Source organism: Paraburkholderia dipogonis (assembly GCF_046027395.1).
Taxonomy (GTDB): Bacteria; Pseudomonadota; Gammaproteobacteria; order Burkholderiales; family Burkholderiaceae; genus Paraburkholderia; species Paraburkholderia dipogonis_A.
In genome coordinates this window covers 1-57,671 of the sequence record NZ_JAQQEG010000018.1, presented here as the reverse complement: position 1 = coordinate 57,671, position 57,671 = coordinate 1, and the positions used below count along the sequence as shown (strand labels likewise).

General features: G+C 63.1%; 42 protein-coding genes (1 of these 42 running past the window's edge). 13 read left to right on the top strand and 29 right to left on the bottom strand.

Annotated features, from left to right (window positions below; translation table 11 throughout):
• Both PQR32_RS19380 and PQR32_RS19375 read right to left on the bottom strand, forming a co-directional pair.
• A protein-coding gene (locus tag PQR32_RS19380; protein WP_408230210.1) for an APC family permease crosses the window boundary here: on the bottom strand, positions 1–1,389 show its 5' portion. It extends 63 nt beyond the left edge of the window; only the first 1,389 of its 1,452 coding nucleotides appear in the window; the start codon lies at positions 1,387–1,389; its stop codon lies beyond the left edge, outside the window.
• A gap of 283 nt (positions 1,390–1,672) precedes the next feature.
• Positions 1,673–2,677 (bottom strand): AraC family transcriptional regulator, encoded by a 1,005-nt coding sequence (locus PQR32_RS19375; protein WP_408230207.1) that lies wholly within the window; start codon positions 2,675–2,677, stop codon positions 1,673–1,675.
• Positions 2,678–2,876: 199 nt separating this feature from the next.
• On the opposite strand from PQR32_RS19375, the gene PQR32_RS19370 reads away from it, so the two are divergent.
• Genes PQR32_RS19370 through styD form a run of 3 tightly spaced genes read left to right on the top strand, consistent with a single transcriptional unit; the run spans position 2,877 to position 7,360 of the window.
• Positions 2,877–4,862 carry a primary-amine oxidase gene (locus PQR32_RS19370; protein ID WP_408230204.1) on the top strand — a complete coding sequence of 662 codons (1,986 nt, stop codon included), beginning with the start codon at positions 2,877–2,879 and terminating at the stop codon, positions 4,860–4,862.
• A 7-nt stretch (positions 4,863–4,869) separates the two neighbouring features.
• The gene (locus tag PQR32_RS19365) at positions 4,870–5,844 is read left to right on the top strand and encodes a hypothetical protein (protein WP_408230201.1); all 975 of its coding nucleotides are present in this window, start codon (positions 4,870–4,872) and stop codon (positions 5,842–5,844) included.
• A gap of 37 nt (positions 5,845–5,881) precedes the next feature.
• Positions 5,882–7,360, top strand: coding sequence for a phenylacetaldehyde dehydrogenase StyD (gene styD / locus PQR32_RS19360; protein ID WP_408230198.1), 1,479 nt, complete (start codon positions 5,882–5,884; stop codon positions 7,358–7,360).
• Between the two features lie 315 nt (positions 7,361–7,675).
• Here styD and PQR32_RS19355 read toward each other — a convergent pair whose 3' ends face one another.
• From PQR32_RS19355 to nirB, 8 genes are all read right to left on the bottom strand, one after another.
• Entirely contained in the window at positions 7,676–8,041 is a 366-nt protein-coding gene (locus PQR32_RS19355) for an ArsR/SmtB family transcription factor (RefSeq protein ID WP_408230195.1), read from the bottom strand.
• Positions 8,025–8,486, bottom strand: coding sequence for an SRPBCC family protein (locus PQR32_RS19350; RefSeq protein WP_408230192.1), 462 nt, complete (start codon positions 8,484–8,486; stop codon positions 8,025–8,027). Before PQR32_RS19350 ends, PQR32_RS19355 begins: the two co-directional genes overlap by 17 nt.
• 218 nt (positions 8,487–8,704) lie before the next feature.
• Positions 8,705–9,193 carry an MgtC/SapB family protein gene (locus tag PQR32_RS19345; RefSeq protein ID WP_408230189.1) on the bottom strand — a complete coding sequence of 163 codons (489 nt, stop codon included), beginning with the start codon at positions 9,191–9,193 and terminating at the stop codon, positions 8,705–8,707.
• Between the two features lie 61 nt (positions 9,194–9,254).
• A complete protein-coding gene (locus PQR32_RS19340; RefSeq protein WP_408230186.1) occupies positions 9,255–9,929 on the bottom strand; it encodes a type IV pili methyl-accepting chemotaxis transducer N-terminal domain-containing protein in 675 nt (224 codons plus the stop codon).
• An 86-nt stretch (positions 9,930–10,015) separates the two neighbouring features.
• Positions 10,016–11,383, bottom strand: a complete 1,368-nt coding sequence (locus tag PQR32_RS19335; protein WP_408230183.1) for an MFS transporter — start codon at positions 11,381–11,383, stop codon at positions 10,016–10,018.
• A gap of 200 nt (positions 11,384–11,583) precedes the next feature.
• Positions 11,584–15,801, bottom strand: coding sequence for a bifunctional nitrate reductase/sulfite reductase flavoprotein subunit alpha (locus tag PQR32_RS19330; RefSeq protein ID WP_408230180.1), 4,218 nt, complete (start codon positions 15,799–15,801; stop codon positions 11,584–11,586).
• A gap of 35 nt (positions 15,802–15,836) precedes the next feature.
• Positions 15,837–16,190 carry a nitrite reductase small subunit NirD gene (nirD, locus tag PQR32_RS19325; protein WP_168793835.1) on the bottom strand — a complete coding sequence of 118 codons (354 nt, stop codon included), beginning with the start codon at positions 16,188–16,190 and terminating at the stop codon, positions 15,837–15,839.
• A 32-nt stretch (positions 16,191–16,222) separates the two neighbouring features.
• Positions 16,223–18,763 carry a nitrite reductase large subunit NirB gene (gene nirB / locus PQR32_RS19320; RefSeq protein ID WP_408230177.1) on the bottom strand — a complete coding sequence of 847 codons (2,541 nt, stop codon included), beginning with the start codon at positions 18,761–18,763 and terminating at the stop codon, positions 16,223–16,225.
• A 701-nt stretch (positions 18,764–19,464) separates the two neighbouring features.
• Between nirB and cobA the strand changes: the two genes are divergently transcribed.
• A complete protein-coding gene (gene cobA, locus PQR32_RS19315; RefSeq protein ID WP_408230174.1) occupies positions 19,465–20,280 on the top strand; it encodes a uroporphyrinogen-III C-methyltransferase in 816 nt (271 codons plus the stop codon).
• Between the two features lie 33 nt (positions 20,281–20,313).
• Here cobA and PQR32_RS19310 read toward each other — a convergent pair whose 3' ends face one another.
• Positions 20,314–21,522 (bottom strand): GAF domain-containing sensor histidine kinase, encoded by a 1,209-nt coding sequence (locus PQR32_RS19310; protein WP_408230171.1) that lies wholly within the window; start codon positions 21,520–21,522, stop codon positions 20,314–20,316.
• Between the two features lie 118 nt (positions 21,523–21,640).
• Here PQR32_RS19310 and PQR32_RS19305 point away from each other — a divergent pair, with 118 nt between their 5' ends.
• On the top strand, positions 21,641–22,021 hold the full coding sequence (locus PQR32_RS19305) for a response regulator (RefSeq protein ID WP_408230168.1): 381 nt from the start codon (positions 21,641–21,643) through the stop codon (positions 22,019–22,021).
• A 105-nt stretch (positions 22,022–22,126) separates the two neighbouring features.
• Here the strand turns inward: PQR32_RS19305 and PQR32_RS19300 are convergent, their stop codons facing one another.
• Positions 22,127–23,008, bottom strand: a complete 882-nt coding sequence (locus tag PQR32_RS19300; protein WP_408230598.1) for an MOSC domain-containing protein — start codon at positions 23,006–23,008, stop codon at positions 22,127–22,129.
• Between the two features lie 342 nt (positions 23,009–23,350).
• On the opposite strand from PQR32_RS19300, the gene PQR32_RS19295 reads away from it, so the two are divergent.
• Together PQR32_RS19295 and PQR32_RS19290 are read left to right on the top strand one after the other, a co-directional pair.
• Positions 23,351–23,755: a heme-binding protein gene (locus tag PQR32_RS19295; RefSeq protein ID WP_132374637.1), complete on the top strand. Its 405-nt coding sequence runs from the start codon at positions 23,351–23,353 to the stop codon at positions 23,753–23,755.
• Positions 23,756–23,872: 117 nt separating this feature from the next.
• Positions 23,873–26,050 carry a malate synthase G gene (locus PQR32_RS19290; protein ID WP_408230164.1) on the top strand — a complete coding sequence of 726 codons (2,178 nt, stop codon included), beginning with the start codon at positions 23,873–23,875 and terminating at the stop codon, positions 26,048–26,050.
• A 203-nt stretch (positions 26,051–26,253) separates the two neighbouring features.
• Here the strand turns inward: PQR32_RS19290 and galU are convergent, their stop codons facing one another.
• Both galU and PQR32_RS19280 read right to left on the bottom strand, forming a co-directional pair.
• Positions 26,254–27,171 carry a UTP--glucose-1-phosphate uridylyltransferase GalU gene (galU, locus tag PQR32_RS19285; RefSeq protein ID WP_408230161.1) on the bottom strand — a complete coding sequence of 306 codons (918 nt, stop codon included), beginning with the start codon at positions 27,169–27,171 and terminating at the stop codon, positions 26,254–26,256.
• 305 nt (positions 27,172–27,476) lie between these two features.
• Positions 27,477–27,620 carry a hypothetical protein gene (locus PQR32_RS19280; RefSeq protein ID WP_408206562.1) on the bottom strand — a complete coding sequence of 48 codons (144 nt, stop codon included), beginning with the start codon at positions 27,618–27,620 and terminating at the stop codon, positions 27,477–27,479.
• A gap of 242 nt (positions 27,621–27,862) precedes the next feature.
• Here PQR32_RS19280 and PQR32_RS19275 point away from each other — a divergent pair, with 242 nt between their 5' ends.
• Entirely contained in the window at positions 27,863–29,074 is a 1,212-nt protein-coding gene (locus PQR32_RS19275; RefSeq protein ID WP_408230158.1) for an acyltransferase family protein, read from the top strand.
• Between the two features lie 116 nt (positions 29,075–29,190).
• Here PQR32_RS19275 and PQR32_RS19270 read toward each other — a convergent pair whose 3' ends face one another.
• The 3 genes from PQR32_RS19270 to PQR32_RS19260 all read right to left on the bottom strand — a co-directional run bounded on the left by PQR32_RS19270 (position 29,191) and on the right by PQR32_RS19260 (position 35,376).
• A complete protein-coding gene (locus tag PQR32_RS19270) occupies positions 29,191–31,647 on the bottom strand; it encodes a glycosyltransferase family 4 protein (RefSeq protein ID WP_408230155.1) in 2,457 nt (818 codons plus the stop codon).
• Positions 31,644–33,110 carry a flippase gene (locus PQR32_RS19265; protein ID WP_408230152.1) on the bottom strand — a complete coding sequence of 489 codons (1,467 nt, stop codon included), beginning with the start codon at positions 33,108–33,110 and terminating at the stop codon, positions 31,644–31,646. Before PQR32_RS19265 ends, PQR32_RS19270 begins: the two co-directional genes overlap by 4 nt.
• A gap of 64 nt (positions 33,111–33,174) precedes the next feature.
• A complete protein-coding gene (locus tag PQR32_RS19260; RefSeq protein ID WP_408230149.1) occupies positions 33,175–35,376 on the bottom strand; it encodes an NHL repeat-containing protein in 2,202 nt (733 codons plus the stop codon).
• Positions 35,377–36,052: 676 nt separating this feature from the next.
• On the opposite strand from PQR32_RS19260, the gene PQR32_RS19255 reads away from it, so the two are divergent.
• The 3 genes from PQR32_RS19255 (at position 36,053) to gmd (ending at position 39,082) form a co-directional block, all read left to right on the top strand.
• Positions 36,053–37,153, top strand: coding sequence for an acyltransferase family protein (locus PQR32_RS19255; RefSeq protein WP_408230146.1), 1,101 nt, complete (start codon positions 36,053–36,055; stop codon positions 37,151–37,153).
• Between the two features lie 5 nt (positions 37,154–37,158).
• Positions 37,159–37,887, top strand: coding sequence for an SGNH/GDSL hydrolase family protein (locus PQR32_RS19250; protein ID WP_408230143.1), 729 nt, complete (start codon positions 37,159–37,161; stop codon positions 37,885–37,887).
• A gap of 151 nt (positions 37,888–38,038) precedes the next feature.
• The gene (gene gmd, locus PQR32_RS19245) at positions 38,039–39,082 is read left to right on the top strand and encodes a GDP-mannose 4,6-dehydratase (RefSeq protein WP_106307326.1); all 1,044 of its coding nucleotides are present in this window, start codon (positions 38,039–38,041) and stop codon (positions 39,080–39,082) included.
• Positions 39,083–39,200: 118 nt separating this feature from the next.
• Here the strand turns inward: gmd and PQR32_RS19240 are convergent, their stop codons facing one another.
• From PQR32_RS19240 to PQR32_RS19195, 10 genes are all read right to left on the bottom strand, one after another.
• Entirely contained in the window at positions 39,201–40,367 is a 1,167-nt protein-coding gene (locus PQR32_RS19240) for a glycosyltransferase family 4 protein (RefSeq protein ID WP_408230140.1), read from the bottom strand.
• A 79-nt stretch (positions 40,368–40,446) separates the two neighbouring features.
• Positions 40,447–41,676, bottom strand: a complete 1,230-nt coding sequence (locus tag PQR32_RS19235) for a glycosyltransferase family 4 protein (RefSeq protein ID WP_408230137.1) — start codon at positions 41,674–41,676, stop codon at positions 40,447–40,449.
• On the bottom strand, positions 41,673–43,142 hold the full coding sequence (locus PQR32_RS19230; protein ID WP_408230134.1) for a glucose-6-phosphate isomerase: 1,470 nt from the start codon (positions 43,140–43,142) through the stop codon (positions 41,673–41,675). Before PQR32_RS19230 ends, PQR32_RS19235 begins: the two co-directional genes overlap by 4 nt.
• Positions 43,143–43,145: 3 nt before the next feature.
• Positions 43,146–44,321, bottom strand: coding sequence for a glycosyltransferase (locus tag PQR32_RS19225; RefSeq protein ID WP_408230131.1), 1,176 nt, complete (start codon positions 44,319–44,321; stop codon positions 43,146–43,148).
• 100 nt (positions 44,322–44,421) lie between these two features.
• A complete protein-coding gene (locus PQR32_RS19220) occupies positions 44,422–45,354 on the bottom strand; it encodes a glycosyltransferase family 2 protein (protein WP_408230128.1) in 933 nt (310 codons plus the stop codon).
• 61 nt (positions 45,355–45,415) lie between these two features.
• Positions 45,416–47,614: a polysaccharide biosynthesis tyrosine autokinase gene (locus PQR32_RS19215; protein ID WP_408230595.1), complete on the bottom strand. Its 2,199-nt coding sequence runs from the start codon at positions 47,612–47,614 to the stop codon at positions 45,416–45,418.
• Positions 47,615–47,748: 134 nt separating this feature from the next.
• The gene (locus PQR32_RS19210) at positions 47,749–48,978 is read right to left on the bottom strand and encodes a polysaccharide biosynthesis/export family protein (RefSeq protein WP_408230592.1); all 1,230 of its coding nucleotides are present in this window, start codon (positions 48,976–48,978) and stop codon (positions 47,749–47,751) included.
• Positions 48,972–49,427, bottom strand: coding sequence for an arsenate reductase/protein-tyrosine-phosphatase family protein (locus tag PQR32_RS19205; RefSeq protein WP_408230125.1), 456 nt, complete (start codon positions 49,425–49,427; stop codon positions 48,972–48,974). The genes PQR32_RS19210 and PQR32_RS19205 overlap by 7 nt, the downstream gene beginning before the upstream one ends.
• Before the next feature lie 55 nt (positions 49,428–49,482).
• Positions 49,483–50,931 (bottom strand): UDP-glucose dehydrogenase family protein, encoded by a 1,449-nt coding sequence (locus tag PQR32_RS19200; RefSeq protein WP_408230122.1) that lies wholly within the window; start codon positions 50,929–50,931, stop codon positions 49,483–49,485.
• Positions 50,932–51,069: 138 nt separating this feature from the next.
• Positions 51,070–52,467 carry an undecaprenyl-phosphate glucose phosphotransferase gene (locus PQR32_RS19195; protein ID WP_408230119.1) on the bottom strand — a complete coding sequence of 466 codons (1,398 nt, stop codon included), beginning with the start codon at positions 52,465–52,467 and terminating at the stop codon, positions 51,070–51,072.
• 635 nt (positions 52,468–53,102) lie between these two features.
• Here PQR32_RS19195 and PQR32_RS19190 point away from each other — a divergent pair.
• Entirely contained in the window at positions 53,103–54,656 is a 1,554-nt protein-coding gene (locus PQR32_RS19190) for a mannose-1-phosphate guanylyltransferase/mannose-6-phosphate isomerase (RefSeq protein WP_408230116.1), read from the top strand.
• 129 nt (positions 54,657–54,785) lie between these two features.
• Here PQR32_RS19190 and PQR32_RS19185 read toward each other — a convergent pair whose 3' ends face one another.
• Complete coding sequence (locus PQR32_RS19185; protein WP_408230113.1) at positions 54,786–55,979, bottom strand: DUF6566 family protein; 1,194 nt, start codon at positions 55,977–55,979, stop codon at positions 54,786–54,788.
• A gap of 593 nt (positions 55,980–56,572) precedes the next feature.
• Positions 56,573–56,869: a YciI-like protein gene (locus PQR32_RS19180; RefSeq protein WP_408206529.1), complete on the bottom strand. Its 297-nt coding sequence runs from the start codon at positions 56,867–56,869 to the stop codon at positions 56,573–56,575.
• Between the two features lie 448 nt (positions 56,870–57,317).
• Here PQR32_RS19180 and PQR32_RS19175 point away from each other — a divergent pair, with 448 nt between their 5' ends.
• On the top strand, positions 57,318–57,617 hold the full coding sequence (locus PQR32_RS19175) for a PsiF family protein (RefSeq protein ID WP_408230110.1): 300 nt from the start codon (positions 57,318–57,320) through the stop codon (positions 57,615–57,617).
• The last annotated feature ends 54 nt before the right edge of the window (positions 57,618–57,671 follow it).

Here is a 57,671-nt window from a genome sequence, read left to right as displayed (position 1 = left end):
GCCGACAAGCGCGACCGTGAACACGATCCAGGGAAAGGATTTGACGATCGGACTATCGGAGCCGCTGAGCGCATCGAGGTTGCGCACCAGAATCACACCGATATACAGCAGGCCCAAACCACCCGCCAGCGGCGCGGCGAACGAGTGCCATACGCGTGTGTCCTTGCGCGTCTTGCGGAAGAACGCGATCACCGAAAAACTGGTCACCGCCTGCAACATCACAATGCCGATCGTGCCGAGCGCCGAACTCCAGCTGAACACGATGTTGAACACGTCGCTGCCCGCCGCGATGAAAAAACCGAGCAGCACGCACACGGAGAGCGTCTGCAGATAGCTCGCCACATACGGCGAACGGTATTTCTCATGCACACGGTTCAGCGCTTGCGGCAGGATGCCTTCAAGACTCAGCGCATGGATATAACGCACCAGCGTGTTATGAAACGACAGGAGGCTCGCGAAGATACTGCTGAGCAGCAGGAAACTCATTACCGTCGTCACCGCGCCGCCCAGATATTTGCCGGACTGAATGAACCAGAAATCGCCGGGCTGTTTGGTCGCGACCGTGACCACATCGGCGATGCCGTACGCGCAGACGATCGTCCACGTGACGAACGCGAAGAACACGAGAATCAGCATCACGGATACGTACGTGGCGCGCGGCACCGTCACCTTCGGATCGCGGCATTCCTTGCCGTAGATCGCGGTCGCTTCGAAGCCAATGAACGAGGCAAAGGCGAACATCACCGCAATGCCGAGGTGGCCGCTGAACACATGCTGCGGCGTGAACGGCGCGAGTGTGAGGCCGTTCGGTCCACCGCCGTGCACGACGATCGCGATCGCAAGCACCAGCAGAATGCCCAGTTCGAGACACATCAGCACGCCGAGCAGCCGGCTATTCAGATCGATGCCGCGGATGCCGGTGAATTGCACCACGGCCACGCAGATCAGCGAATACCCGTACCAGGGCAACGCGGTATGCAAGAGCGGCGAGAGGATCACCGTGCAGAAGAAGCCAAACAATCCGTACAGCGCGATCTGGATGAACGTGTACGACATCAGCGCGACGAGTGCCCCCGCCATGCCTAACGGCCGTCCGAGTCCAGCGGTAATGTACGCGTAAAACGCGCCGGCCCGCACCACGTGCCGGCTCATCGACGCAAAGCCGACGCTGAAAATCAGCAGCACCACGCCGGCAATCACGAACGCGCCCGGAATGCCCGCGCCGTTGCCCAGACTGATCGCGGGCGGCACCGCGCCGAGCATGCCGGTCAGCGGCGCCGCCGCCGAAATCACGAGGAACACGATCTGCCATAAGCCCAGCGTATTGCCTTTCAACTCCACGGGGTTCTCCGCGTCGACCGCTCGGGTCGGAGAATAGGGTTCACTCATCGCTGCCTCTTTTGTGTTGGCTAGTCTGGGACTCGCCTGAACCCCGCACTGCTGATCCAGGCGCTCGGTTGACCGATCTCCGAAGCTTCGGTGTGAGCGCATGGTAGGTAGCTAAAAAATAAAGCGACTTCGCGAAGCGCGCCAAATTTTCGATAATTTGCGCCAATGCACGCGGAAGCCAAAATTCAGCGGTTTGCAGCGAATACTTAGGAATTTGAACTATTCTCGCGCGTCACGGATAAAGCCACGCGATACTTTCATAGTGAAAGAAAATGCGCTGACGTCATGCGTTATTCTTTTTCCAGCTGCGCGTGGCACGCCACAAAACAGTGGCATCGGCATAACCGACGGCGCGTGCGATCGCCGCATTGGTGAGTTCTTCCCGTTCGAGCAAACCTTCGACACTGCGCTGCCGCTCCTCGCGCACAATCTGCCGCACCGACGTGCCCTCCTGCGCGAGGTGCCGTTGCAACGAGCGATGCGAGAGACCGAGATCCTTCGCGATGTCGGCGACGATCAGCTTTTCGTGCGCGAGCCGGCGCGTCACCAGATCGCGAACCTGCTCGACGATGCTGTGCGGCATCGCATCGCGCGCGATCAGATCGGTGGCGTGGCGCTCCATCATGCGCGCCATCTGCGTGTCGGCACTTTTGAGCGAAGCGTCGAGATCCTGAGGACGCAGAATCACACCATTGAAAGGCTGCTGAAAGCGCACCGGCACACGAAAGATGCGCGCATACGGTTTGAGATCCGCAGGCGCGGCATGTTCGAAATGCACTTCGACCGGATTCCACGCCGCGCCGCGCACGAGCCGGACCATGTGACACATGGTCGAGAGGCTGTACTCCGCATCCTGCCGGCGCGGCCAGATTTGCGGACTGGCGATCTGGTAGGTCCAGATCGGCCATTCGTCGTCGCGCAGCAACTCGCAGGTCGTGGTGTTTTGCCACGACGCAAGCGCGAGTGAGAACTTGCGCATGGCCGCGTTCAAAGTCGGTGACGACAGAAACACGAGCCCCGCCGGACCGAGTTCCGTCAATTGCAATTCACTGCCGAGGCGCAAGCCGAGCGCAGGCTCGCCGAGCACCTCGGCGGCACGCTCGAACGCCGTCACATAACGCGTCAGCGGCAGGATTTCATACGGATTCGACAGGAGCTTGCGGCTCATGCCGAACTCCTCCAGCAGCGCGTCGCATTGCGCGCCCGATGCATCGAGTGCGCGCACAACCGGCCCCATGACCGCGGCGCGGATCATCGGGAAACTGCCATTGAGCGTGACTTTTTTCATGCTGAGCGTCTCCTCTCCAGTCTTCGCTGATGTGTTGCTCGAGTCAGTCCTCTTGGCGCACTTTATCGTTCATTTGGCGCGATAAGCAAGCGCGAAAATATTATTGGGTTCCTACGATTTGCCATCGACTCAGCGTTCGGCGCGCCTCACTCACCTCGCGAGCACGCTGTCCGGTCCAGCAACTCCTTACGGGAATCTTATGAACACGAATGCCACGAAAGCCGCTCACGCCCCCGTTCATCCGCTCGATCCGCTGAGCGGCGCAGAAATGCAGCTCGCGTGCGATCTCGTGAAAGCCGCGGAAAAACTCGACTCGCACGCGCGTTTTCCGATGGTCGAATTGCGCGAGCCGCCGAAGGCCGAAGTGGTGGCGTTCAAGACCGGCGAGTATTTTTCGCGCATGGCCTTCGTGCTCGCAATCGATCGGTCGAATGGCGCGACGCTCGAATTCGAGGTGGACCTGAGAGAAAAGAAAATTGCCGCGCGCCGTGTCATGCCGTTCGGCGCGGCGCCCTACGGTCAGCCGCCCATCATGATCGACGACTTCATGAACGCGGAACAGATCGTCAAGAGCGATGAAGCATGGCGCGTGGCCGTCATGAAGCGCGGCCTCAGCGAAAAAGATCTGGAACGCGTGCAGGTCGATCCGTTCTCGGCAGGCTGTTTCGATCGCGAGAACGAAAACGGCCGGCGTCTGGTGCGTTGCGTGAGCTACTACCGCGAGACCTTGACCGACAACGGCTACGCGCATCCGATCGAAGGCGTGCTCGCCGTGGTCGATCTGCTCGAAAAGAAAGTGATCGAACTGGTGGACGACGGCCGCATCATTCCGATTCCGCGCGCCAAGCACAATTACGACACGCCGAGTCTCGGCGAACCGCGCGGCACACTCAAACCACTGTCGATCAATCAGCCCGACGGCCCGAGCTTCACGATCGACGGCTGGCACGTAAACTGGCAGAACTGGAACTTCCGCGTCGGCTTCACGCCGCGCGAAGGGCTGGTGCTGCATCAGCTGTCGTGGGACGACGGCAAGAGCACGCGTCCGATCATCTACCGTGCAAGCGTCACGGAAATGTGCGTGCCCTACTCCGACCCGAGCACCAACCACTACTGGAAAAGCGCGTTCGACGCGGGCGAATACGGCCTCGGCAAACTGGCGAACCAGCTCGAACTCGGTTGCGATTGCCTCGGCACGATCCGCTATTTCGACATTCCGTCCGCCGACGATTTCGGCAACGCGTTCGTGATGAAGAACGCCGTCTGTATGCACGAAGAAGACTACGGCACGCTGTGGAAACACTATGAATTCCGCACCGGCGTATTCGAAATGCGCCGCTCGCGACGTCTCGTGATTTCGTTCTTCGCGACAGTCGGCAACTACGACTACGGCTTCTACTGGTATTTGTATCAGGACGGCACGATCCAGCTCGAATGCAAGCTGACCGGCATCGTGCAGACCTCGGCGGTGGCCGACGGCGACACTTATCCGTGGGGCGGCATGATCACGGAGAACCTCGGCGGCCCGACGCACCAGCACTTCTTCAACGCGCGCATGCACATGATGGTGGACGGCGAGCGCAACACGGTGACTGAACATGAATTCGTGCCGCGTCCGATGGGCGAGAACAATCCGTACGGCAATGTGTTCGACACGACCAAACGCGTGTTGAAAACGGAAAGCGAAGCCGCACGTTTGGCAAACGGCAGCACGGGCCGCTACTGGAAGATCAGCAACCCGAACGTGACGAATGCCGTGGGCGCGAATCCAGGCTACAAGCTGGTCGTGAACGACTCGCCGCTGATGCTGGCCGACGAGCGTTCGAAGGTGCGCCAGCGCGGCGGCTTTGCCACGCGTCACGTGTGGGTCACGCCGTTCGATCCGGCCGAGCGCTATGCGAGCGGCGATTATCCGAATCAGCATTCGGGCGGCGACGGCTTGCCGCGCTATATCGAGGCGAACCGCAACATCGAAAATGAAGACGTCGTGCTGTGGCACAGCTTCGGCCACACGCACGTGTGCAAGCCCGAGGACTTTCCGGTAATGCCGGTGGAGTACGCCGGCTTCATGCTCAAGCCGAACAACTTCTTCTCGGGCAATCCGACCATGGACTTGCCGGCCGAGCGTGATCTGAACAGCGTCGAAGACGGCAAGCCCACGGATCATGGCTGCTGCAAGCACTGATCCGGTCATGCCTCGTGCACGGCATGCCGCTTTGCCGAGCATGCTGTGTGCGAGTGCGGCATGTGTGTGCCTCGCGAGCGGCGGTGCGGCGCTGTTGATGCAGGCCGACCTCAGTAGGCACGCCACCGCGCTGTGGATGAGCGCGCTAATGCTGGCGGCCATGATGAGCGTGCCGCTGCTGATGTCGCGCTCGTCGGGCCATGCCACCATGCTGACAAGCGCCGCGACGCTCATCGTGACGATCAGCGCAATGAACAGCGTGCCGGCGTACCTGAATGCTTCAGCGCACGGCATCGCAATTGCCGTGCTGATGATCGCGACGGGCGTCGGCATGTTGTTCCACCGGTTGCGCGCCAACGCCGAATCGCCTCACGACGTGGATCGCAGCAACACGCACGACCCCGGCTCGGTCAAGGCGGCGACTCCTCCAGGCGCAACGGCTCTGCTCGCCTTGCTTGCGGGACTGTCGAGCGGCAGTCTCGCCCGCTTCCAGCTCTTTGCGATTTGCGGCGTGAGCGGCGCGCAGCCGTTCTGGCACATCGCGCTTTCGCTTGCCGCGGTCTGCGCGCTGGCATTCATCGCTGAGCGCCAGCGCGGCAATCGCATGCTGATGGCGTTGTACGTCACGCGTGCGGCGCTGATCGGCACGCTCGCGGCGAACGACAATCCCGCGCTCGCGCCGCTGGTGGCAGCGATCTTCCTGGTGCTCGACTGCCTCACGATCGCGACACTCGTGAACTTGCGCGGCAACTCGAACAGCGTATTGAGCGCGAGCTGCCCCGGCGTCGCGCATCACATCGGCATGGTGTTGGGCGCGGCGTTATCGACCACACCTTACTTTTTCGGCGATGGATTTGTCGTGCTGTACGCGTCAAGCGCGGCGGCGAACGTGATCTGCGCCGCGTCATTGGCAACGCAATGGCGGCTAAAACGACATGTGCATCCGCACCCATACCGCCGTCAGACGAACCCTTCCGGCTAGCGCCACGGCCACTCAACCCCAACGGAGACGAACCACCATGACCGAACACAAGCTAGCGGCCGCGCTGCCGCACACCATGTTCATCAACGGCGAAAAAACCGGCAGTGCCGCGGGCGAAACCTTTCCGGTCTTCAACCCCGCCACCGCCGAAGAAATCGCGCAGATCCCTGACGCCTCGGAAGCCGATATCGATCACGCGGTCAGAACCTCGAAGGCGGCCTTCGAATCCGATGCATGGCGCAGAATGCCGCCCGCCGTCCGCGAGGGACTGCTGCTCAAACTGGCCGACCTCGTCGAGCGGCACAGCGACGAACTCGCCACGCTGGAAACGCTGAATCAAGGCAAGCTGATCGGCTTCTCGAAGATGCTGGAAGTGGCGGGCAGCGTCCAATGGCTGCGTTATATGGCCGGCTGGGCGACCAAGATCGAAGGCACCACGTTCGATCTATCGATTCCCTTCCCGCCTGGCACGCGCTACAACGCGTCGACCAAACGCGTGCCGGCCGGCGTGGTCGCCGCGATCGTGCCGTGGAATTTTCCGCTGCTGATGGCGGTATGGAAAATCGCCCCGGCGCTGGCCTGCGGTTGCACCGTAGTGCTCAAACCCGCCGAAGAGACTCCGCTGACGGCCATCCGTCTCGCCGAACTCGCGCACGAAGCGGGTTTCCCCGCCGGCGTGTTCAACGTGGTCACCGGCCGTGGCGAAACCGCCGGCGCGGCGCTCGTGCGGCATCCGCTGGTGAACAAGGTCACGTTCACCGGATCGACCGAGGTCGGGCGCATCATCGGCCGTCAATGCGCTGACGATCTGAAGCGCGCGTCGCTCGAATTGGGTGGCAAGAGCCCGGTGATCGTGCTCGACGACTGCGACCCGCGCAAGGCGATCGAAGGCGCGGCCGGCGCGATCTTCTTCAACCACGGCCAGGTTTGCACGGCGGGCTCGCGCCTTTATGTCGCGCGCTCCATCTATGACGAAGTCGTGCAAGGCATTGCCGCCGTCGCCGACGGCATCACGCTCGGCTCCGGTTTCGACGCGGCGACGCAGATGGGCCCAATGGTCTCCGCGCGGCACCGCGACAAGGTGGCGGGCATGATCGCCCAAGGCAAGGACGAAGGCGGCGAGATCCTGTCACGCGATGCGCGTGTGGAAAGCGACGGCTACTTCGTGCGTCCGACCGTGATCGCCAATCCGACCTGCAAGCCGCTCTCCGTCGTCAGGGAAGAGGTGTTCGGTCCCGTGCTGGTCGCCATGCCCTATGACGACCTCGATGAAGTGCTGGCTCAGGCGAACGCGTCCGAGTACGGACTTGGCGCGAGCGTCTGGACCAACCAGCTCGACAAGGCGCTGCGGCTCGTGGATGGCATCGAGGCCGGAACGGTATGGGTCAACACGCACAACATGGTCGACCCGGCCATGCCGTTCGGCGGCTTCAAGGCGTCCGGCATCGGCCGCGAACACGGCAAGGCGATCATCGACTCCTATACGGAGAGCAAGTCGATCTGTATTGCTTATTGATGAAGTGTGGCCTGCGCGGCGCATCACAGGCAACGCTCCGCGCAGGCAAACCAGTAAAATACCGGAACATCGCGCCGCCGCGCCTCACCTCCCGGTCGAACATCTTGAAACGCAAAATGCCCGGGTGTGCAGGCGCCGTCGGCGGCGGGCACGCAGGTCGCCGTTCGGGTTGCGCTGCGGCATAAGTTTTGAGCGGTAGGGGCTGGCGCGCATGGAGTGTTGTAGCGGTGCCAGCCTCGCTGAAGTGTTCAGATTTTTTCTTTGTTCACGTCCCGTATACGACGCGGTTTTTCTGAACGCCCACGCCAGCATCCCTCACTCCTCCACCGCCGCCTTCAACCTCGACAACGCGTGATCCCACTGCCGCGAGATCGCGTCGAGCGCGCGGCGCGCTTCGTCGAGATGGGCGGGCTCGAACGCCCACAAACGCTCACGCCCCACCTTGACGTCGCGCACGAGACCCGCGTTGGCGAGCACCTGCAAATGCTGCGTGACGGACTGCCGCGTGATGTCCGTTCCCGCAGTGAGTTGCGCGATCGACATCGCGCTGCCCGCGCACAACACGGCGACCAGACGCAGACGTGTCTCATCACCAAGCGCCGCGAAAATTGGCGCGGAACCGCGCAGCACCGACGCCTTCAGATCCGCTCCGCCAAACGTCTTCTTAACCCTTGGCGACATGCTGTTCGATGTTGGCCATCTGTTCTTCCCACCCGCCGCTATTCATACGGAACGCTTCTTCGCGGCGGCCGGCGGGAAGCTGATCGAAGCCCGACTCGACTACGCGCAACAAGGTGCCCGACTCGACCTCGATCAGTTCGAAGACGACCAGGGTAGTCGGCTCCGGCGAATAGTCCACCGCGACGTCGACCGCGGCCGGATGCCAGCGCCACGACAGGTGATGCTCGGGCTCGACACGCTCGACATGCACGTCCATGACGAGATACTCGTAGCCCGGATAGGTAATATTGCCCTGCACGGACTGGCCGGCCACGAACTGTTTGCCGGTGAGATTCACGCCGAACCAGTTGCCGAATTCCTCGGCATTGGACAACGCGCGCCAGACTCGCGAGCGCGGCGCCTTTAGCAGGATCTGTTTTTCGATGCGATCGGTCGATGTGTTCATCTGCAGCCTCCTGTCGACCAGAGTTGGCGCTTTAGCGCCTACACTGGTCCCATGCAACGCTGTCGACCAGAGTTGGCGCTTTAGCGCTTTAGCGTCTTACTCCGGTCCCATGCAACGTAGTTGCCGACTGCATATTAGGAGCAGCGTGGCGAACATGCAAGTATTTGCCTGCATGTTTTCACGGCGGTTTTTCGTAGGATCGAGAGCCCGCCGCGCTCCTACTTCTCTTCCTGTTCGCGACTCTTGAACAGGCGCGCACTCGACAGAATGGCAAGCGCGATCGCCACGCTGAGAATCGCCGTGGCCTCGCGACCGAGCCCCGCCGCCACGCCGACGCCCGCGCTCAGCCACAGGCTCGCCGCCGTCGTCAGGCCGCGCACCTCGCGCTCGGCGCTGAGCTTGATGATGGCTCCCGCGCCCAGAAAACCGACACCGGACACGAGCCCTTGCAACACCCGGCTCATGTTGTCCTGCGAGAAACCGGCCTGCAGCGGTACGACCACAAACAAGGCCGCGCCGACCGACACCATCATGTGCGTGCGCATGCCGGCGTCGCGCCGTGACATCTCGCGCTCGAAACCCAGTATGCCGCCGAGTATCAGCGCGAGTCCGAGGCGCATCAGGACCTGCGTGACGTCAGCCGCGCTGCCGAGATCGGAGAATTCTGCCCGGGCGGTTGCCCACACCGCGTGCCACCAGTTGTCCATTACATTTGCCCGACGTTCCGGAAAACGCCAAGCATACGGCAATAACGCGGCACTGCGTGGCTCATCCCGCCGACGTTTTCTTCACGAACGCGCTCACCACGGCCTCCAGTTCCTTCGTGATCGACGTCATCACGCCGGCCACCACGGCGAACTCGCGGCCGGTCACATGCGAGCGGCTCGCCACGATCTGACCGTTGAACGAGACGATATGCGCTTCTTTCGCGATCGCCTTGATCCGTTCGACCAACTGCTGTTGCTCTTTTTTCTGCAAACGCGCTATGCGCCGGCTTTCCTGTTCGAAGACAGCCGTGACGCCATGCAGATGGGTCAACAACGGATCGACGGAATCGACCAGAGCATTCAACGCATCATTCGCGCGCGGTGAAGCGCGCCCGATTGCGTCCAACGCTGCCGAAGCCAGCGCGATAAAGTCCGCGATCTTCCTGGCCACATTCTCGCGGCCATGAAATGCCTCGCGCAACGCTGGCGAAAACAGGCCGGGCAAACCATCGCGGCCTTGTGTCAGCGCCGTATGACTGTCGGTAAACGTGTTCAGGTTATCGCGCGCGATCGCCAGCGCGCCGTCGAACTGCTGAAACGCCAGCATCGCTTTCAACACGATGCGCTGCGAAAGCATCCGCTGACGCCCCGCCAAATTGATCAACGAGCTCAATACCTCGCTGGAGACGTCCGTGTCGGACGGTGGTGCGTGAACCCGTTCTGTCGTGATGCTCATGTCGACTTCTTTTGATTTTGATCGGCCCCGTCGCGCGATCCGCGCCGCCACGTCAGCGTGGAGGCCGGATCGTCCGCGTTACTGCGTTACTCCGTTGCGTGCGCGTGCATCACACCGGAGTGCATCGACCACGCCATCCACGGACGGCGCAGCGCGACGATCGCGACGAACGCGCATGCCGCCAGCGCGCCGAACGTCGCAAAGCCCATCTGATAGCTGCCCGTGCTTTCCTTAGCGATGCCCATCACGACAGGCAGATAGAATCCGCCGATGCCGCCTGCGGCACCGACGATGCCCGACATCAACCCCGTGCGGCCCGCCCAGCGATGCGGCACCAACTGGAAGGTCGCGCCGTTGCCGAGACCGAAGGCCACATACAGGCACAACAGCAGCGCAATGCCACCGACGACGGTAGGCATAACCGCGGCGAACACGAAGTCGCACAGCGAAATGATCCCGAGCAGGAAGGTCAGCGCACGCACGCCGGACACCTTGTCGGCGATCAGGCCGCCGAGCGGGCGCACCATCGCGCCGGTCGCGGCGAGCAACGCCATGAAGAGGCCTGCGTCGATCTTCGAGAGCTGATAGAGGTTGGTCAGAAGCAGCGTCACATACGAAGACATGCCGACGAAACCACCGAACGTAATGCTGTACACCAGCATGATCGCCCACGTGTCACGCTCGGTCAGCACCGTGCGATAGCGCTTGGGCAGCACTGCAATCGCCAGCAGGGCGCCGATCACCGGCAATAGCAGCACACCCGTCTTGCCGGAGCCGAACATGCCGGCTTCGACCAGCAACACCAGCACGATCAATCCGGCCAGCGTCACCGCGAAACTGCCGAATGCGCGCAGCACGCTGCCCGTTTTCACACCGGAATCGTTGGCCCAGAAATACAGCGTGATCGCGGCGATCGCGAGCAACGGCAGTGCGCCGCCGGCGGCCATCTGCCAGCCGTAGTGCGTCGCCAGTTGCGGGAACAGGAAGCCGTCGAGCACCGCGCCGATATTGCCGGCCGCGGCGAGGCCCAACACGAGGCCCTGCACCTTCGGCGGATAGTTGCTGCCCGCCATCGGCAGCGCCACGGCGAAACTGGCACCACCGACGCCGAGGAACACGCCGAGCACCAGCAGCACCGTGTACGACGGCACGGACGGCATCAACGGCAACACGATGGTCGGCACCGCCGACAACAGCACGCCCATCAGCGCAATGCGCTTGCCGTGCGCGGATTGATACAGGTTACCGAGCGTCACGCGCAGAATCGCGGCGGAGAGCACCGGCACCGCGACCAGCAAACCTTGTTGCGCGGGCGTCATCGCGATGCTCTTGCTGATGAACGGCGCAAGCGGTCCATACAGGACCCAGACGGTAAAGCCAGTGTCGAAATAGAGGAAACACGCCACTAGCGCGCGCCAGTCCCCACTCTTTAGGGAGCTCATCACGTTTTTCATCAGATATCCTCACAAAACTGATTTTTCGACTATCCGGCAGATCGCGCCAGGCGCCACGCACCGGAATGATCACGATGTTGAAAACCGGCATAAACATGCAACCTCCATGCCATGCGGCTCCGTCTTTTGAAGCTGTACTGCGTACTCTTTGAAACCTCGAGGCGACGAGCGCGCTCGTCGCGCTGACAACCGCGCCGCTATCAATAAACGTCGCGTGCGTAGCGCTTTTCCTGCGCGAGGCGGTTCACGTAGTCGAGGGCTTTTTCATCGCTCATGCCGCCGTGTCGGGCCACCACTTCCTTGAGCGCCGCGTCGACATCCTTCGCCATCCGGTTGGCATCGCCGCATACGTAGAAATGCGCACCGTCTTCGAGCCATGACCACAATTGCGCACCCTGCTCGCGCATGCGGTCCTGCACGTAGACCTTGTCCGCCTGATCGCGTGAGAACGCGACGTCGAGCCGGTTCAGCACACCGCAGTCGCGCATCGATTCGAGTTCGTCGCGATAGTAGAAATCAGAGGCGGCGTGCTGTTCGCCGAAGAAGAGCCAGTTGCATCCGGTGTCTCCACGTGCACGCCGCTCGTGCAGAAAGCCGCGAAACGGTGCAACGCCGGTGCCGGGACCGACCATGATCATCGGCGTGTCCGAACCATGAGGAGGACGAAAGTGTGCGGACTTCTGCACGAACACGGGCACGTTGACATCGCCCGCACGGTCGGCGAGAAACGTCGAAGACACGCCTTTGCGATGACGGCGGCCATTGCTGTAGCGCACTGCGGCAACGGTCAGGTGCACTTCCCCCGCATGCGCCTTCGGGCTGGATGCGATCGAATACAGACGCGGTTGCAAACGCTTGAGCGTGCCGGTCAATTCGGCGGCCGTGAGGCTCACTGGAAATTCGTGCAGCACGTCGGCGATCTGCTGGCCCCACAGCCACTGCTTGAGGTCGGTCTTGCGCTCAGGCGACAGCAGATCGCGCAGCGCGCCGTTGTTGCTGCGCGCGGCGACGAACGCGAGCAGATCCGGATTCGGGCGCGCGATCTCGTAGTGCTTGCCGAGAGCATCCGCAAGACGCATCTCGCCGACGCCTGACACGTTCACCGCGGCATCCGCGCTCACGCCGCTCAGCGTGATCAATTCGTCAACGAGTTCGGGGCAGTTGCTCGGCCATACGCCGAGCGCATCGCCTGCTTCGTATTCGAGTCCCGAGCCGCCGGTGCTCAGTGAGAAGTAACGCGTATCTTTCGCCGCACCCTGCTTGTTCAGGCGCAGATTGGTGACGAGCCGCGATGCAGCCGGCCGCGTTTTGGTCGGCACCGTGCCCGGCACCACCGCGTTGATCATGCCGCCCGGCGGCACGGCATACAGAGCGGCATCCTCTTCCTTGATGCGCACGATGATGCGCTCGAGCCACGCGTCCGCGCTCTCCTGATACTCGCTATCGCAATCGACGCGCTCCATCAGGCGCAGCGCGCCTTGCCCGGCGAGCCGCTCATCGAGGCGGCGGCCGTGGCCGCAGAACTGGTCGTAGTTGCGATCGCCGAGCGCGAGCACCGCGAAACGCACGCCGTCGAGCCGCGGCGCGCCCTCGCCGCTCAATTGCGTCCACAAACTTTGTGCGTTGTCAGGCGGGTCGCCGTCGCCGAAGGTACTCGTCATCAGCAGCACGTATTGGGCTTTGGCGAGTGTCGCGGCCTGATAGTCCGCCATGCACGACGTGCGGATTTCAAAGCCCGACTCCATCAGACGGGTTGCATAGGCTTCGGTCAGCGATTCGGTGTTGCCGGTTTGCGAGGCCCACAGCAGCGTGACCTTCGGCCGCGCGCGCACGATCCGCACGCCGGATGCTTGCGATGGCTCTGCATGCGGCATTGCAAGCGTGACGGTCGCCACGTTGGGAACCGTCGCGCTGCGGCTATAGAGACCGGCCAGCAAACCGTCGACGTAAAGGCGGCTCGTCGTATCGAAGGGCGCGTTGCCCGGCAGAACCGGCGTGCGGTCGATGCCTTGCGCTTCCGCTGAACGCAGTCCATTCACGAAGCCGGCCAGATAGACGCGCTCCTGATCGGTAAACGAAGGCACGGGTGTCGGCGGCAACTGCAACAGGCTGGTGAGTGCATCGATACGGGGCATATCCAGATCCTCGGCGCTTGCCGATACGCTGTTGGCCGAGAGGTTGGCCGGCTCGGCGCTTGCGGCAACCACAACGGATGCATCGGTGTGCGATGCATCGCCGTCATTCAGTAAAGGCTCGACGCGCTCGGCTACTACAGGGCTCAACGCAACCGCGCAGAACTTGAGTTCGGGCTGCTGCGAGACCGGGTCGATGGCGTCGCTCGTCACGGCGTTGATGCACAGGTCGTCGCCGAATACGTCGTTCCAGTGCATCGGCGCGAAGCAGTGGCCCGCACTCACGCGTTCGGTCACGACAGCCGGCAACACCGCGCGGCCGCGGCGCGAACGAATCTCCACAGAGTCTTTTGCCTTGATGCCGAGCGTGGCGGCATCTTCGGGATGAATCTCGACGAACGGGCCGGGGTTCAGCTTGTTGAGCATCGCGACCTTGCCGGTCTTGGTCATCGTGTGCCATTGATGCTGCAGGCGGCCTGTATTCAGCACGATCGGAAATTCACGGTCCGGCAATTCAGCCGGCGCCGCGTAGGCGCGCGCGAAGAACATCGCCTTGCCGCTCGCCGTCGGAAACACGAGCCGCGGACGGCTGCCGTCCGGCCGTTCCTTGAGCGTCTGGCTCACGCCGTCGTTGAGGTAGCGAACCGGATTGCGTTCGGCTGAATCAGCCGATGCAAGCGGCCATTGCAACGGCGTTTCCTTCAAACGGCGGTGGCTCGCGCCGCGCAGGTCGTAGCCGGTTTTCGGATTCGACGCGCAGGTGATCTCCGCGAAAACTTCCTCGGCGTTCGCGTAAGTGAAGGCATCGGCAAAACCCATCTCACACGCAACGCGCGCGATGATCTGCCAGTCCGGCAACGCGGCGCCCGGCGGCTCGATGCCCTTTTGCATGAGCGTGAGATTGCGCTCGGAGTTGATCATCACGCCTTCGGCTTCAGCCCACAGCGCGCCGGGCAAGAGCACGTCGGCGTAGCGGTTGGTCTCGGTATCGAGGAACGCGTCCTGCGCGATCACGAGCTGCGCCGCGCTCAATCCGTCGATCACGTTCTGACGATTCGCCACGCTCGCCACCGGATTCGTGCAGATGATCCAGCACGCCTTGATCTCGCCCGCGGCCATGCGCGTGAACATATCGATCGTGCCGTTGCCGACCTGGGACTTGAGGGAGCCCTTCGGAATGCACCACAGGTCTTCGACAAAGGCACGGTCTTCTTCGACCAGCACCGAACGCTGACCCGGCAAGCCCGGCCCCATGTAACCCATCTCGCGGCCGCCCATCGCGTTGGGCTGGCCCGTCAGCGAAAACGGCCCGCTGCCGCGCCGGCAAATTTTGCCCGTCGCCAGATGCAGGTTACAGATTGCGTTGGTGTGCCAGGTGCCGTGCGTGCTCTGATTCAGGCCCATGGTCCAGCAGCTGATCCACTCGCGGGCGGTGCCGATCATCCGCGCGGCCTCGCGGATCTCTTCGACGGCGAGGCCGGTGATCCGCGCGACATTCTCCGGCGTGTAGTCGGCGAGAAACGCGGGCATCGCATCCCAGCCTTCGGTAGCCTCTGCGATAAAAGTGGCATCCGTATGGCCGTTTTCGTGCAACAGATGCAGCAGGCCGTTGAGCAACGCGAGATCGGTGCCCGGCTTGATCTGCATGAAGAGATCGGCCTTCTCCGCGGTCGTGTTGCGGCGTGGATCGACGACGATCAGTTTGGCGCCGGCCTTCACGCGATCCATCATGCGCAGGAACAGAATCGGGTGACAGTCGGCCATATTCGCGCCGATCACGAAGAACAGGTCGGCGTGATCGATGTCTTCGTACGATCCCGGCGGCCCGTCCGCACCGAGCGAGAGTTTGTAGCCGCTGCCCGCGCTCGCCATGCACAAGCGCGAATTCGATTCGATGTTGTTGGTGCCGACAAAGCCTTTGGCGAGCTTGTTGATCAGGTACTGCGCCTCGATCGACATCTGGCCGGAGACATAGAACGACAGCGCATCCGGCCCATGTTCGTCGAGCAAACCGCGCAGACGCGCGGCCGTGGTGCTGATCGCCTGCGCCATCGGCAGCGGCGCGGGGTCCTGGCCGCGCGCATGACGCACGAACGCGCCTTCGAGACGCCCCGACTTGCGCAATGCGACATGCGCCGACTGACCCTTCGTGCACAGCCGTCCGAAGTTGGCCGGGTGCTCCTTGTCGCCGGAGATTTTCACGACCTGGCCGTCCTCGACGTGCAGCACCATGCCGCAGCCAACGCCGCAGTATGGGCACACGGTTTTTACGCTAGTGGAGGACATGGGCGGGCGACGTCGTTAAAAAAGAATTCAGCGGCTCAAACCGCGACCCACACCTGGCCGTTTTCCACCCGCGCGGCGAACGCGCCGACGGAATGCGCCGGTGTTTCGAGGCACTCTCCCGTGCGCAGATCGAAGTGATGCTTGTAGATCGGCGAGGCGACTACGATGCGTTCGCCGAGGCTGCCGATCAATCCGCGCGAGAGCACCGCCGCCTGCGAGCCCGGATCGAAGTTCTCGATCGCGTACACGATGGAGTCCGCGTCACCCTTGTTCACGTGAAAAACCGCGACCTGTTCGCCGTTGACGAGCGCGCAAACACCCGTGTTGGGCACGATGTCGTCGAGCGGGCAAACCGGCGTCCAGGAGCGTGGCAGGCGATCGTTGTTCATGACGGAAGTCCTCGGTGAATGGTGCGGTTCAATCAAACGGTTTCGACGACAACGGGAATCGCGGCGAGCTTCGAGCGCCGCTCGGCGGGCGTGGCCGGCCGGATCTGGCCACGCTCCTCGACGAAGGCGACGTTGCTGTCCGACTCGCCGCTGTTGACGAAGTGACGGAAGCGCTTGCGCGTTTCGGGATCGGTGACAGCCTTCTTCCATTCGCATTCGTAGGTGTCGACCACGTGCTGCATCTCCGACTCGAGTTCGTCGGCCACGCCGAGGCGATCGTTGACGACCACGTCGATCAGATAGTCGAGGCCGCCTTCGAGGCTCTCGCGCCACACGCTGGTGCGTTGCAGACGGTCCGCGGTGCGCACGTAGAACATCAGGAAACGGTCGATGTAGCGCACCAGCGTCTCCTTATCGAGGTCCGACGCGAGCAGTTCGGCGTGGCGCGGTTTCATGCCGCCGTTGCCGCACACATAGAGATTCCAGCCCCTCTCGGTCGCGATGATGCCGACGTCCTTGCCCTGCGCTTCCGCGCATTCGCGCGTGCAGCCCGATACGCCGAACTTGATCTTGTGCGGCGTGCGCAGGCCCTTGTAGCGGTTCTCGATCTCGACCGCGAGACCCACCGAATCGCCGACGCCGTAGCGGCACCACGTCGAACCGACACACGACTTCACGGTGCGCAGCGACTTGCCGTAGGCGTGGCCGGACTCGAAACCGGCGGCGATCAGTTCTTCCCAGATGAGCGGCAGTTGTTCGACGCGCGCACCGAACAGATCGACGCGCTGACCGCCGGTGATCTTCGTGTAGAGGCCGTATTTCTTCGCCACCTGGCCGACCGCGATCAAACCGTCGGGCGTGACTTCGCCGCCCGCCATGCGCGGCACGACTGAGTACGTGCCGTCGCGTTGAATGTTGGCGAGGTAGTAATCGTTGGTGTCCTGCAGCGAGGCGTGCTCCTTCTTCAGCACGAACTCGTTCCAGCACGACGCGAGCACGCTCGCCACCACCGGCTTGCAGATATCGCAGCCGAGGCCGTGACCGTGCTTGGCGAGCAGGTCGCCGAAGCTGCGCACGCCTTCCACACGCACGATGTGATACAGCTCCTGGCGCGAATACGCGAAGTGTTCGCAGACGTGGTTGTTGACCGCGAGGCCCTGCTTCTTCATCTCGGCCTTCATCACCTGCGTGACGAGCGGCACGCAACCGCCGCACGAGGTGCCGGCGGTCGTCGCGCATTTCAAAGCGCCGATGTCGGTCGCGCCGGCACAAACGGCGGCGCACAACTCGCCCTTCGAGACGTTGTTGCACGAGCAGATCTGCGCGCTTGCGGGCAACGCGTCCACTCCCAGCGCGGGTTTCGCATTGCCGTCGGCCGCCGGCAAGATCAGGAATTCAGGCGATGCAGGCAACTCGATGCGGTTCAACATCATCTGCAACAGCGTGCCGTATTCGCCGGCATCGCCCACCATCACGCCGCCGAGCAGATATTTGCCGCACTCGGACACCACCAGCTTCTTGTAGACCTGCTTGCGTTCGTCGCTGAACTGGTAGGCGCGGCTGCCCGGCGTGTTGCCGTGCGCGTCGCCGATGCTCGCCACGTCCACGCCCATCAGCTTGAGCTTGGTGCTCATGTCGGCGCCGGCAAATTCGGCCGTGTCGCCGAGCAATTGCTTCGCCACCGCGCGAGCCATGTCATAACCCGGCGCCACGAGGCCGAACAACTGGCCGTTCCACAGCGCGCATTCACCGATTGCATAGATGTGCGGATCGCTCGTGCGGCACGCGTTGTCGATCACGATGCCACCGCGCGGGCCGAGCGTCAGGCCACTATCGCGCGCCAGGTCGTCACGCGGACGGATGCCCGCGGAGAACACGATCATGTCGGTGTCGAGGTGGCTGCCGTCCGCGAACTGCATGCGGTGCGTGCCCGCTTCGCCGTCGACGATCGCCGTGGTGTTCTTCTGCGTATGCACCGTCACGCCCAGTTCTTCGATCTTGCCGCGCAGCACACGGCCGCCGCCGTCGTCCACCTGTACGGCCATCAGTCGCGGCGCGAATTCGACCACGTGCGTTTGCAGGCCCAGGTCGCGCAGCGCCTTCGCGCATTCGAGACCGAGCAGTCCGCCGCCGACCACCGTACCCGTTTTCGAGCGCGCGCCGCATTCGCGCATCGCTTCGAGGTCGTCGATGGTTCGGTACACGAAGCAATCGGCGCGCTCGCGGCCCGGCACGGGCGGCACGAATGGATAGGAGCCGGTGGCGAAGACCAGCTTGTCATAAGGCAACGTTTCGCCCGTCGATACCGTCACGGTGCGCGCATCGCGATCGATCGCCACGGCCTTCGCGTTCAGCTTGAGCAACACGTTCTGGCGCTCGAAGAAGCCCGGCTCGACCAGCGACAGATCGTCCGCCGTCTTGCCCGCGAAAAACTCGGACAGGTGCACGCGGTCGTAGGCCGGACGCGATTCTTCACACAGCACGGTGATGTCGAGGCCGTGCGCGGCGTCGTGTGCGAGGCACTCGACCAGTTTGTGACCGACCATCCCGTGACCGATAACGATGATTTTCATGACCGCGGTTTCCTCAATGTGCTGGGTTGCGAGCGACGCCGTATGGCATGTGGCGAAAACGAATTCCGGAAATAAAAACGGCGTCCCGCGAACCCAGTCGATGACTGAATTCGGGGGACGCCGTTGTCCTGACCTGTCGTGCAGCGAGTACTTTGTGTTGCACTCGCGCCGGATCCACGTTGATCCGATGGGAAGGCTTAATGCAAAGCCTGTGCCAGTTGTGTGGAAATGCCCGCGACGAGGCCGTGGCGTGGGGCTTTGCGGTGGATGGCACGCGGCTGCGGCACGGCGGGCGCACGACGCGTTTTGATGCAGCGAGGCACATGGATGGTGCGACGCAGCACCCTGCACGTGCGAGGTGCGGGCCCGCGAACGGTGCGTAGCGCGAGCGTTGAAGGCGTGATTCACGAGGCGTGGCAAGGCGTGAAGCGCACTTCGCCGATAGGTGGCGTGGTCCTTGCATGAGCAGTGGCGAGTTCATGGCGGCAACGCAGCCGCCACGGCATGCGGCACACGCCCATGCGGACGAAACACAACGCTGTGTTTCGCCGCGCTTGAAGCGAAACAGCGGCACACCAGGCAGTAAACGGACAACGGCGTCCCCTCGTGAGCATCACGAGCGGACGCCGTTTTTATTGGCGCCGGCGAAACAGCGATCGGCGGCCGACACAAAAGCGAAGGACACCGTGATAGATACCGCGATGAACACGAACACCGGCAAGGTCACCTTGTTGAGCGCCGGCCCCGGCGACCTCGATCTGCTCACGCTGAAGGCCGCCAAAGCGCTGGCCGCCGCCGATGTCGTGCTGCTCGACGACCTCGCGAATCCCGAGATCGTGACGCTGGCGCCGCAAGCACGGGTGATTCGCGTCGGCAAGCGCGGCGGTTGCCGGTCGACGCCGCAAGCCTTCATCGAACGGCTGATGCGCCGCTATGCGCTCAAGGGCTTGCACGTGGTGCGGGTAAAAGGCGGCGAAGCGCTGCTGTTCGGACGCACCGGTGAAGAGCTCGCGGTCTTACGCGGCGCCGGCATTCCGGTGGAGATCGTCAACGGGATCTCGTCGGGGTTCGCGGCCGCCGCGGGGCTCGGCATTTCGCTCACGCATCGCCGCCATTGCCACGGCGTGAGTTTCGTGACCGCGCATACTGAAGACCATGGCGAGCCGGACTGGGCCGCGTTGGCGGCGACACGCACCACGTTGGCGATCTATATGGGGATGCGGCGCATCGACAGCATTGCGACGGCATTGCTCACGAGTCTGCCGGCCGATACGCCCGCAGCGGTCGTGCAATGGGCCGGTGGCAGCAACGAGCGGCGTCTCGTGAGCCGCCTCGATCGGCTCGCCGCGGATGCGACGCACGCGGGCTTCGGCAGCCCGGCGGTGATTCTGGTGGGCAGCGCGATCGGCGAGAGCGTCGAGCACGCGTGGGCGGGAGATAGCGCATGGCGCGACGAAGCGGCCGCGATGCAGACTGACATGCCGAACGCGCGCGAGGCAATCGCACAGGCCGCATGATTGGCGGTCCGCGCGCTTCTCAACCGCTCACGCTCAAACGCCCGTAGGCAGCCTCGCGACGAAGCACGTGCCATCTTGCTCGGACGATCTGACTTCGAGCATGCCGCCATGCGCGCTCACGATCTGCTTGCAGATATAGAGGCCGAGCCCGAGGCCACCGCCGGGCTTGCTGGTCGCCGGCCGCCAGTAGGGTTCGAAAACCTTGCTCAGGCTCTCCGGCGCAATTGCATTGCCGCCGTTCAGGACGCTCAGCACGAGCTCATCGTCTTCGATGCGTGCCCGCACCCGCACCGGAAACTCCGCCGCGCCATGCGTCACCGCGTTGCCGAGCAGGTTCGAGAGCAACTGCTGCACACGAGTGCGGTCGCAGCGCACCCGCGCGGGGATGGCGATATCGTCGGCGAGCAGCCGGTCCGGATTGGCCTCGCGCACTTCGGCGACCACTACTCGCAGCGCCATCGCCAGATCGTCGACGTCGTCGATCGACACGCCGATGCCCGAGCCGAGCCGGCCACGCGCGAAATCCATCACGTCATCGATCAGGCGAGCCATGCGCAAGGTGGTGGACTTCAGACGCTGGCCGATCTTCACGAGATCGGGCTCGTTCTTGCGCAGCGACAACAGTTCGGCCGTCGCGCTCACCGCCGACAAGGGATTGCGCAGGTCGTGACCCAGCACCGCGATGAACTGTTCGCGCAGGCTGGAGTTTTCGCGCTCATGGCGCAACGCGGCCTCGGTGGCCTGGTGGCGCCCTTCGGTGGCGAGCTGGATCGCGATCAGCTCGGCGAATACTTCGAACATGCGCAAGGTGCGCGGATTCGAGACCTCGGCCGGATCGGGGTCGATCGCGCAGAGATTACCGAAATAGCTGCCGTCGGGAAGAATGATCGGTACGGAAATATAACTGCCCAGCTTGTAGATTTGCGCCGTGTGATGGCCGTGATAAACCGGGTCCGTATGGAAATTGTCGATGACGATCGAAGCCCGCGCGGCGCGCGACTCGAAACACAGCGTGGTGTGCAGGTCCAGATCGCCGCCGGCCGCCAGACCGAAGTTAACTTCGTCCTGCACCGCGCACGCCGTCCAGCGCTGCTCCGTGACGCGGGCCACCGCGGCAAAGCCCATGCCGGTGTTCTTGCAGATCATGCGCAGGATGGAAGGCACGGCGTCGATACGCTGGACAGCCTCGATATCGCGCGCGATGTCGGCGTCTTCGTCGTTGCCGAGCGGTAATTTATTCATAAGAAGCGGTGCCGCTTATCCTTGCCGATCCGGCCTGAAAATCACTGTATCGAGCATCGATTCTATCGGGACTTCAAATTGCTCACACTTATCAGGACCACAACCTGAGGGAAATCAGATGGCCCATCACCCAGCCGCACGCCTTCTGATCGCCGACGACGACGCGAATCTGCTGGCCGCTTACGTACTCTACTTCAGCGCGCATGGTTTCGAGATCCGGACCGCGCGCAACGGCCTCGACGCGCTGGCTCAGTACTGCGCCTGGCATCCGCAGGCCGCGCTGCTGGACGTCGAAATGCCGCGTCTGGACGGGCGCGCAGTGGCGCGGCGAATCCGCTACGTGGGCGATATTCCGGCGCCCACGCTGGTCGCGGTCACCGGGCTCGAGCGCGCCGAGGAAGAGAGCGAATCGCTGCGGTCGGGCTTCAACCATCACTTCGTCAAGCCGGTGCCGATGCCGGTGATACTCGCGGCGTTGACCGGGCGTGTCCGGCATTAGCGGGTGTTGTCCAGACAGGTGCCCTGGCTTTGCGCGCAGTTCCCGTGCCCGACGCTTTGACCGTGTTTTAACCGTGCTTTAACCGCGTTGACCCAATCACCGCCCTCAATCGCCGAAGCCCAATTCCGCTTCCACCGCCTGCCCCACCCGCAGCCACGTCCCGGCTCCACTCGCGACAAGCGCATTGTTGCCGAACGTGATCGCCCCGTTTCGCTGCGGATTCGCGCGGTAAACGCTCATCGTGTCGGTCGGCTCGTTCGTCCAGTCCGGATCGGGCGCGCCTTTCGCCTGATCGATGGTCGGCATCGGACAGCGTGAGCATGGCTTGACCAGTTGCAACTGCGCGCCCGCGCCCTGGTCCCCGTCCCCGTCGACGCTCAGCGTCTCCACGTAGTCCTCTTCGTACGCGTCGAGCCCAGTCAGCACCACGTTGGGACGGAACCGGTCGATCGGAATCGACGGCGCGCCCTTGCCGTTCAGGCGCGTGTTCAGATCGTCGAGCGACGCCTGGCCGATCACCAGCAGCGGAAAACCATCGGCGAAATGGGTGGTCGCGCCGCCCACGCTCCCCGTGTAGTCCGGATCGACAATGCGCTCGCGCTCGGGATTGAAGCGCAAGAGCCGCGCGGGCACGCCGAGAAACGTCGAGAACCACGCGGCACATGCCTCGCCGGCGTCGAGCCCGTAGGCCGCGTCGCGCCAGACTTTGGTCTGCACCGCGTGCGGCGCCTCGAGCCGCGCGCTGGCAAGCGGCGTGCGCAACTCCCTCATGCCGGGCGCGCGGATCACGAGATCCTCGGCGCCGATTTCGGGCTTGATCAGCGCCATACGCGGATACGCGCGCTGCGTGAGCATGGCGCCGGCCGGGTCGGTGACCATCCAGCAGCGGTCGTATTCGAGGCCGGTGGCAAGCAGGCGCGCCTCATGCAGCGCAATGCCCGCGCAAGATTTGATCGGATAGACGAATAGCTCGCTGATGGTCGGCATGGCGTGGGTAGGCACGTGGGGAGCGTGCGAATTCTTGTGTTTGATGTCCGATTGTAAAGCCCTCTGCGCTCATCGTTCCAGCCGGAATGTCGGTCAAACGAGCCGCTGAAGACTGGCCCGGACGATGCCGCCGTTTCTTCCGGCCGCGCTTGGACGTAAAATCCCCAAGCAAAGCGCTTGGGCAAAGACAAGGCCGGCGCCGCGGCATCCGCGCACAATGCGGATCCTGGAAGGCTGCGTGCAACCCGCGCTGTCGCCGAACATTATCGCGGCCGCCGCGCGCGTGCCACTGGATAGAACGTGTAGAAGCATCCTTACCATAACCAAACCAGGAAATTCATTATGCTGAGCAAACCCGTGTTGACCGTCGCCGAAACGACCCGCATCCTCGAAGCCGCCCGCGCGGAAGCCGAGAAACACCAGTGGGCCGTCGCCATCGTGGTGGTCGACGATGGCGGCCATCAGCTCGGCATGCTGCGTCTGGACGGCAGCGCGCCGGCCAGCTCGTACATCGCGACCGAAAAGGCCCGCACTTCGGCGATCGGCCGCCGTGAAACCAAGGTATACGAAGACATGATCAACAACGGCCGCACCGCCTTCCTGAGCGCGCCGCTGCAAGGCACGCTGGAAGGCGGCGTGCCGGTGATCGTCGACGGCCAGGTGGTCGGCGCGGTCGGCGTGTCGGGCGTGAAGTCGGATCAGGACGCGCAGATCGCCAAGGCCGGCATTCAGGCCATCGCCGCTTGAGTTTGCGAGCCGTTCGCAAGCCGACCAAAGCGGCCGCCATGAAGCAAACAAGCTAACCGTTGCACAACGCGGGCCGATGCCCCCTCATCGGCCCCATTCAGATAGATGGAGCAGTCGATGACTCAGATGAACCCGCGCGGCGGACTGCAAGTCGCCGCCAACCTCGACCAGTTCGTCGAAACCGAAGCCCTGCCCGGCACCGGAATCGACAGCGCTGCATTCTGGTCAGGTTTCGACGCCCTCGTGCACGAGCTGGCGCCCAAGAACCGTTCGTTGCTCGCCGAGCGCGATCGCCTGCAAACCGAACTGGACAGCTGGCATCGCGCCAATCCGGGTCCGGTGCGCGATCTGCGAGCGTACCGTGCGTTTCTCGAAGGCATCGGCTATATCGTGCCCGTGCCTGCCAGCGTCAAAGCCACGACCGACCAGGTGGACACCGAAATCGCCGAACAGGCCGGCCCGCAACTCGTGGTCCCGCTGTCGAACCAGCGCTATGCGCTGAACGCGGCGAACGCGCGCTGGGGCAGCCTGTACGACGCGCTGTACGGCACCGATGCGATCCCCGAGAGCGGCGGCGCCGAAAAGCAGCAGGCCTTCAACCCGGTGCGCGGCGCCGCGGTGATCGCCTATGCACGCAAGTTTCTCGATCAGGCAGCGCCGCTCGCGAACGGCTCGCATGCCGACGCGACGCGCTATAGCGTCGAAGGCGGCAAGCTGGTCGTCACGCTGAAGAACGGCACGAGCGAGCTGAAGACGCCGGCGCAATTCATCGGCTATCAGGGCGAAGAGAGCGCCCCGTCCGCGGTGCTGCTCAAGCACAACGGCCTGCACTTCGAAATCCAGATCGACGCAAGCGACTCGATCGGCAGGACCGATTCGGCGCATGTGAAGGACGTGGTGGTCGAAGCGGCGGTGAGCACGATCATCGACTGTGAAGACTCGGTCGCGGCCGTGGATGCGGACGACAAGGTCCAGCTCTATCGCAACTGGCTCGGCCTGATGACCGGCGACCTGACCGAAGAGGTCACGAAGAACGGCAAGACCTTCATGCGCCGGCTGAACGCCGACCGCGTGTACACCGCCGCGAACGGCACCGCGCCGGTCGTGCTGCATGGCCGCTCGCTGCTGTTCATCCGCAACGTCGGTCATTTGATGACCAATCCGGCGGTGCTGACCAAAGACGGCCAGGAGATTCCGGAAGGCATTCTCGACGCGGTCATCACCACACTGTGCGCGTTGCACGACCGCAAGCATCAACTGAATTCGCGCACCGGTTCGATTTATATCGTCAAGCCGAAGATGCACGGCCCGGCCGAAGTCGCCTTCGCCAGCGAGTTGTTCGCGCGTGTGGAAGACCTGCTGAAGCTGCCGCGCAACACGATCAAGATGGGCATCATGGACGAGGAGCGCCGCACCAGCGTGAACCTGCTCGCCTGTATCGCCGAAGCGTCGGAGCGTGTCGCGTTCATCAACACGGGTTTCCTCGACCGCACCGGCGACGAGATGCATTCGGCCATGGAAGCCGGCCCGATGATGCGCAAGGGCGACATGAAGTCGAGCGCCTGGATCGCTGCTTATGAACGCAGTAACGTGCTGGTCGGTTTGAGCGCGGGCCTGCGCGGCCGCTCGCAGATCGGCAAGGGCATGTGGGCGATGCCGGATCTGATGCACGCCATGCTCGAACAGAAGATCGCGCATCCGAAGGCCGGTGCGAACACTGCATGGGTGCCCTCGCCGACCGCCGCCACGCTGCATGCGCTGCATTATCACCAGGTCGACGTGCAGGCGGTTCAGCGGGAACTGGAGCGCACGGATTATGCGAAAGTGCGCGACGAACTGCTCGACGGCCTGCTGACGATTCCGGTCGTCGCCGAGGCGAAGTGGAGCGATGATGAGATCCGCAGCGAGATCGACAACAACGCGCAGGGCATTCTTGGGTACGTGGTGCGCTGGATCGATCAGGGCGTGGGCTGCTCGAAGGTGCCTGATATCCATGATGTCGGTTTGATGGAAGATCGTGCCACGCTGCGTATTTCCAGCCAGCACATTGCTAATTGGCTATATCACGGCGTAGTGACGCGCGAACTCGTCGAAGAGACGTTCAAGCGCATGGCGAAGGTGGTCGACGAGCAAAACGCGGGCGATCCGCTCTACAAGCCGATGGCGCCGGGCTTCGATACGATCGCTTTCAAGGCCGCGCAGGCGCTGGTGTTCGAAGGACGCCAGCAGCCGAGCGGCTACACGGAACCGTTGCTGCACAAGTTCCGGCTGGAAGTGAAGAAGGAAGTTTTTTGAGAGCTGGCTTGCCGGGCCGCGCGTGATGCGTGGGCCGGCTGAAAGAAAGACGGGCGCCGCGTGGTTTTGCGGCGCCCGTTTTAATGTGCGCGATGCTGCTGCGCGTTACCTCTGCGTGGTGAGTGTCGCGGCGACTGTCGTCCTGGCGCTTTTGAAGTTCGCGCCGCAGCCGCCCAAGCTTGCCTCAGCAGTTGACGTTGCGACTAAGCCGCTTCCGCCGCAAACTGCGCCGGCACGCCGTCCTGCATATTGGTCTGCATATACGCCTGCAGATAAGCTTCGAATTCCGCCTTCACTTCCGGATGACGCAGCGCAAATTCCACCGTCGCCTTCAGATAACCAAGCTTGCTGCCGCAATCGAACCGCGTGCCGAAGTAACGATACGCGAGCACCTGCTCTTCAGTCAGCAGCGATTGCACCGCGTCGGTCAATTGCAGTTCACCACCCGCACCCGGCTTCAACGCGCGGATATGCTTGAAGATGGTCGGCATCAGCACATAACGGCCCACCACGCCGAGATTCGACGGCGCCTTGTCCGGCGCCGGCTTTTCGACGATGCCCGACAGCTTGATCACGTTGTCTTCCCACTCGCGGCCATCCACCACGCCGTACGAGCGGCTGTCTTCACGCGCGATGGTTTCGACGCCGATCACCGAGCTGTGATAGTGATTGAACGTATCCACGAGCTGGCTCATCACCGGCTTCGAGCTGTGCAACAAGTCGTCGGCCAGAATCACCGCGAACGGGCTGTCGCCCACCAGTTTCTCGGCGCACAGCACCGCGTGACCGAGACCGAGCGCTTCGGCCTGACGCACATAGAAACAGTCGACGTTGGCCGGCTTGATGCTGCGCACCAGATCGAGCAGCTTCTGTTTGTTACGCGCCTCGAGTTCAGCTTCGATCTCGTAGGACTTGTCGAAGTGATCTTCGATGGCGCGCTTGCTGCGGCCCGTCACGAAGATCATCTCGGTGATGCCGGCGGCAATCGCTTCTTCCACCGCGTATTGAATCAGCGGTTTATCCACAATCGGCAGCATTTCCTTAGGACTTGCTTTGGTAGCCGGCAGGAATCGTGTCCCGAGGCCCGCTACGGGAAACACGGCTTTGGTGACTTTCAGCATGGTAGGCATTCCCACATCGGTTAGAAATTGGTGTGTTCGCGGGCCTGGCGGCCAATCGATGTCGCCGGAAAGACTAGCAAAAAATGACGCCAGTACGTACGTGAAATTTCCTCAATTCGAATAAATAAATCCATTATTTTCAATATGTCGCATCGTGATAAATGGCGAGCAACAATTACGCACTAAAATCGATTTATTTTTCGGCAATTCCGAAAATTTTACATATCCTGACAACTGGCCTTCAGATGCGCCAGGCGCGCCGGCGGACGGAGCGCGGGCGCGCCTCGCGGCTCTTCAAGCCCGCGTTATTCGTTCTCGTCGAGCTGCGGCAGCTTGCCCGAATTCATCCGAAAACGGCGGATGGGCTCGTTGCGCAGCGCCTCCCGATAGGCGGAAGCAGCGACAAGGATCAGCAGCACGGCAATGCCGGCGAGTAAATGCAGGTTCATGACTTCACCTCGGGTCAAGAGAATCCGTGGCTTAAAGTAGCACGACAAAAGCGGTAAATAATTCGCCGCTGCATCTTGCTTATGCTCAATTACAATTCGTCACAAAATCGCCAATTAATTCAATTCACCGCGCAATTTTTTATCGATTTTTTACCCGCGCTGTGCACTAGCATGTCATGCACCGCAGGCGCGTATGGCGCCCGCGCGAATTCGTTTTTTCTCCGTCAGAATAAGGACCGCGCATGAGCGACTCAGCACTGGATGCCGCCGGCTCATCCCTGCCCCTCTCCCCGGCTCGCACGGCCGCCGCGCCGCGCGCCCAGAGCGAAGCGCGCGCCGACAGCGCCGGCAAGGAGCATGTCATCGACGCCATGCGGGGCTTTGCCGCGCTACTGGTGGCGTATTTTCATTGCCGCCAGGTGGAATGGGTGGGCATGCAGGCATTTCACCAGAGCGTGGGTCACGCATTCAGTCTGAATGCAATTGCCGCGTATTTGACGTTCCCGATTGCATGGGGCTCCGCGGGCGTGCCGATTTTCTTCGTGATCAGCGGCTATTGCATTCACCGCGGCGGCGCGCTGCGGCTCGCCGGCAATCCCACTTACCGGCTCGATACGGGCAATTTCTGGCTGCGCCGTTTTGCGCGCATTTATCCGGTGCTGCTCACGGCACTGGTGCTGACCTTCGCGCTCGACTGGCTCAGCCTGCAACTGCCGCCCGTCAATCACAAGATCCGCGAGATCGGCCTGCAGGCCTTCCTCGTCAATCTGTTTTCGCTGCAAGGCGTGGCCGGCAAGACGTTCGGATCGAACGGCGCGCTCTGGACACTCTCGCTCGAAGTGCAGTTCTATGCGATTTATCCGCTGCTGTTCGCGCTGCGCCGGCGCATCGGCATGACCTCCGTGCTGGCGATCGTCGCGATCATCAACGTGGTGTCCGCCTATGTGCTCGAACGGCATGACATTCAGTTCTTTACGTCGTACTGGTTTTCGTGGACGCTCGGCGCGTGGATCGCCGACGCCCGTACCCGTCGCGCGCCGCAAGCCCGCTCGTCGATGTGGCTCTACGCGCTCGCCGCGGGCTTCGTCGCGCTCGGCTGCGCCGCGTTCCATTTCGGCCAGTACGGTGCGTTCCAGCTCTGGGCTATCGGCTTCGCGTTCTACCTGTACAAGGCGCTGGAGCGCGGCAACGCGAACCGCGGCCCTGCGTTCGGCACGCGCCTGCTGTCGCGGTTCGGCGATTTCAGCTTCTCGCTCTATCTGATCCATCTGCCGATCTTCGTGTTGCTGTCGTCGCTGCTGTTCCGTTCGTCGTTGCAAATGTCGATCTGGCCGTCGTTCGGCTACATGTTGGTGGCCGTGCCGGTGGCTTATGTGTTCTACCGGCTGGTCGAGTTGCCGGCGATGAAGTGGTCGGCCAGTTTCAAGCCGAAAGCGGCTTTGAAAAAGGCTTAAACCAACGCAGCAAAACCGCGCGATAAAAAAACGGAGCGAACGTCGTGAGACTTCGCTCCGCTGCGCCAACGGCAGGGACTGGCCATGTCCCTGCCTACCCCCGCGTAAAAACCTTCCTAAGCTGTTTTCGGCCCCGCCACGCGCTTCAGAATCCGCTCGACACTCTCGACATAGGTTGCGGTGCCGAACCGGCTCAGCGCCGTCTGATACCCGTTCCTGACCAGCCTGTTGCGCAGTTCGTCGTTCGAGCGCAATTCGGCGAGCGCGTCGGCAAGGCCGTGCGCGTCCCCCGGCGTGCACAGCACGCCGTTCTCGTAGTCGTCGATGATCTCCAGCACGCCGCCCGCCCGCGCCGCCACCACTGGCCGCTGCGCCAGCATGCCTTCGACGATCACGCGGCCGAACGGCTCCGGCGTGATCGACGTATGGACGACCGCGTCGACCGCGCACATGCAGGCAGCAATATCGTGCTGGAAGCCGAGAAAATGCACCCGGCCGCCGAGGTTGTGCGCAGCGACGAACGCGTGCAGTTCGATCTCGTACTGGTCCTCGCCAAAGAGCGGCGCCCCCACCAGCACCGCATGCATCTGCGGATTGAGCACCATCGCTTCGAGCAGCACGTGCTGCCCCTTCCAGCGTGCGAGGCGGCTGAACGAACCGACCATAAACGCGTCCTGTGGCAAGCCGAGGCGCTTGCGCAGCGTCGCTTGCGGCACCGTGCGCAAGGCGTCGAACGGCTCGGCGGAAATGCCGTTGAACACCACGTCGATGCGTTTTTCGTCGAACTGCGTGAGCTCGGCGAACGCGCGCGCCGACGCGGCCGAATTGGCGATCACATGCGTGAGGCCAAGACGCGCGCACCATTTGATGATCGCCAGTTGCTTGCCGCCGAAATGCTCGGGGCTCACGATATCGCGCAGATGCCAGACCACCGGGCGCCGCGCCAGCTTGCCGGCGATCGCGCCGATCACCATCGCGCGCTGGGTGTTCGCATAGATCACGTCGGCCTTGCGCGCGCGCTTGGCCGTGGCGCGCACGAGCGACATCAGGCCCTTGAGCGCCTGGCCCTTCGGCAATGAACCGCCCTGCTTGCGAACATGGCGCAGCGCGCCCGCATCCAGCACGTCGACGGCCACGCCCGCCTGGGCGAGCGCGGTGCGGAACGGGCCGTCGTCAAATAGCACGACCTCGATGCGCGAGCGCAACGCCTTGACGATTTCCAGCAGCGACAGTTCGGCGCCGCCGAGCACGCCGCTTTGATCGACCGCCAGAATGCGCGGACCGTTCGCAACGGTCGGCGCCTTATACGGCGCGTACGGCGGCAGCGTCGCCGTACGCAACGCCGGCACCGCCGCCCGCACATGCGCGAAGAAGCGCTCGCGGAAATGGGCCGCGGAGAACTGCTCGGCGTTGGCGCGGCAATCCACCGGCGAAAAACGCTTCACGTGGCCGTCGAAACGCTCGACTGCGGCGATGATCGACTCGGTATTCTGTTCGTCGAAGAACATGCCAGTGGGCTGCGGCTCGGACAGATCGCGCACGGTTTCGAGTGCGCCGCCCTTCCCGTAGGCGATCACCGGCGTGCCGCACGCCTGCGCTTCCACGACCGAAATGCCGAAGTCTTCTTCCGCGGCGAACACGAAGGCCTTGGCGCGGCTCATCCGGTCTTTCAGCACCTTGAACGGCTGATAACCCATGATCTCCACGTTCGGCCCCGCTTTCGCGCGGATCTTCTGCATGTCGGGACCATCGCCGATCACGACGAGCTTGCGCTCCGGCATGCGCGTGAACGCCTCGACGATCAGATCGATCTTCTTGTACGGCACCATGCGCGAGGCGGTCAGATAAAAGTCGTCCTTGTCGGTGCAGAGCGCGAAGGCTTCGACATCGACCGGCGGAAAGATGACCTGCGCGTCGCGCTGATAGACCTTCCTGATTCGCCGCGCGATGAAATCGGAGTTGGCGACGAAGCCATCCACCGCATTCGAAGTGCGGATATCCCAGTTGCGGATGTAATGCAGAATCAGCCGCGCCATGGCCGACTTCGGGCCGTTGGTCAGCTTCGACTGCTTGAGATATTGATGCTGCAAGTCCCACGCATAGCGGATCGGCGAATGCACGTAGCTGATATGCACCTGGTCGGGACCGGTGAGAATGCCTTTGGCAACCGCGTGGCTGCTCGAAATCACCACGTCGTACGCGGACACGTCGAGCTGTTCGATCGCGAGCGGCATCAACGGGAGATACGAGCGGTACTTGGTGCGCGCGAGCGGCAGCTTCTGGATAAACGATGTCGTGACGGACTTGCCGCGCAGAAAGCTGCGGTCGTCGAGAAAATCGACGAGGCTGAACAGGTCCGCGTCCGGAAAGCACGCGACGATCTGTTCGAGCACCTTCTCCGCTCCCGCATACGTGACGAGCCAGTCATGCACGATCGCAACGCGCACCGTTTTATCGGCGCGCAACGCGGCGCGGCGCGGCGGCGCCTGAACGCCAGGAACGGTGGTGAGTTCGGCCAGTGCGCTGCGCGTCGCGGGTTGCAGCACGGCTTCTTCAAGGACTTCGTGGTTCATGCGCTTTTCCTCGGATTCAGTCGCAACAGCAGTGAACGCGCAAGATCGCGCAAGGCGGGTGTCATCGTGATCGACCAGGCGACATTCGCGCCTACCATCAATGCACCGGCGACAATCGCCATTGCGAGACCCGGCAGGAAGCTGGCGAGCCACAGGCTGGCCAGCAGAAAAGCGAGGTGAGCGAGCATATCGAGCGCGATCTGCTTCGCGCGGATCGCGGACAGGCGCAGCAGCACGGCGTAGTCGAACAGCGCCCGCCCGGCCACGGCCACCGCCGCGCCGGTCAGGCCGAAGTGCGTGATGCCGAACCACAATGCCCCTGCAAACAGGGGCAATTCGAACAAACCGACGCGCGCGGCCGTGGCCGGATTGACCTGCGACTGGATCAGAATCCGCGTGACGTTCGCCTGGCCGACAAGCCACACGGCGACGATCATGATGCGGCCCACGGGCGCCGCCACGGTGGCGATCTCATTGCCGACCCACAGATGCAGGAAGGGTTCGAGCACCAGCATCGCGACCAGTGCGACCGGCGTGAATGCGCCGTTGAGAAATTCGAGCGACTGCTGGGTGATGGTGTCGGCGTCGGCGCGTCCGACTGCGGAGAGCCGCGGAAACAGCGTACGCACCAGCGCAGTCGGTACGATGTTCAGACGCGTCACGAGGTTCTGCGGCACCGTGTAATACGTAACGAAACGCGCGCCGAGACTCGTGCCGAGCATCACGCGATCGAGCGAGTCGGCGATCATGGTGGTGACGCTCGCAATGAGCATCCAGCCACCGAAGTTGAAAAGCCCTTTCGCCACGCCGAATTGCGGCGGCAGAATGCGGCGGATTTCCAGCACTTTCAGCGCGGAACGGCCCAGCAGCAGCGCGGCCACGATCCGCGCGAACACCGCGGCGGCCAGCACGTTCTGCAAGGTCGCGCCCATCCACAGCGCGGCGCCGAGCGGCAGCAACTGGAACAGAAACGTGCCGATGGTCTGATTGGTGTTGTAGACGCCGAAGCGTTCCGCGCCGTTGATCGCGCCCGCGAACACCCACGACACGTTGGCGATCGGAATCGCAACCGCGAGCCACGGCAGCGCCATATAGACCTCGTGCTGCAGCTCGGGCGACACCTTGGTGAAATACGCGGTGTAGAGAAACGCCCCGAAATAAATGATCAATCCGCCGATCACGCCGGTCGCGAGATTGAGCCACGTCGCGCTCCAGAACACGCGCGCGCTCTCATCCTTGTCGCCGGATGCGCGCGCCTTCGAGATGTGATTTTGCGCGGCCATGCTCATGCCGAGATCGAGAATCCCGAAGTAGCCGATCAGCGTCCATACGAGACTGATCACGCCGTAGCGCTCGACGCCGAGCAGCTTGATATACGACGGCACAGTCACGAGCGAGACGAAAGTCGGCAGCACCAGCCCGAAGAAGTTGATCGCTACGTTCTTGAGAATGCCTTTGTCCATCGGATGCCTTGGGTTGACTGCATTAACCTGGTATGACTGACTAACTGCTGGGCGCCGCGCGCCGTCACGGTTTCCAGCGGTACATCATCACTTTGCCGCGCGCGTCTTCCTCGACGAACACGAGGTACTCGCCGTTGGCGCGCTTCGCGGCGCTGATGCCGTTCGGCACATCGACCCAGCCCGACGCGCGGCCCACTTCCGGGCCCGGCCGGATCACGCCGATCTCCTTGCCGCTGTCCTTGTCCCACACGTGCACCGCGCCGACCGGCTCGACGCCGAAAATGTATTGCCCTTCGACCGTCAGGCCGATGATGGTGGCGATGGGTTTGCTCTGCGTCTGCCAGGGCAACGTGATCGCATAGCGTTGCACCGGATTGCCGCTCGACCATTTGTCGTAGCGCACCAGCACGCGGCCCACTTCTTTCCAGAAGCCGCGATCGACCGGCGTGTCGGGCGTATAGCCCGTTACGTACATCGTGTCGGTGTCGGGGTCGTAGATCGCGCGATGCAGTTCGGTGAACGGTTGCGGCACCGGGTACTGCGTCATGTTCGAATACGAGTAGACCGGATTACCCTTCGCATCCAGGCCGCCGAAACGGAAGCGATAGATGCCCTTCGTATCGCGCGTGCGCCAGATGTCGCCGGCGGTATCCACCCACCAGCCCCAACCGCCCGCGAGCTTCGTACCGGTCGTGTTGAGCGTGAATTCGTCGGTGTTGAACTTGCCGTCGCCGTTCGCATCGCGCCAGATCCAGTCGCCGCCCGGCGGCGCATTCGGCACCTTGGCCACCGCGCGCTCACGTCCCGCGATGAAGCCGGAAGGAATCGCCGTTTCGCCGTCGTGCTGCGAGTCGAAGCGATAGATCTTCAGATGGTCCGCGTACATGTCGGTGAGGTACAGGAACGTGCGGCCCTTCAATTTGCGGGCGATCGGCAGGCCCGGATACTGATCGGTGTGAAACACCGGATCGTCCGCATACTTGAAGCGGTTGGACAGAAAACCTGCGTATTTCCAGTCCTGTCCGGCGGCCTTCGACAGATCGAGCTCGAAGCGCTTGTTGCCGGTATAGACGCTGTCCGGTCGCGACGGATCGATCCATGCGCCGTCGACGAACAGCAGCCCCTGCACCTGCCAGTTCTGCTTACCATCCGGAGCATAGCTTTCGAGCGTCGCACCGAGGCCCGCGCCGATCGGCTCGTAACGCGGACCGATGCCGTTGGTCGAGACGTACACGTTGCCGCGCGCATCCACGCCCACGCCGGTCAGGCCGTTGAAACGCTGCGGGCCCGGCTTGCCGGCGACGCCGCTGAAAATGCCGCCGCGCTCGCCGAGCGAGCCCGACTCCGAGTAGCGGCCGTTACTCCTGCTGAAATACAGCACCTGCTGACGCGGACCGTTGTCGGCAATCAGGATGCGGCCTTGCGCATCGACCGCGATATCCACCGCAATCGTCCCGCCGGGCAGCGTGAAGTTTTCGTCGATGCGTTTGCCCGCGGCCGTGTAGTGCTCGACATGCGGCTCACGGTCGTTGCGCGTGTCGCTCAATACCCACAGCGTGCCGTCCGGCGCCAGCGCGAGCCGGCCCGGCTCATGCACGCTCCAACTGGTTTTCTGCTGCATCGATTCCGCGTCGTACACCTCGATACGATCGCGCGCCGTATTGGCCGCAAACAGCGCGGTGTCGTTCGCCGCGAGGCCGCCGATTTCAGCGCTCGTGCCGGTCGGCACTTCGTTCATCATCAGGAAGCCGGCCGCCAGCTGCGCATGCGGGTCGGCACTTTTCGCGGCAGGCTGGAACGGCGCGGCGCGTTTCGGATCGGCGATCTGCCGGCGCGAGATGCCGAACCACTGCTTGCCCTTCTCCGGCCACACGCCCTGCTCGACCAGCCGCCCCTTCTCGTTGCCGACCGCAATCGCGACGAACGCGTACTTGCGATTCACCGCGACCGCGTTGCCGCCGCCGTTGCCCCAGCCATGCGTGCCGCCCGCGAAGCCGAGCATCTTGCCGTTCTGATAGACGCTCGCTTCAGCGCCGCTTTCGTCCCACGGCGCGTTCGTATAGACCTTGCCGTCGGGCGCCACCGCGATCGCGGTGATGTTGATCTGCGCCCAGGTGCCGTCGCCGAAACCGAAGGTATTGCCGATCCACGACGTTTTCGCGTTCAACGCGGTTTCCGCATGAGCCGTGAAACTGGCCGATCCCGCAGCCAGTCCGGCGGCGCACGCAAAAACAGCGAGCCAGCTTTTGAACGTGAAACAGGGCAAAGGTATTTCCTCCAATCAGCGCCGCGCCGCAGACAGGCAACGAGGCTCGCGCGGGAACACATTCCAGTGAGATGACGGAACAGGTCGCGGTCAATATCGCGGCACCGGCCGCTAGAAATCATGCAAGGACGTGAGACAGATTCGTGCGGGACAGCACGCGGGCAAGACGGTATCGACAGGACAGGGGCTGCGAGTCCGAGCGCCCGAAAGCCGGGTGATGCGCGAAGCCCACGCGCCGTCCTTGGCCACCCAATCCGCACGGCTCACATTACGCGGAAAAAACCCCGCGACGAAAATCGAAAATAATTCAAAAATATTCGAGGCTTTAAGCGTTGTGAAAGAAACCCATTAAAAATAGATTAAAACGAAATCGGCTATAGCGCGTATCCACGCGCGCCCCTCGGCACCCATCCTTACCGATGCACAGCAGAGCGATCCGCACTTATTACATATCCCGTCATCCGTTCGACGCAAGCATAAAAATCCATTGCGAATGGATAACGAAACACCCTGTTGCAATCTGATTCATTTATCCAATTCATTCCCGTTTTTTCACGATTTTCTTTTCCCTAGAATCGATTGCACTTCCGTTGCGATGCGAAGCGAGCGCGCCTGTTCCCCCGAACCCTCGCGCGATGCTTCGCCCGGCCCATCTGCTTCACACCATGGACGGTTCATGACTGCCAGCGCACTGCCCTTAGCGCCTTCCCACTCCCGCCGCATCGTGCAGCTCGACGGCTTGCGCGCCATCGCCGTGCTCGCCGTATTCGCGCAGCACGCGTTGAAAGCGCCGCTGTGGATGGGCGTCGATCTGTTTTTTGTTTTGAGCGGTTTTCTGATTACCGGCATCCTGCTCGAGCGCAAAGCGCGCCAGCAATCGTATTTCGGCTATTTCTACGCACGCCGCGCGCGCCGCATCCTGCCGCCTTACGCGCTGCTGATGGTGGTGTCGTCGATTCTGTTCGGCCTTGGCTGGGCGCAGCACTGGCAGTGGTACGCGTTCTTCGCGGCCAATATCGGCGACGCGCTCAATCAGAGCGGTCACGACAGCCTGAATGTGCTGTGGTCGCTCGCCGTCGAAGAGCAGTTCTATATTTTCTGGCCGTTCGTAATCCTGCTCGTGCCCGAGCGCGTGCTTGGCTACGTGGCGGCTGCATTGATCCTGCTGGTGCCGGTCCTGCGCGCAGTGGCCACGCCCTGGTTCGATTCGTTCTGGCCGATCTATTACCTGACGCCGTTCCGCATGGACCTGCTCGCAGCCGGCGCGTTGCTGGCGGTGGCCGTGCGGCGTGACCGCGATGCACTCGAGCCGTTCAAGGGCGTCGCCGTGCTCGGATTTTTTGCGGCGCTGGCCGTGCTCGCGTGGCTGCATCTGCATTTTCCCCGCTTTCGCGCGGCCAATACGCCGCTCTCGAACGCCGGGCTCTACAGCGTTTCGTTGGTGCTTTGTACTTCCGTCGTGGTCATCGCCCTGCAAAGCAAGGGCATCGTCAAACGGCTGCTGTGCAATCCCGTGCTGGTCTATATCGGCACCATCAGCTACACGATTTATCTGATCCACCTGAGCGTGCTGTATGCGCTGTGGCCGCTGCATCTGAACCGCTTCGTGACCGCCGCGCTCGCACTCGCGATCACGCTCGTCTACGCCAGCATCACGTGGTTCGCATTCGAGAAGCGCCTGATTTTCGGCTCGACCGGCAACGCGCATGCGCCGACGCAGGCCGCCAACGGCGGAGGCGTCAGCACCGCGCCGCAAGCGCCGCAAAGCCGCGCATGAAGTGCATGAAGCGCCGTGTATGGCTCTCTGCAAGCGTACGCGCAGTTGCATCGTTGCTTGCGTCAGCCGCGTTCGCGGCGGCGCCGGGCCCGCGCTCGCAAGTGCTGATCGAGGCCTACGGCGACTCGACGACGCTCGGCATTACCTGCAGCGACGGCCATTGCGGTCCGCAGGCGCAAAACGCCGTGTCGTATCTGCAGGACGAATTGCAGGCGCGCCACGGTGAACGGGTGCGTGTCACGAACTATGGCGTCGGCAACACGATGGCGACGCAATTGCGCGACGGGACGGGCAATCGTCGCGCCGGCCCGACGGCGGGTTTGCCGTGGCAGGAACGGCTCGCCACCTCGCCCGTGCAGATCGTGCTGATCAACTACGGCATCAACGAAGTCATGCAGAACCAGACGCCCGAGCAGTTCTACGCGGCCGAAACGACGCTCGTAAAAACCGCTCGCGCGCTCGGCAAGCAGCCGGTTCTGCAGACCGCGAACCCGATGCCCGACAACCGGCTCAACGCGCGGCTCGCGACGATGGTCGCCATGACTCGCCGCGTGGCCGCCGAGCAGCAGGTGCCGCTGGTCGATCAGTTCGCCTACATCAGCAGTCTGCCGGACTGGAAGACGCTGATGTCCGACGGCGCGCATCCCAAGCCGGATTTGTACCGGCTCAAGGCCGAACAGGATTTTCAGATCGTCGAACCCTTGGTGCGGCGGCTGTTGGACGGCACGCCCTGAAACGCTTTTTCAAGTGCGTTTCGTGCACTGGATGCTGTTAGTGCTTGCGAAACGTGCTTCTGAGATGCGCTTCCGAGTGTGCCGATGAAATGCGCCCTAGCCGGCGCGACTGCTTTTTCTCTTTCTCTTTTAACAATCTCGAAGGCAAGCTATGAGCCAACCACGCAAAGCGATCATCACCGGCGTATCCGGACAGGACGGCGCCTATCTGACCAAACTGCTGCTCGACAAGGGCTATATCGTGACCGGCACTTACCGGCGCACGAGCTCCGTCAATTTCTGGCGCATGCGTGAGCTCGGCGTGCTCGATCATCCGAATCTGCGTCTGGTCGAACACGATCTGACCGACCTCGGCTCGACGCTGCGCCTGCTCGAAGGCGCGCAAGCCGACGAGTTGTACAACCTGGCCGCGCAGAGCTTCGTGGGCGTCTCGTTCGACCAGCCGGTGACCACCGCCGAAGTGACCGGCATCGGCGCGCTGAATCTGCTCGAAGGCATCCGCATTCTGAATCCGAAGACGCGTTACTACCAGGCGTCGACATCGGAAATGTTCGGCCTCGTGCAGGCCGTTCCGCAACGCGAGGACACGCCCTTCTATCCGCGCAGCCCGTATGGCGTCGCCAAGCTGTTCGCGCACTGGTCGACGATCAACTATCGCGAGTCGTATGGCCTCTTTGCGAGCAGCGGGATTCTGTTCAATCACGAATCGCCGCTGCGTGGCCGCGAATTCGTCACCCGCAAGATCACCGACACCGTCGCCAAGATCAAGCTCGGCAAGCAGGACGTGCTCGAACTCGGCAACCTGAGCGCCAAGCGCGACTGGGGCTTCGCGCTCGAATACGTGGAAGGCATGTGGCGCATGCTGCAAGCCGACGAACCGGACACCTTCGTGCTCGCCACCGGCCGCACTGAAACGGTCCGCGATTTCGTGCGCATGGCGTTCGCGGCAGCGGGCTATCAGCTCGAATGGTCGGGCAAGGAAGAGCGCGAATCCGGTATCGATGTCGCCACCGGCAAGACGCTGGTGCGCGTGAATCCGAAGTTCTACCGCCCGGCCGAAGTGGACCTGCTGATCGGCTGCGCCGACAAGGCTCACGAAAAACTCGGCTGGAAGCCGGAAACCACGCTGGAGCAGTTGTGCCACATGATGGTTCATGCGGATCTCGGACGTAATGAGCATCACGAGACGTTCTGATCCCTTTCCATGAAAATACGCGGCGGCGCTCGCGTATCTTCAGTGCAAAAAAACGCGGAGCCTGATCGCAATGATCGAAGCTCCGCGTTTTTTTATTTCAGCCTGCCGCGGGTTTTACTCAGTGCATCCCACGCGCCGCGATCGCCTCGCTATACACCGACGCCACCCGCTTCGCGATCACCGAGTTATCGAAGTTCTCGCGCGCATAGCGGCGGCACGCATCGGCATCGGGCAATTTCAGCGTGCCGTTGAGCGCCCCGGCGAGTCCGTCCGCGATGGCCTTCGCGCCCGTCTCCGGCAGCACCAGATTCGGTGACAATCCCGCCACCGCTTCCGGCAAGCCACCGACCGGCGTCACCAGCACCGGCGTGCCCGAAGCCAGCGATTCGACCGTGATGAGGCCAAAGCCTTCCAGCGCCACCGTCGGCACGACGCTGATATTCGCCGCGCGATACAGCGCCGCCAGATGTTGGTCGGGGACGAAACCCAGCAGCTTGACGTTGTCCTCGAGACCCGCCTCGGTGATGCGCGCCTGCAGTTCGCCTTCGAGCCTTCCCTTGCCCGCGATCAGCAGCAGCACGTCCGGCGCGCTGCGCTTGAGCAGCTTCACCGCGTCGATCAGATCCTCGAGACCCATGCGGCGCACCAGCCGCCGCACCGCCAGCACGATCGGCCGGTCTTGCGGCAACTGCAGCTTCAGACGCGCTTCGGCGGGCGAGATCGGCAGATTGAATTGCTCGACGTCGACGCAACCAGGCACCACGCGCACGCGGTCCGGCGCGATGCGATAGCGCGAGGTCAGAATCTTGCCGAACGCCTCCGACAACACGATCAGCCGCGACGAGCGCGCATAGACCGATTGCTCCAGATAGCGCTTGGCGCGCTGGCCGAGCGAATCGGCGCCCTCCACGTGACTCTCGTCGGCCCATGGTCCCTGAAAGTGCGAGACCTGCGGAATGCCGCGCGTCACATCCAGCCCAGGAAATGTGTAGAGCGCGAAGTGCGACGAAATCACGTCGGGGCGCGACGTGCTGATTTCCTGCCGCAGCGCGCGGCGTGCCGCCATCAGCCGCAACGGCAGCGATTGCGCGGCCGAGCCGAAGCCGTTGATCGCGCCACCGGTGTCGGCGGCCACTTTGGGCGAGCCGGCCACCACGCCGCGCACCGCGACGCCCGCGCCCGGCAATGCGCCGACCAGCGAGTAGTACATGCGGTCGAGGCCGCCCGCGCGCTCGGGGAACCAGTGCATCCCGATCTGCAGCGATTTGATAGAGCTCGTCGTCATGGTTGTGACCCCTGTGCGTTTTGAGAGTTGTGATGGTTGAGCGATGAATGCATCAGGCGAGTTAGTGAAACCCGCAACGTCATTCCGCGCTCTTCTGGCCGGCCAGCGTGTTCAGCGTCAGCGCGTCGGTCTTGGCGACCGCTGATGCTTCCGCCTCGCTTTTCCGGCGGTTCTTCTGCTGTCCTGCGAGTTGGCGATACAGCGCGATGTACTGCGCGGCCATGCGCGCCCAGCCGAAGCCGGTCGCAAGTTCGTTGGCGGCAACGCCCATGGCGCGGCGCTCGACGTGGTTCTCGGCGAGGCGCGCGACCGCGCGGGCCAGCGCCTTCGGATCGTCCGGATCGTCGAGCACGATGCCGCATTCCGGCGTGATGATCTCAGCGCCGCCCGCGGTGCGCGCCGTGACCACCGGCAAGCCCGCCGCCATCGCTTCGAGCAGCGACAGGCTCATCGCTTCATAGCGCGACGGAAACACGAAGGCGTCGACCGAATGCATCAGCACCGGCATCTCTTTCACGAGACCGAGAAAATGCACGCGATGCGCAATGCCGAGCGCCTTCGCTTGTTCCGGATACGGACTGCCCGGCAGGAAGCCGGCGACTGCGATCTGCACGTGCTCGGGCAAATGTTTGAGCGCGGCGAGCACGGTGCCGAGGTTCTTGCGCGGTGTGCGCAGGTCGCCGACGAACAGCAGCAAAAACGCGTCCTTCGGCAAACCGAATTTCTCGCGGTCGCCCGTAGCCGCGGCGAAGCCTTGTGTATCCACGCCGTTGTAGATCACGTCGATACGGTTATCGGGCGTGAGGCCGATCGCATGGATTTCGTCGGCGACCTTTTGCGACACCGCCGTGATCACCTTCGAGCGCCGGTAGGCCCAGCGTTCGAGCAGCGCATTGCAGCGCGTGTAGACCGACTGATACGCGGACCACACGCCCTTGGTGAGCCCGAACGGGTAGTACTTGCTGCCGAACCAGCCGCTATGCACGAAGTGCGAGGTGTTGACGTCGGCGGGCATCCACGTGATGAAGCCGTTCACGTGCAGCACGTCGTATTCGCGGCGATGCGCGCGCAGCCACATCGCGCTCCTGAACGCGAACACCTGCTGGCGCAGCAGATTGGTCGGCCACCAGCGGCCGATTTTCACCGGCACCCAGCGGACGTTCGGATGCGCGAGCAGATCCGGCGCGACGTGCGAGGCGACCAGCGTGACGCCGATGTTCTCGTCGAGGGCCGCGCGCGCGATCTCGTGGTTGACGCGCCCCTGGCCGTCGTTATGGCGCACGACGTGCGTGACAATGGCGACTCTCAATCAGTGCCTCCGTGGAGAAATAGCGTACGTCTGCGGTTTATCTTTTCGTAATGAACCGCGGAAAGGATCGAAAAAACACTCATGAAAAGCAGCAGTCCGCCCGTGCCGACCAGCGAATTGGTGAACACCAGCATCGCGAAGGTCGCGAGGCTCAGGCTCATGCAGGCGGAGACAAATTTGTCGTTGCGCAGCTTGAACGACGCGAGCACCGCGCGCGTCACCAGCCAGATGATTCCGGACATGTAAAGCAGCGTGCCTGGCCAGCCGAGCACGAATGGAATGTTCATCACGCCGCTGTCGAAGTTGCCGTACTGGCCGAGCTGGCCGCCGTCGTTCGAGAGCTTGGTGGAGGTGCCGGTGGCGCCCATGCCTTCGCCGGACACGTCGGTAAAGGCCGTTTTGGCGAAGGTCGCGTAGAACTCGTTACGCGCGGCGTAGCTCTGGTCGTCGTTCAGGTTGACGATGGTGGTCAGGCGCGCCTGCATCCGTTCGGCCACCGGGCCGACCGCCAGCAGCGGCACGCACAGCCCGGCCAGCAGCACCGCACTCGCGACAATGCGCACCCGCACCTTGTTGTTCGATTTGACGAGCTGGATCAGCAGTGCGATGACCCAACCGCCCCATGTCGAGCGCACGAGGCTCAACGCGAACGCGAAAAAGCCCAGCGCCGCGGCGACCCAGCGCACCCGATGCGTGGCCGCCATGACGAACACCATCGCGCCCATCATCGCGAACGCGAACGGTCCCGACGAGTTCATCGTGCTGAACACGCGCACGCCCATCGGCACGGGGTCGCCTTGCGAGTTCATCTGCGAGCCGAGCATCCACAGCGCGTCCCATTGCGGCATGATGAAAAATTGCACGAGACCGTAGCCGCCCATCACCAGCATGCCCCAGATGAACGTATTGACGATGGTGTCGCGGTACTGCGGATACTGGCGCGTGTTCGCCATGATGTGAAAGCCGATCAGGATCGGATACAGCCAGTTTGCGAGGTCGTAGGTGGCCGCGAGCGGACCGCTCGACATCACGCCAACCAGGAACGCGTAGACGAGCCCGAGCAGGATCAGCAGCACCGGCAGGCCGCGCCGTTGCGCCAGCAGTTTGTAGTAGCGCAGGAGCGACAGCGCGCTGATCATCGTCACCGCGAGCGGCGCGACCTGGATCAGGCTGGTCGGCGTGAACGAGCCCTTGGACCAGTCGGCCAGACGCCGCACTTCCGGGCTCAGGAACCACAGCCACCACATGTAGCCGATGTAGCGCGCCGGACTCTTGAAGTAGAGCCACAGGCCCGTCAGGATCGCGAGCACCGGAAACGCGAGCGTGAGCACGGTGCCCTGATGCGCGCCGATCAGCAGCGTCGTGACGAACCACAGCAAAGCCTCCGGCAGCCATTCCTTGCGGCCGCGGGACGACGCCCGCCCGGTGCCGTTCACGCTATCGGCGCTTCGCGCAATCGTCGACATCGTTCAGAGTCCTCCGCGCGACTGGCGCGCCGGCCGCTCGGACTCGGACACGCCCGCCGCCGTCGACTTGCCGGCCGCCGAGCGCGCGCGCGACGCGGCCCTCGCCCGCAGCATCTCCTGCGTGATCCGCACGTGCTGCATCGCATAGTGCTGCGTGGTCAGATCGCGCGACAGCAGGCCGGCGGCGGCAGCTTGTGCCTGGCGCAGCGCGTCCAGCGGCGCGGCGGCGAGCTGGCCGACCGCCTCGCGCAACGCCTGCGGATTGAACGGCGGGATATAGAACGCCTCGCCCGCCGGAAAATAATCCTGCAAAGCGCCGACATCGGTGACCACCATTGGCTTGCCGACCGCCGCTGCTTCGAGCATCACGGTGATGCCCGAGGCGTGCGAATTCGGCCGCAAAGGCACGACGATCACGTCGGCCCAATCGTACAGTTCGTGTTGCTTCCTGATGCCGGAGAACAGCGCGATCTCGACGTTCGGCGCGCGCAGCGACGCGGGAATCCGCCGCCGTGTCGCGAGCTTCACCGTGTAGCGCGCGTCGTTGCCGAACGCCTTGATGAGCGTCTCCCAATCACGGTCGCGGTCGTTGCCGATCGCGGCGATGCGGATCGGCGTGTGCGGCGTCCATTCGGTCGGCGTCCTGACCGGAAAGTCGCGCGTGTTCAGGCCGTACAGCAGCGGCTTGGCGTCGCGATCGAAATATCGCTGGCACAGTTCGGCGTTCTCGCTGGCGAGCGTGGTGAGCTGATCGGCGCGCGTCATCAGCTTACGATACAGCCAGCTGCGCACAATGCCGTAGGAAGGCCATTTATCGAGCAGCCACACGCTTTGCGCGAGCAGCAAGGGCGAAGCATCAGCACCTGCCTTGCGGCCGCTCAGCAGCAGCATGAGAGCCGCGGAAAGCCATTCCTGTTCGGTATGCGTCCAGATCACGTCCGAGCGCAGCATCTCGGCGCGGTTGCGCCACGTATGAATGAAATCGAATCCGAGCGCCGCCTTCAGCGCGCGGCGCAGCAAACGCACCGGCTTGCCTTCGCGGGCGTCCTGCGAATAGGTGAGCTTGAACGCGTCGGATTCCGCGTGGTGATAGCCGTACAGACAACCAATGTCGTCGCCCTGTCGATAAAAGCGCGGGTCGGCGCCGTAAAACAGATGAACGTGAACTTTCGTACTCATGCAGACACTCCGCTCTGCCGGTGGAAAGGGGCATCGGCGGCCCTGGCGCGGGCCGTGCGCCGATGCGCGAACATGCGGGACGTAGCGCGGGGCGTGGTGATCACGCGGCGCGTGACAGCGCACGACGCGCCTCGTGCGCGCCTCCGCGCACGGCGCGCCAGCGCGTCAGCTTCAGGCCGGCCTGCTTCGAGAGCAGCGCGAGCGCCGCATGCGTGAGGCCGGGGTAGACCCGCGTGCCGACCAGCGCCCACCACCACCAGGCGGTTTCGCGGTGCAGCGGCGGCAACTGGTCGCGCAGGATCAGATGGAAGTTGAAGGCGGCGTTGCGCAAGGCCGCCATGGTTTGCGCGTCGCGCCGGTCGTCGTCGAAACGCTCGGCGGGAAAGTGATCGACCGCCACGCGCGGGTCGTACATCAGCTTCCAGCCGGCGTTCTTCACGGCGAGGCTGAAGGCCATGTCGTTGTGGACCTGCGCGCCGGCGCCGCGCAGGCGCGCGTCGAAGCGGATCGTGCGCACCGCCTCGCGGCGGTAGCTCATATTCGCGCCCTTCAGAATGTCGACTTCGCGCGCGCCACCGACGCCCAGATGATGATTGCCGATGATCTTGCCGTGCGCCGTGACCTTGCCCACCAGCGGCCGCTCGCCGTCCAGCACGCGGCCTTTCTCGTGCACCCAGTCGCGTCCGCCGCGCGCGCCGAGGCGCGCGTCGCCGGAAAACGCGGCCGCGATGCGCTCGACCCAGTCGGCGTGCGGAGCGGCGTCATCGTCGGTGATCGCGATCACGTCGCCCTGCGCCGCGTCGAGGCCGCGATTCAAGGCCGCGACCTGACCGGGCACCTCGACCAGCGCCACCGAGAGCGGCAGCGCGCCCGGCACGGCCGGATCGCGCAGGCACGCGTGGGTCGCTTCGTCGTCGGCGCGCGCCACCACCACCACTTCGTCAGGCAGCCGCGACTGCCGTTGCAGCGCCGCGAGGCAGCGCGCCAGATCGGCCGGGCGGCGGTAAGTCGGAACCAGTACCGTCACTTTCATCGTGATGTCCTTTTTAATCGTCGTTGCGCGAGCTTCGGAATGCATCCGCAAATCCGCCGGCTCAGGTGCTCAGGTATTCCTGAACCGCCGCGTAGCCACGGTCGTAGCCGCCGCGCGAGCGCGCCGGCATGCCGTTGAAAATGCCGCCCTGCACGTGCACGCCGGCCGCGCGCAGACGCTTCAACGCATCGTTGATCTCGCCTTCGCTGTGCACGCCCGAGCGCATCACGAAGAAGGTCGAGCCGGCATACGCGCCGATGATCGACGCATCGGTCACGGCCAGCACCGGCGGCGTGTCGATCATGATCACGTCGTAGCGCTTGGCGAGGCCTTCGAGGTACTGCGGCAGGCGCGGCGACATCAGCAGTTCCGACGGATTCGGCGGACGGCGGCCGCACGAGATGAAGCTCAGGCCATCCACGTTCGAGCTGCGGATCGCTTCTTCCAGCGAGATCTGGCCGCTCAGCAATTCGGACAGGCCGTTATCCGGCGCACCGCCCAGATAGCGTTCGAGCACGCCGCGGCGCATGTCGCCGTCGATCATCAGCACGCGCTTGCCGGAATTCGCGAGCAGCACCGCCAGGTTCACCGTCAGGAAGCTCTTGCCGACACCAGCCATCGGACCGGTCAGCATGACGATGCGATTCTTCGCGTCCATCAGCGTGAACTGCATGGAGGTGCGCAGGCTGCGCAGGCTTTCAACCGTGACATCCTTCGGACGCGCGTTCGCGAGCACCGAGCGCAGACGTTCGCCGCCGCGCTGGAAGCTGGCTTCGAGCACGCCCTGTTCGGCGCTCAACGGCACAAGGCCGAACACCGGCAGATGGAACGCGCGCTCGATGTGATCGGGATCGTCGATGCCCTTGAACATATTGCGGCGCAGGAACACGAAGCCGGTGCCCGCGATCAGCCCGAGAATCACCGCCGCCGACAGGATCAGCGCCTTCTTCGGCTTGACCGGCACGCCCGGACGCAGCGCGGCGTCGACGATATGGACGTTGCCGCCGGTGCCGGCCTTCTGCACCGACAACTCCTGCACGCGATTGAGCAGCAGCACGTAGATGTCTTCCGCCACCTTCGCGTCACGCTGCAACTGCACGGCCTTCACTTCGGTGGCCGGCAGATCGCGGAAGCGGTCGGCGTATTTGGTGCGCTGCGCCTGCAATTCGGCCATCTGCTCACGCGCGGCCACGAGCATCGGATGGTCGTCGCCATAACGCTCGGTGAGTTGCGCCATCTGCAGGCGCAGTCCGGCAATCTGCTGCTCGTACTGCACGCTGCCTTCGAGGTACACCTTGGCCTCGTCGCTCGCGTTGATCGAGCCAGACTGGCGTTGATATGCGGTCAGGGCGGCCTCGGCGCGCTCCAGATCAGACTTCAGGCGCGGCTCTTCGCTCTTCAGGAAGTCGAGCATCTTGCTGGCGTCGGCCTGCTTGTTCAGCACGTGCTGGCGCACATACGACTGCGCGAGCGCGTTGGCGACCAGCGCGGCATGCTCGGGGCTCTTGTCTTCCAGCGAGATCTGGATCACGCCGGTCTGCTTGCCCTGCTCCTGCACCGTGATGGCCGACTGGAACGCGGAGATCGCGTCGAGGTCGTTGGCGCGCATCACCGTGAATTCCTCGCCCGGCCGCGCCACCAGTTTGTTGACCATGATGGTCACGCCGCCGCCCTGCTCCTGCTGGCCGACCTGGCCGTGCAGCAGTAGCGAGCCGTTCTCGGCGTACAGGCTGTAGTGCTGGTCGTCGATCGCCTTCATGGTCAGTTTCTGACCTTCCAGCGCGGGGATCACGTCGATCGAATCGACGTCGGCCTCTTCACCGCCCCATGCATACGACGACAAACCGAGCCACGGGCGCGCCGGCTGCCCTGGCGTGGCCATGCGCGCGGCGATGCTGCCGAGCAGCGGCAACGTCTTCGGCGTGACGCTGAAGTTCAGCTTAAGTTGCTGCACAACCGGGCCGACCACGCCGCGGCTCTTGATGATTTCGATCTCGGCGTCGGTCGGCAGCGAGGTCGAGCCGGTGGTGATCGCCGCGCCGGTCTGCGTCTGCGTGAGCGCCTGCGACGTGTTGTCCGATTGCTCGACCCGCACATGCGCATCGGCCGAATAGATCGGCTTGGCGAGAAAACAATAGGCGCCGGCGATCCCGACGATCACGGCGGCGATGGCGATGAGCCACCAGATGTCGTCGAGGATCACCTGCACCAGTTGTCCGAGGACGACGTCCTCTTCTTCGGTCTTGATCGGACCGGCCATGTGTGGAGAGATTTGGTTGCTCACAATTCGCTTCCCGTATCGGTTACAGCGGTATTTGCTTCGGTCCCGCGCCGCGTCCATCACGGACGGCGCGGCGCGGGGCCTGACGACGGCTCAGACTGCGGTTACGACGATCAACGCGTCAACTGTTTCAGGTAGAACAACGTCTGCACACTCGGCAACACCTGCTGCAACACACGGTTGAAGGTGGTCGACGCGGCGGTGCCCACATACACGACATCCAGCGGCTGCAACTGGAACTGCGAGGACAGCATGATGGCGTCCGGCTGCGTCATGTCGAGGCGGTACACGTCCGGCGTGGTCGGGTGATCCTTCATGCCGCGCATCACGAAGATCTGGCGCGGATTGGCGTCGGTATCGAGAATGCCGCCGCCTTGCGTGAGCGCGTCGGCGATCGTCATGCGGCCTTTGATGATCGGCAACAGGATCGGCGTCTTCACCTCACCCATCACGAAGACGCGGCTGTCGGTGCGGTCCGGCACGTTGATCACGTCGCCGTTCTGCAGCATCACGTTCTGCGTGGTGTCGCCGCGATCGAGCATACGGTCGGCGTCGAGTACGTAGAGCTTGTTGTTGCGCGTGAGACGTACGCGCTGAATGTCGGCGTCCGCGTTCGTGCCGCCCGAGCGCGTGATCGCGTCGACCAGCGTGAGCGGCACGTCGCTCACGGCGAGCGGGCCTGGCGTCTTCACTTCGCCGGTCACCTGAACCTTCTGGCCGCGGTACGACAGCACGCGCACGTCGACCTGCGGATTGCGGATATAGCGCACGAGGCCTGAGCTCAACTGATCGCGCAACTCGCCGACGGTTTTGCCGGCGGCCCGAATACGGCCGACGAACGGGAAAAAGATCGTACCGTCTGCGGCGATGGTCTGGCCGTACGGATCGGCTTGCCCCGGCAGCGCGGCCGTGTACGGCTGCTGCAAGGCGCCGCCGATCGACTGCGTGGTGTTGCCGCCCGCCGACAGCGTGCTGCCCTGCGGCGTGGTCAATTCAGGGTGGTCCCACACGGTGATGCCGAGAATGTCCTGCGGCGAGAGCCGGTACACGTACTGCGACGGGTCGCTCAGGGTCGAGGTCGGCAGCACCTGGGTCTTCGCGGCGGCGGCCTGCGCCTGCGCGGTCACGACGGCGGCATCGATCACATGGACCGGATAGGTTTCGGCGGGCTGGCTGTCGTGCTGGCCGTCGTCTTTCAGACGGGACGTATCGAGGTAGTTGCCAGGTGCGGTGGCGCAGGCCGACAGAAAGGACGTCAGCAAAAGCGTGGCGGCGAGTTTCGACTTGAAACTCGTCGACTTGCAGTTCGCAATTGAGTTTGCAGCGAGTTTTTTCATCAGCATATTTTCTTCAGCCATCCCATGACCAGATGTTCGATGAGCACGAGACTCTCCCTATAAGCGGTTTCCGCACCGCCGTGCGGATCGGCGACGTCGGAATCCGCTTCCCACTTGCCGAGCGGATAGACCTTGCCGCGCGAGGCCGGATCGAGCGCTTCGACGTCGCTCACCTGCGCGCGCTCGGTGACCAGCACCAGATCGGCGTTGCGCACGAGTTGCCGGTCGAGACGCCGCGAGTAGTGGATGCCCGAGGCAACGCCCTGCTCGGCGAGCAGGCGTTGCATGACCGGGTCCATGGCGTGGCCGTTCATCGCCCGCAAGCCCGCCGAATGAAACGCGATCGGCGCTGCCTGCGAACGCGACGCCGCGCGTTGCCGGGCCTTGAACAGCATTTCGGCGGCGGGCGAACGGCAGACGTTGGCGTGGCAAACGATCAGAACGTTGGCGAACATGGCGGGCTCCGTGATGAGGCGCGTGGTGACGGCTAATCAGTGCGTGAGCAGCGGATCAGCGGCCGGCTTCAACAGCATCCGCCGTTTCTTCCTGCGCGAGCGGCAAGCCGTTCGTGCCGATCTTCGCCGGTGCGTTGCGCAGCGCGTGTTGCCGGCCGATCGCGTGATACTCGATTCCGAGTTCGAGCAGCGCGTCCGGTTCGTACAGGTTGCGGCCGTCGAAAATCAGCGGCGTCTTGAGGATCCGCTTGAGCGAGTCGAAGTCCGGGCTCTTGAACACCTTCCACTCGGTGAGAATCACCAGCGCGTCGGCGCCTTCAGCAGCATCCATCTCTTCCTTCACGAACTCGAGGCGCGCGTGCTGTTGCGGCACGTCCTTCAGGTCCAGCGCGAACACACGCTTCGATTCGTCGATCGCGACCGGGTCGTACGCTTTCACGCGCGCGCCGCGGCGCAGCAGTTCGGCGATCAGCGGACGGCTCGGCGCCTCGCGCATGTCGTCGGTGTTCGGCTTGAACGCAAGGCCCCACACACCGAAGGTGCGGTCCGACAGGTCTTCGCCGAGACGCGAGACGATCTTGTGCGCGAGCACTTTCTTCTGCGTGTCGTTGACCGCTTCGACCGCTTCGAGAATGCGCAGATTCGCCTTGTGATCGGCGGCCGTGCGGATCAGCGCCTGCACGTCCTTCGGGAAGCACGAGCCGCCGTAGCCGCAACCGGCATACAGGAAGTCATAGCCGATACGCGGATCGGAACCGATGCCGCGACGCACGGCCTCGATATCCGCGCCGACGCGATCGGCCAGATTCGCGAGTTCGTTCATATACGAAATGCGCGTGGCGAGCATGGCGTTGGCCGCGTACTTGGTGAATTCGGCCGAGCGCACGTCCATGTACAGCGTGCGTTCGCGATTGCGGTTGAACGGCGCGTAGAGACGCTTCATCAGGTCACGCGCTTTCTCGCCCGGCACGTCCTCGTCGCAACCGAGCACGATGCGATCGGGCCGCGTGAAGTCTTCCACCGCCGCGCCTTCCTTGAGGAACTCGGGGTTCGACACCACCGAGAACATGTGCGCGGCGTTGCGTTCGGCGAGTTCGGCGGCGATCACCTCGCGCACGCGCGAGGCCGTGCCGACGGGCACCGTCGATTTGTCGACGATCACCTTGAAGCCCGTCATATGGCGGCCGATGTTGCGCGCGGCGGCGAGCACGTATTGCAGGTCGGCGGAGCCGTCTTCGTCGGACGGCGTGCCGACCGCGATGAACTGGATATCGCCGTGCGCGACGGCGGCTTCGACGTCGGTCGAGAACTTCAGGCGGCCGGCCTTGCGATTGCGCGCGATGATCTCCTGCAGACCCGGTTCATGGATCGGCACGCCGCCGTTGTTGAGCACGTCGATCTTGCGCTGATCGACGTCGAGACAGAACACATCGTGGCCGATGTCGGCCAGACATGCGCCCGTCACGAGGCCTACGTAGCCACTACCGATGATCGTCAGGTTCATGTATTACACCTCGCAAATGGAGTTCAACAAAATAAGTCGCTTAGCGCGTGAACGAAGCCGGCAAGAAAACGCCGGGCCGCCCCAAGTTTTCTTGCTCCCCCCACGGGGGGGCTGGCGCGAAGCGACAGGTGGGGGCCGTCAATAAGCGTTGCTGCCCACGAAACCCTTCCACAGCGTCAGCACGACGATCTTGATGTCGAGCCAGAAGGTCCAGTGCTGCATGTAGTACAGATCGAGCTTGACGCGGCCCATCATCTTTTCGATGCGGTCGGTTTCGCCGCGATAGCCGTTGATCTGCGCCCACCCGGTGATGCCCGGCTTGATCCGGTAGCGGTGCATGTAGCCCTTCACCAGATCCTTGTAGATGTCGTCGTGCTCGAGCGCATGCGGACGCGGGCCGACCACCGACATCTCGCCGCGCAGCACGTTGATGAACTGCGGCAGTTCGTCGAGACTGGTGCGCCGCAGGAACGCGCCGACCGCGGTGATGCGCGGATCGCGGCGTGTGGCCTGGGTGATCTTGCCGTGCTCTTCCTTGTGCATCTTCATCGAGCGGAACTTGTAGATTTCGAACTGATTGCCGTCGATGCCCTTGCGCTTCTGCCGGAAGAACACGGGGCCCGGCGAGTTGATCTTCACCGCGGCGGCAATCACCAGCATCACCGGCGCGAGCGCGGTCAACGCGGCCAGCGCGAACAGACGATCGAACACGCGCTTGGGCAGCACGCGCAGATCGGTGATCGGCGAGGCGGCCAGGTTGATCGCCGGCACGCCGAGCAGATCGACCATCGGCTGATTGAACAGCGTCAGGCTGCGCACGTCCGGAATGAAGCGGATGTTCACGAAGTCGTTGCGCAGGTCCATCACGAAGCGATGGATCGCTTTCTCCTTCGAGATCGGCAGCGCCAGCCACAGCTCGCGGATCGCGCGCTGGCGCACGAGATGCAGCATGCGCTGATAGTCGCGTTCGACCGGTACGCCTTCGATCACCTCGCCCGCATCCGGGTCTTCGTAGTGGTTGATCGTGCTGTCTTCATCGAACACCACGACCGGCGAGAAGCCCGCGTCCGGACGGCTGCGCATCTGCTGGATCAGAAAGCGCCCATACGGCGCACCGCCGACGATCGCCACCGCGCGCTGATTGAAGCCTTCGCGGCGCAGTCCGCGCAGAATCGAATAGACGATCACCTTGGTGACGATCAGCAGCACGATCGTGGCCATGGCCCAATAGACGAGCCACAGCCGCGACAGGCTGTCCGAGCGGTGCAGGCTGAAGCTGATCAGCACACCGGTGACTTCCACCAGCAGCCAGCCGCCCGCCACGCGGCACAGCAGGTCGTACAGCGGCTTGCCGCGCCACGACTGATAGATCCCGAGCGCGGGGAAAAACACCACCACCAGCAGGCAATCGAACGCGAGCGAGACGCTTTGCATATCGTCCAGCCACACCACTTTCCCGCTGTGCACGGCCGCCGCGATGGCGGCGCCGAGCGCGACCATGGCGATGTCGATGATTCTCGATAGAACGCTCAGCATGCGCTGCCCCTCAGTTCGTCAGTCAAGTGCCATCCGTTGGTTGGTTGAAATTCAATCCGGCGACGGGACGTACAACGCCGGAAACCGCGTCATGCAAATCCATGCGCGACGCGTAACTGTTTGAACCGGTGCTAATTGCCCTTCTGCTTCCCACTCGAAAAAACTGCCTGAACAGCCGAATTGGGAAACCTGTGTCGGAATGAGTGAATACCCTTGTTCAGGTATAGATAAAGCGATATTAAAATTCCCACTGCAAGACCGCAAAATATCTCAAATTGTATCGGTCAATGCTTCGGCATTTTTTCTGAATTTTGTTCGGCAATTGTTACCGAATTTGGCGTTTGACAGGCATCTTGTGAGCCTTGCCGTAAGCCAGTGTGGTGCTTTCTGAGCCTTTTCCTACGAAGCTTACGCCGCGCCTTCCGCCGTCATTCTGAGGCATGAACGGCGGTAAAAAAATGGCCCGTGATTTTTTTCGGGTAATTTTTCTTTTTAAAAAATTATCCGGACATTTTTTCTTCACGAAATGGCGAAATTTATTAGGCGTTTTATATAGTTTCTATTTAACACGCTTTTATTGATTCCTGAGTTCGTGATAAAACTCGACGCATTCACCCAGCCTCGAGGAGTCCATCATGACAGCTCCGGTTACGGCCACGCCCGCCGACACCCGGTTCACGCAAGTCAAGTCCCTGAACGTCAAGCTCAAGGTTCATCCCGTGATTCTGGCGGGCGGCTCCGGCACGCGGTTGTGGCCGATGTCGCGCGAACAGCATCCGAAACAGCTCATCGGCCTGCTCGGCGACGATTCGCTGCTGCAATCCACCACGCGCCGTCTCGAGGGACTCGAGGCCGGCTATCCGCTCACCGAGCAACTCGTCGTGGTGGCCAATGAAGAACAGCGCTTCACCACCGCCGAGCAGTTGCGCACGAGCGGCAAGCCGACCCGGCTGATTCTCGAACCCGCCGGCCGCGACACGGCGCCGGCACTCACCGTGGCCGCCCTCTCGGTCGCCGCGCAGGACGAAGACGGCATCATGGTCGTGATGCCCGCCGATCATGCGGTCACCGACATCGACGGATTTCATGCGGCCGTGGCCGCCGGCGTGCAGCATGCAGCGGCCGGTCATATTGTCACGATGGGTATCGTGCCGACGCGCGCGGAAACGGGCTATGGCTACATTCGCATTGGTGCGGCGCTTGGCACGACTAACGACACGCAGGACGCAGGCGCGGAAGTGACCGGCAAGGTCGGCGCGCACAAGCTCGATCGCTTCGTCGAGAAGCCGCATCTGGAACTGGCGCAGCGTTATATCGAATCGAAGGAGTACTGGTGGAATAGCGGCATCTTCATCATGCGCGCGTCGACCTGGCTGAAGGCGATCCGCCATTTCCAGCCGGCCATTTACGAAGCCTGCGATGCGGCCTTCGCGGGCGGTAAGGCGGACGGCGACTTCTTCCGTCTGCAACGCGACGCGTTCAGCGCCTCGCCATCGAATTCGATCGACTACGCGGTGATGGAGCAGCTCGGCAATGATCAAAGCGCGGCCTCGGGCGTGGTCGTGCCGTTGCAGGCGGGCTGGTCCGACGTGGGTTCGTGGGACGCGATCTGGGACATCTCGGACAAGGACGCCGATCAGAACGTGGGGCGCGGGCGCGTGATGTTCGAAGGCGCGGCCTCGACGTTTGCGCATTCGGAAGGACGCCTGATTGCCTGCGTGGGCACACAGGATCTCGTGGTGGTGGAAACGGCCGACGCCATTCTGGTCGCCGACAAGTCGCGCGTGCAGGACGTCAAGAAGATCGTGGGCCGGATCCGCAACGACGGCGGACTGGAGGCGGCCAACCATCGCAAGGTGCATCGCCCGTGGGGCAACTACGATTCCGTCGACACCGGCGAGCGTTTCCAGGTCAAACGGATCGTGGTGAAACCGGGCGCGCGCCTCTCGCTGCAAATGCATCATCACCGCGCCGAACATTGGATCGTCGTGCGCGGCACGGCGCTCGTCACGCGCGGTGAAGAGCGCTTTATCGTCTCCGAAAACGAATCGGCCTATATTCCGCTGGGTGTCACCCACCGTCTCGAGAATCCGGGCAAGATGCCGCTCGAAATGATCGAGGTGCAGTCCGGTTCGTATCTCGGCGAAGACGATATCGTGCGCTTCGACGACACCTACGGACGTCAGTAACGCGCGTCGATGAGGGGCGTCGGTGAACGGCGTCCTTCTGATAACACCAGTGAATCACAGCGAATGTCACAACGAATGAAGCGGGAACCTGCGGCGGTTGCTCCTACCGGCCGCGGGGAACTGCTGTGCTCACCCCGCGTGGGAGATGAGTTCTGTGTACGACGGATAACGATCGGATGCACTGTTCTCGGTCGCTGCGGTGGCAGCGGCCGGTTCGCCGGGATAACGGCGCAACGGACCACGAAACGCGTTGAGCGGTCCATGCAACGGCGCGCCGTGATTGGCCGCGACCGGTTCTGGCACATGGCGCAAGGCAGGCAACGGACGAGCCGCCGTGGGCGCAGAGTTCGCTGAGACATGAGCCGGCGCTTGAGCGGATGCTTGTGCCGCAGCCGCGGATTGCGCCGCTGCCGCCAACGTGAGGCATTCCCGCTCGATCCACTGACGTGCCCAGTCGAGCGCGTATTGCTCCGCCGCCTCGGCTTGTGCAAAGCGCGGGCCGACGAGGCCGGAACGCTCGACGCGTTTGCCGTCCTTCATGATTTCCGCCCACGCCCGATACATGGCGTTCGGCACCTGCTCAGCCGCGACGTAAATCACATAGCCGCGCCGGTCGACGATTTCCGTGCCGCGTGGCGCGAGGCTCATCGACAGCGGGCTGCGCCGATCATCAGGCGCAGGCGTGCCGCGCGCCGACGCAATGGCCGAATTCAAACCATGCATGGCCGCACCGACTGCCCGCGCTTCGTCCGGACGCGGCAAGCCGGCTCGCACGGCATGCCGTGCGGGCGCTGCAACGGGTGCCGCTGGCGCACGAGACACCGGCGGCACATTCGCGACGCCGGACAACTGACGCGTGATGTCGGCGATCGGATCGGCCGAACGCCAACTACTCAGGCTGTTCGACATGCCACCGGGCGCTTGCCACGACTCGGGGCTTCTCCAGGACACGCCACGCAGATGCTCGTCGCGCACGCTGGGGGTTTCCGCTACCGGTGCCGCGGGTTTGGCCGCGACGGGCGGCGCCGGTTGGGGGACGTACGCAAAGGTGCGCCCGGTTTGAGACAACAGCCGAACCATCTCAAGGAGCGTGCCGTTCAACTGCCACTCTTCAAAACGGCGCCGGCAAGTCGGACCCGACGGATAGCGGCCTGGCAGTTTGGACCAGGGTTCGCCGGTTGTCAGAATCCACAGGACGGCATTCGCCACGATACGTGGTTCGGCGCGGGGCCGGCCGCGTCGGTTTAGACGGACGGCCGGCTCATCTGAAACAAGCGCTGCCAGCAGCGCCCATTCGTCATTGCTTAGCTCATCGAAAAACATTGGGTTTTCTCCACGCAGCCTGGCCGGGCCACGGCTTTGGACTGCCACGGATTCAACTTTCACGACCCGTGTGCAGGCCTCGGTTGCACAAATATGTTTTGTACGTCCTGTTGGCTGGTCAATACCGCCCTGACTTAGTGCGGTTTGTCCCTATTGCGAAGCACAGAACGTGGTCTCACTCGTGCATGGGAGAATTTGTGCACGAAGCATACCATCCCCAGGGTTTCCGTGAATATCAATGAGACAAGTGTTACGGATAGAAACAAACTTGTCCTTTTTGCTGCGTCTTTTCTCGCAATGCCGTCACAAAAGTCCCGGCGTTTTCGGCAGCGAAATGACGCTATTGCATCGCACAACAAGCAGGCAACACAAGCGAATAGCTTTTATGAATCCGCCGCGTGTCCGGCACAGGATTTCGATGCATTTTGGCTCGGCTTTGACCGATCCACTGAAGCGCGGGAAGCAGTGCTGAACACGCTATGTGCAGTGCATCAATGCCGAGGAGATCGCGCGGCCTGACCGGCGCGGAAGCGTTACGTAAGCGACTGGTTTCGCCGCTCGATACTCCACCGATACAACCGATAGACCCGATTTCAGCGCACTGGTTTCGCCGCGCCCTCGCCCACCACCGTCGTCCATTCCCGCACGCGCCAGCGTGTCACGAGACCGGCAAGGACATACGGATCGGCCTTGGCAAAGGCTTCGGCGGCAGCGGCAGAGTCGCCTTGAAAGAGCAGCATGGCGGTGTCCGTGGGCTCGGCCAGCGCGCCGGCCAGCAACAATTCGCCGCGTTCCGTGGCGGCCCACGCGAGTTTCAGATGCTCATCGCGATACGCGGCGCGCCGCTCGAGGTAGTCGGACACCAGGTCGTACATCAATAGATAGTGCATGGCGAGCCTCCTTGGCCGGTGTAAGTGCAGACCAGCGACGCAACGAGGCAGCATGCATTCTGGTCAATATTACCCATATGTTGGGTGATGGAATTTCATGCCGAATTACAATTCAATTGCAAGTGCAGCAATGCGCAAAGCATGGTTGAATTTTTCATCGATCTTATCGAATGGCAGAGTCCTAATTCGTTTGAATTCGCTTCATGCATTTAATCTGGAATGCATAACATCATTCCACGCTCGCGCCATTCGCCATTTCATACTCCAATCCGGCGTCAATCCCCGCCACGTAAGGGAAAACCAGCGTGAGCACCTGTCAACCGGAATACGCTTTTGGCCGTTCTGGCAGACAGCATTTGCCATAATGGACGTGCCGAGGGTCCTGGACACCGTTGACGCCCGCGCGCATGAACGACCAAAAACGTTTTCACCACCGATGGAGTGTCACATGAAAATCCAATCCGCTATCGCTACGCTGGTGCTGGGCGCTGTCCTCGTTTCTTCGCCGGTGTTCGCACAGAACAGCCAGCAAACCAAAATGGCCGACTGTAACAAGCAGGCCGGCGACAAGAAGGGCGACGACCGCAAGGCGTTCATGAAGACCTGCCTGTCCGCCAAGCCGGCCGCCGCTGCGCCGATGAGCCAGCAGGACAAGATGAAGGCGTGCAACGTGCAAGCCACCGGCAAGAAGGGTGATGACCGCAAGGCGTTCATGAAGACCTGCCTGTCGTCCGCCCCGGCTAATTAAACACAACGAATCGGGGCCCCCCGCCCAGCCCCGGGCCGCGTCGCGCCGCCCGAC

Excerpts from the sequence above, each read along its gene's own strand:
- PQR32_RS19370 (WP_408230204.1), top strand. The coding sequence starts at position 2,877 with ATGAACACGAATGCCACGAAAGCCGCTCACGCCCCCGTTCATCCGCTC.
- PQR32_RS19250 (WP_408230143.1), top strand. The coding sequence starts at position 37,159 with ATGAAGCGCCGTGTATGGCTCTCTGCAAGCGTACGCGCAGTTGCATCG.
- PQR32_RS19185 (WP_408230113.1), bottom strand. The coding sequence starts at position 55,979 with ATGTTTTTCGATGAGCTAAGCAATGACGAATGGGCGCTGCTGGCAGCG.
- PQR32_RS19230 (WP_408230134.1), bottom strand. The coding sequence starts at position 43,142 with ATGTCGACGATTGCGCGAAGCGCCGATAGCGTGAACGGCACCGGGCGG.
- PQR32_RS19295 (WP_132374637.1), top strand. The coding sequence starts at position 23,351 with ATGCTGAGCAAACCCGTGTTGACCGTCGCCGAAACGACCCGCATCCTC.
- PQR32_RS19335 (WP_408230183.1), bottom strand. The coding sequence starts at position 11,383 with ATGAAAAACGTGATGAGCTCCCTAAAGAGTGGGGACTGGCGCGCGCTA.
- PQR32_RS19305 (WP_408230168.1), top strand. The coding sequence starts at position 21,641 with ATGGCCCATCACCCAGCCGCACGCCTTCTGATCGCCGACGACGACGCG.
- PQR32_RS19200 (WP_408230122.1), bottom strand. The coding sequence starts at position 50,931 with ATGAACCTGACGATCATCGGTAGTGGCTACGTAGGCCTCGTGACGGGC.
- PQR32_RS19225 (WP_408230131.1), bottom strand. The coding sequence starts at position 44,321 with ATGAGTACGAAAGTTCACGTTCATCTGTTTTACGGCGCCGACCCGCGC.
- nirD (WP_168793835.1), bottom strand. The coding sequence starts at position 16,190 with ATGAACAACGATCGCCTGCCACGCTCCTGGACGCCGGTTTGCCCGCTC.
- PQR32_RS19190 (WP_408230116.1), top strand. The coding sequence starts at position 53,103 with ATGACAGCTCCGGTTACGGCCACGCCCGCCGACACCCGGTTCACGCAA.
- PQR32_RS19270 (WP_408230155.1), bottom strand. The coding sequence starts at position 31,647 with ATGAACCACGAAGTCCTTGAAGAAGCCGTGCTGCAACCCGCGACGCGC.
- nirB (WP_408230177.1), bottom strand. The coding sequence starts at position 18,763 with ATGAAAATCATCGTTATCGGTCACGGGATGGTCGGTCACAAACTGGTC.
- PQR32_RS19180 (WP_408206529.1), bottom strand. The coding sequence starts at position 56,869 with ATGCACTATCTATTGATGTACGACCTGGTGTCCGACTACCTCGAGCGG.
- cobA (WP_408230174.1), top strand. The coding sequence starts at position 19,465 with ATGAACACGAACACCGGCAAGGTCACCTTGTTGAGCGCCGGCCCCGGC.
- PQR32_RS19195 (WP_408230119.1), bottom strand. The coding sequence starts at position 52,467 with ATGCTGAGCGTTCTATCGAGAATCATCGACATCGCCATGGTCGCGCTC.
- styD (WP_408230198.1), top strand. The coding sequence starts at position 5,882 with ATGACCGAACACAAGCTAGCGGCCGCGCTGCCGCACACCATGTTCATC.
- PQR32_RS19215 (WP_408230595.1), bottom strand. The coding sequence starts at position 47,614 with ATGGCCGGTCCGATCAAGACCGAAGAAGAGGACGTCGTCCTCGGACAA.
- PQR32_RS19290 (WP_408230164.1), top strand. The coding sequence starts at position 23,873 with ATGACTCAGATGAACCCGCGCGGCGGACTGCAAGTCGCCGCCAACCTC.
- PQR32_RS19280 (WP_408206562.1), bottom strand. The coding sequence starts at position 27,620 with ATGAACCTGCATTTACTCGCCGGCATTGCCGTGCTGCTGATCCTTGTC.
- PQR32_RS19355 (WP_408230195.1), bottom strand. The coding sequence starts at position 8,041 with ATGTCGCCAAGGGTTAAGAAGACGTTTGGCGGAGCGGATCTGAAGGCG.
- PQR32_RS19220 (WP_408230128.1), bottom strand. The coding sequence starts at position 45,354 with ATGAAAGTGACGGTACTGGTTCCGACTTACCGCCGCCCGGCCGATCTG.
- gmd (WP_106307326.1), top strand. The coding sequence starts at position 38,039 with ATGAGCCAACCACGCAAAGCGATCATCACCGGCGTATCCGGACAGGAC.
- PQR32_RS19300 (WP_408230598.1), bottom strand. The coding sequence starts at position 23,008 with ATGCCGACCATCAGCGAGCTATTCGTCTATCCGATCAAATCTTGCGCG.
- PQR32_RS19240 (WP_408230140.1), bottom strand. The coding sequence starts at position 40,367 with ATGACGACGAGCTCTATCAAATCGCTGCAGATCGGGATGCACTGGTTC.
- galU (WP_408230161.1), bottom strand. The coding sequence starts at position 27,171 with ATGCTGAAAGTCACCAAAGCCGTGTTTCCCGTAGCGGGCCTCGGGACA.
- PQR32_RS19255 (WP_408230146.1), top strand. The coding sequence starts at position 36,053 with ATGACTGCCAGCGCACTGCCCTTAGCGCCTTCCCACTCCCGCCGCATC.
- PQR32_RS19205 (WP_408230125.1), bottom strand. The coding sequence starts at position 49,427 with ATGTTCGCCAACGTTCTGATCGTTTGCCACGCCAACGTCTGCCGTTCG.
- PQR32_RS19330 (WP_408230180.1), bottom strand. The coding sequence starts at position 15,801 with ATGTCCTCCACTAGCGTAAAAACCGTGTGCCCATACTGCGGCGTTGGC.
- PQR32_RS19345 (WP_408230189.1), bottom strand. The coding sequence starts at position 9,193 with ATGGACAACTGGTGGCACGCGGTGTGGGCAACCGCCCGGGCAGAATTC.
- PQR32_RS19340 (WP_408230186.1), bottom strand. The coding sequence starts at position 9,929 with ATGAGCATCACGACAGAACGGGTTCACGCACCACCGTCCGACACGGAC.
- PQR32_RS19350 (WP_408230192.1), bottom strand. The coding sequence starts at position 8,486 with ATGAACACATCGACCGATCGCATCGAAAAACAGATCCTGCTAAAGGCG.
- PQR32_RS19265 (WP_408230152.1), bottom strand. The coding sequence starts at position 33,110 with ATGGACAAAGGCATTCTCAAGAACGTAGCGATCAACTTCTTCGGGCTG.
- PQR32_RS19175 (WP_408230110.1), top strand. The coding sequence starts at position 57,318 with ATGAAAATCCAATCCGCTATCGCTACGCTGGTGCTGGGCGCTGTCCTC.
- PQR32_RS19275 (WP_408230158.1), top strand. The coding sequence starts at position 27,863 with ATGAGCGACTCAGCACTGGATGCCGCCGGCTCATCCCTGCCCCTCTCC.
- PQR32_RS19365 (WP_408230201.1), top strand. The coding sequence starts at position 4,870 with ATGCCTCGTGCACGGCATGCCGCTTTGCCGAGCATGCTGTGTGCGAGT.
- PQR32_RS19210 (WP_408230592.1), bottom strand. The coding sequence starts at position 48,978 with ATGCTGATGAAAAAACTCGCTGCAAACTCAATTGCGAACTGCAAGTCG.
- PQR32_RS19310 (WP_408230171.1), bottom strand. The coding sequence starts at position 21,522 with ATGAATAAATTACCGCTCGGCAACGACGAAGACGCCGACATCGCGCGC.
- PQR32_RS19375 (WP_408230207.1), bottom strand. The coding sequence starts at position 2,677 with ATGAAAAAAGTCACGCTCAATGGCAGTTTCCCGATGATCCGCGCCGCG.